Raw genomic sequence first — 41,029 nt, 5'->3', positions numbered from 1 at the left:
AGTCGGCCGTGCGCACGCAGCGCCGCTCGAAGTCCTCGTGCGTGACGGCCGATTCGGGGCGCCTCCTCGGCTGCCACCACCGACCCCTCGTGCAGGACGAACTTCTGCGTGCCGTTGTCACCGAACTCAACCAGCAGATGTCCGTACGCCGCACCACCATATTTGGGAAGCTTGATGCTGAAATCGGGTGCGCCGGGGAGGCGTTCGGGCTGCGACATGGGTGACCTTCCGGATGGGGCGAGGTCTTGCGCGAATGCGGAACACCCTACCTGTGGACACGGGCACCAGGGAATCGGAAGACGGTATGCACGGTGATTGAGGACGTTGACGCCGTCAACGGAGGCGGACTCGTGGGAGGGCGGCAACCCAACGGAATGGGGAAGACGTTGCGTTGCCGCCCGCTCAACCACGCCACCTCTCCTGCGGAAGTCGTGGGTCGGGCCAGACCTGGCCTCGCGCCCGGAACCCGTGGAAACCGGCGCCTGTCGGCCGCTGGTTGCCGGGGCGGACACGGCACGAGGCGCTGAGAGCGTACGGCTGAGGTGCATCGGTGGGCGACCGTCCGTTCACGCTCTGCTGTGCGTTGAGAGCACTGCCCTGACCGTCTTGCCGCCCGGCGGGAACGGAATGGTGTGCCAGTGGTCGCTGAGGGCTGCGACGAGTGACAGGCCTCGCCCGCCGGGAAGCAGCTCATCGACCCTGGCGCCCGCCGACGGGATCCGCGGATACCGGTCCCCGCGGGCATCGGTCACCTCAACGCAGAGACAGCCGGCCGACGGGATGAAGAACAGCCCGAGACGGAAGTCGCGCCCCCGCACACGGCCGTGCTGAACGGCGTTGGCGGCAAGTTCAGCGATGACGATCTCCGCCCGCTCGGTGAGGTCCTGGGGAGCGCGCCAGGAGCGGAGCTCACCGACCCCGAGCAACCGGGCGAGCCGGGCCCCGCGCCAGGTGGACGAGAACTGTTGCGTGAACGTGCGGGCGGGAGCGCCAACGTGGGGAGTGGCTTGGTTCATGACGCCACAGTGACGGCAGTTTCGCGGGGGCGCGATCCTTTCGCCCCGTACATGGCGTCAACGTACGCACACGCGGAGTGGACAGTACGCGGGAGGCGGGGCCAGGCTGGATTTCGCGGCGAGGACGCCACTGACTCGCCGCCGCCGCCGCGCGGTGCGGTACGGAGAGGAAGGCGGCGCATGGACATCGTCGAAGTCGAAGAGGGCGCTTCCACAGCCCAAGGCGAGGGTCCTGCGGCGGGTGAGCCGGTACGCGAACCCCACCCGTCGGACAGTCTGCGTACGTTTGGCGCCTTCGTCCAGGCCCTGCGGGAGCACGCGGGCCTCAGCCGGGTCGATTTCGCCAGCCGGGTCCAGTATTCCAAACACACCGTGGCGTCCGTGGAACTGGGCCGCCGGATGCCGGACGAGGCGTTCGTGGAACGGGCGGAGGAGGCGCTGGGCAACACCGGCGCGCTCCGGAAGGCAGCACGTCATCTCACCAGAGGAGAGGCGGGCCTGGCGGCGTGGTTCCGGCGGTGGGCACGGCTGGAACGGGAGGCGGTGAGCCTGTGCACGTACGAGTGTCGGCTGGTGCCGGGGCTGTTGCAGTCGGAGGCGTACGCGCGGGCTGTGTTTGACAACAGCATTCCCTTGCTGACGGATGAACAGGCAGAGGCTCAGCTTGCGGCTAGGATGGAGCGGCAGAAGATGCTGAGGGAGCGGCCGACCGTGCCGTTCGACTTCATCGTCGAAGAGGCGGTGTTCCGTCGCAGGCTGGGCGGGGCGCGGGCGCAGTCGAGCATGCTGGGTCATGTGTTGGAGCTCACCGCACCACGCAACGTCACGTTGCAAGTGGTGCCGCTGGAGGTGGAGTTCCACGGTTGCCTGGACGGGCCCATGCGAATCCTGGAAACGGTGGAGGGGCGAAGGCTCGGGTACTCCGAAGGACAGCAGAACGGCCGGCTCATCTCCGACGCGAAAGAGATGAGTCTGCTCTGCCAACGCTATGACAGACTGCGCTCGCAGGCCCTCAACCCTAAGGAATCCCGGGACCTGCTGGAGCGATTGCGAGGAGAGCTATGAGCAGCGGCACGAGGGAACTCGCCTGGTTCAAGTCCAGCTACAGCGGTACACAGGGTGACGACTGTGTCGAGATCGCCATCACCGAACAGGCCGTCTTCGTAAGAGACTCCAAGGATGCGGGCCGCACGTCCTTCACGGTCAGCCGCGAAGGGTGGGCGAGTTTCGCACGGTTCGCCACGGACAGTTGAGAGGACGTCACGAGAGGCGGCTGGTTCCTCACGTTTTGCCACGAGGTGTGTAGCCGAGGACAGCACGGCTGATGTACCGGTCGCCAAGCTCACGCACGGGCACGGCTTGAGGCTTCGGCTTCTGGCCTGACGTCGCCGTCGGTTTCTTGCCACCGGATCTTGCGCTCGGTTTTGGTTTTGGCTTCTTGGCGCTCTGGGAGGTGGCTTTGCCGACCGTCCCTGACTTCTTGCGCAGCCGTGTGAGCTGCTCGCGCTGCTCTGTGGTCAGGTCGGCTGGAATGGCTTTGATGAGAGCATCAGCCCGATCGAACAGGTAGCGGACCTGGGATCTGCGCTTGGCATTGATCGCTATCCGCAGGGCCTCAATCACCTCGCCCAGTGCCTTCAGCTTGCCCTTTCGCTTCTTGGGCAATGGATACTCGGCCCCACTCGACCGCCGATGCCCAGCAGCCCGGACCCCCCAGTCGCTGCCCGAGGACAAAACGACTGCCGAACGCGGATTGCTGGTATAGCTTCGCCGCACCACGCGACATCGGCTCCTTGAGAAGAGGCTGTCTGCTCTGGGGGTGGCTGCGAGTGTGGCCACCCCCAGGGCGTGTCAACCGTGCCGGGGCCCGTGCCCGGGCGGCGGGTTGAGGGTGGACTGGTACGTGCCCGACTCGCCCTCGATGAGAGGGGTTTCCAATGTCAGGCCTGCGGTTGCCATGCGGTCATACTCCGCCAGGACGAGCCGTTTAGTGCGGTACTCGCCGAACTTGGCGATCTCGTTTTTCTTCAGACCGCCCGACTCCGACTGGAAGGACTCAAGAATGTAGTCGGTGTCGTCACGGGAGATGCCGTATAGGTGGAAGAAGTAGGCGTCCAGCTCCGCCCGCAGATAGGCGCGGCGGACCTCGCGCCACCGGAACGGCTGGCCCTCGTCGTCCAAGTCGCGGGCGAGCTCGGTCATATCGATTGACGTGTAGATGAGTTCGAGGGTGCGGGGAAGCAGGAAAGGAAGGTGGGGTTCGAGCGCGACTGGAGTCGGGACGGGGAGTTGCTTCCAGAAACGGCGTCCCATATGGGCGCCGCTGATTTTCTGGCGAGCCACGAAATCAAAAACCATAGATGATTGAGTAGAAATAAGCGCAGCCATCAGTCTGGGTGTGACTTGCGGAAGCATGAGCGGAAATGTTTCCACAGCCCCTGCATGGGGAAGGAATGATGGAATCGCGGTTCGCTCGTCGGTAGTGCGTGCAATGTCTCGCCAGCCGAGGGACCATTTATGCTGCCAGTTTTCGCTCTCCAGGCGAGAATTGACTCCGGATACCAGCGTCTGCTTGCCCTTGCGAACTGTCGCGATCAATCCTGATTCCTGAACCCAACGTCTAGGTAGGGTCACTCCCGTTGGATTTCCTTTGTCGGATTCGCCAACAGGTTCATAGTCGTTGTCGCCTACGCCAACGAATCGATTCCAGCGGTGATCGAAAAGGTGAGCCATCTTCCCTTCGTACAATGGCAGCATTTTTTCCCCGTCGCGCTCGAACACGTTGCCGCGCAGTTCCCATCCTTCTGTTGTCAGGTCTTCCTCTGTGCGGAAAAGATCTGAATCGTCAGTCGAGTTGAAAAGGTTCTTGAAAGTCATGCGCCAGGGATTTCCATTTCGCTGCCCCTCGTTCCACAGCACGGGAATGCGGCGATAGATACCAGCAGTGATGTCCGCGTCCCGCTGGGTGCGAAACACCGGAAGTGTGCCGGTATTGGGGTTGATGCGAGCCAGATCGTCGGGCTCCAGAGAGAAGACCCGCAGCGGGTCATGCAGGTCCGTGACGTCCGACAGGAAGAAACCGAGGCGGCTGGCATCTGAGCGTGCAGCCCGGCCAGTCAGCGAGAGGAGGCAGAACTTGTAGCTTGAGTGCACCCTCTCGAACCACTTGCCTCCCTTGGGCAGTGCGGGCGACTTCGGGCGACGGTTCTCGAAGTCATAGAGCGATGCGAGGACCCCCCGACGCATGAAGTTCGCGAACAGATGCTGAGAGCCTGCCCCCGTTGCGATGGCGGTCGGCAGGATGAGGCCGATTCGGCCCTCTGCGGCGACTATGTTCACCATGCGCTCCGCGAACAGCGTGTCCGTCTGAAGGGAGTTGACGCCCTTGACGGTCAGCCCCTTCCCGCACTGCGGGAACACCTCCGAGTCCCCCGCGAAGTGGAACGTCCCCTTGACCGCGCGTCTTGCTTCCCGATACCGCTTGCCGGCCTCCGGCCGTTCTCGCTCCCACTCGGCGATCCGAGTGCGGCGCGCTACCCCCGAGATCTCGGCGATGTCGGGATCGACCACGCTGAAGTATTTCTTGTCCTCGAAATCGACCTTGTCCCATGGCGGGTTACCCACCACACAGGAGAACCCGCCGTCCCATCCCGGCGCCGGGTTGTCCGGATCCGCGTCCGCCGAGGCGTCGCCGCCGTCCGTGACGGTGAAGATGTCCGGGAACTCCAGGTGCCAGTGAAAGAAGGCGTACTGGTCCCGCAGTCGCACGATCTCGTCGTGTGTCGACTGCGGCGCGGTGCCGCTCTCCGGGTTCTCCAGTTCTCGGAATACCTTGTGCGTGATGGCCGGGGGCGCCTCCTGCCGCTTGACCCATACGAATGCCGCGCACCAGGCGTCCGCCAGACGCAGCGCGTGCACGTACTCGTCCGAGGTCGACCAGTCGCGGTAGGCGGCTTCCTTCCGGCGGACCTCGGCGAGTTCGTCGGCCGGGGTAGCCGTGATCCGGCGCAGGCCGCGGGCGAAGGACGAGTTGGCGACCTTCGTCTCGGTATCCGTCTCGAACAGTGCGCCCTGGCCCTTGCGCTCCAGCTCGTTGCGGGCCATCAGCGACCGTGCCCAGGCCTCGTCGTCGCCCTCGGTCTTCTTGAACGCCTTGTCCGGGATGCCCTTCCTCATCAGCGCGGGGTTCGCCCCGATCAGGCCGTTGCCGTGCTTGATGTGCGCGTCGAGGAAGCCGAGAGGCTTCCCCGGTTCCATGGCTTCCAGCCACAGGGACACCTTGGCGAGTTCGACCGCCATGGGGTTGAGGTCCACGCCGTACACGCATCGTGCCACCACCTCGTGCAGGGCGTGGCGTACGGCGTCGGCTGTGGGCTCGGGGTTGCGTTCGCGGACGGAGGCGACGCGTTTGGCGATGCGGCGGGCCGCCGCCACGAGGAAGTGGCCGGATCCGCACGCGGGATCGCAGACCGTGAGGGAGAGAAGTTCCTCGGCGATCGTCTCGGCCGGGTCGAGGAGTCCCTTCGCGCTCGCGCGCTGCTCGCCGCGTTTGACGGCGTCGTCGATCACCGGGTCCAGTGTCGAGTCGAGGAGCGTCTCGGTGAGCGCGGACGGCGTGTAGTAGCTGCCGGTCTGCTTGCGGTCGTTGCCGATCCGGTCAACGAGTTCGAAGGTGCGGTCGGCGGCGCTGTGCTTGGGCACCAGCTCCAGCAGGGACTCGTACACCGAGCCGAGTTCCTCGGCGCCCATGTGCTGGTAGTCGACGGGCCGCCAGCGTGCCGCTCCCACGTCCCGTACCCGGGACAGGTGCTTGACGGCCTCGAACAGATGCCGGTTGGCCAGCCGTACGCCGTGCAGCGGTTCATCGGCGGCGGTGTCGTTGAAGAGGCCGCCGAGTCCTTTCAGACCCAGCTCGGGGCGGCCCTCCTCCGAGCCGAGCGCTTCGATCAGCAGTTCCAGGGCGCGGTACTGGTCGTCGTGGGCGGTGCCCAGGCGGCGCAGTGCGTGGCGGCGCAGGCGGGCGGTGGAGAAGTAGCGGGTGAACCGCTCCCGGGTGCGTTCGTCCGCCCCGGGGTCCAGCAAGGCGCCCCGGTCCTCGGTGACGAAGAGGAAGATCATGCGGTAGACGAGCCGCAGCAGCGCGGTCTGGAAGGCGTGGACATCCAGCTGCTCGCGGAGCCTGTTGTTGTGCGGGTGGCTCAGGAAACCGGTGCCGAGGACGGTGAGTGCGGCCTGGACGCCATCGCGGAAGTGGTTCAGCGCCCGGCTGCCGGACTCGATGGCGACCATGCGCCATTTCTCCAGCCAGCACCCCGAGGCCGCCGTGCCGTCCGGCACGGTGAACCGGGAGGCGTGCAGCACGCAGTACAGCAGCACGAATTCGCTGAACAGCTCGCCCTCGAAGATGGCTTCCAGGTCGAACTCGACATAGGCCGCCGTCGCGAAAGACGACGAGTCCCGCAGCAGCCGCAGACGGCGGCCGTTGGTGAGGACCGCCCACAGGTGGGCGTCGGTGCGGTTGAGGCAGTCCTGGAGCATGGACTGGGCGGGGACCAGACCGGGGGCCGGGCGCTTGTCCAACTCCTGGTTCCAGGGGATCAGATGGATCAGGGCGGGGCCGTGCCGGTGGGAGACCGGGAAGGGGTGTTCCGGGTCGGATTCGGCGGTGATGCCGCTCGGACCGATTTCCGTCAGGGCGCCGAAGTCCAGTTTGCGGAACAGCTGCGCCAGCCAGTCCGTACCGGCCCGCCCCGTCGGGTCGGCGGCCGGGGCACCCGTCACCGGGTCCGTCGGCAGGGCGGCGCGCAGGTCGCGCCACAGCGGCTTGAGGTATTCCCAGGCCCGCTCGGCCTCGTCCCGCACGGGCACCGAGGCCGGCAGGCCGTAGTCGGCGGGTTTGGTGCCCGGCAGGTTCCGCGCCTCGGGGATGCGCAGCAGCATGTCGGTGGGCAGCAGCCCGCCGACCGTGGTGACGGCGGTGAAGGCGCGGCTGGTGGCGCGGGTGGCAGCGGCGGCGGACATCAGGCTTCGGCTCCCGGGACGGTAGAGGCGGGGACGGCGGGCTGCCGCGGCAGATAGACGTAGACGCCGAGGATGTCGGCGGGTTCCTGTGGGACGACCTTCAGGCCACGGACGATCTCCTCGTTCGCCTTCCGGACCCGGCGGTGCGAGGCGTCGAGTTCTGCCGCCAGGTGATCCCCGTACTCCCTTAGATGCTCCGACAGCTCGGGAAGTCCGTCCAGGGTGCGGGTGATCTGGTTGTGTGCCAGCTGCTCATGCGTGTTGGAGGTGGCGCGGGCCGCGAGCAGCGCGGTGGCGGCGTTGTCGTCCAGCCAGCGGGCGCGTCCCGGGGCGCCCTCGTAGGCGAGCAGCCGGGCGTCCTCCGCCACCAGCTGCCGTTCGCCGGTACGTGACGGCAAGGTCAGGTGGAAGCGGTAGCGGACCAGCAGCAGCGTGGTGCGGGTGGCGACCGCGTCCGTGGTCACCACCCCGCAGCGCCGTGCCGGGCGCGGGCCTGCCGCGTTGACGTCCAGGGCGGAGTCCAGCACGTACGAGGCGAGGGCACCGATCGCCGGATCGGTGCGCACCAGCGCGGCCTCGCCCCGTCCGATCGCCGCCGTCGTACGGAACGGGATCTGCCGGTCCTCCTCCACCAGCCGGCCCCCGAGGGTGGCGGCCAGCGCGTCCCGCAGCCCCGCCGGCGTGCCGCCGACCTGGGCCGTGAAGTCGCCGCTGCCGTCACGCGGGTCACGTACCAGGGCTTCCAGGTCGCGCAGTGCCTCCAGCGCGAAGGCGCGAACCTCTCCGGCGCCGCCGAGCGCCGCCCGTACGGCGGCGACCTCGCGGGCCACCTCCTCCGGGTGGATGGCGCGCTGGGCGTACCGGGAACGGGAGGTCTTCTCCCGTTCGGCGGCCGAATTCCACTCGCGCTCGATACGGTCGAACGACTGCTGCTGGGGGCCGCCCAGATCGAACAGGCTCTGCTGGCTGCCCTGCCGCCCGTGCAGCAGCAGCCACTCCACCACCGCGTCCGTGACGCCCGACGCGCTCTCGTCGGGGACGGAGACGGAGATGCCCAGGTCCTTCTTGATCTGCCGGTGCTTCTTGAACAGCACCTCCAGGACCTTGCCGTCAATGCCGTTGTCCTCGCCGTACATGGTGATGACCCGGACCCGGTCGCGCTTCTGCCCGTACCGGTCGACGCGGCCCTCGCGCTGGTCGTGGCGGGTCGGGTTCCACGCCAGGTCGTAGTGGACGACCGCGTCGAAGTGGTGCTGGAGGTTGACACCCTCGGAGAGGCAGTCGGTGGCGATCAGCACCCGGGCGCCGGTCTCGTCCTCGCTCTCGGCGGCCAGCTGCTCGATGCGTTCCAGGCGCTGCTGCGGGGAGAGGGTGCCGGTCACGGCGGCGATCCTGGTCCGCTTGCCGAGCTTGCCCTCCAGCTGCCGCTCCAGATACTCGGCGGTGGGGATGTACCGGCAGAAGACGATCGGGTGGTAGCCGTCCGCGATCAGCTTCTTCAGGTGCCCGGTCAGCGCCTTGAGCTTGGCGTCCCCCGCCGGGCCGGTCAGTTGTTCCGCACGCTCGGCGAGGTCGAGGAGCCGGGCGCCCGCGTCCTCGGACTCCGCTGCGCCCGGTGCGACGTCCATGCCTTCCAGCCGGTCGTTGTCGGCCGAATCGGCGGCGACTGGGGCGCCGAGCGCGTCCGCCTCCTGGGCGGTGCGGGCGGCGGCCGACTTCGAGCGGGTCTTGAGGGTCTGCGCGGCGGCGGCCGGTGAGGACACCATCGAACGCAGCAGCGCGATCACCGACCACCAGGCGATGCGGGCCTCCCGCTTGCCCTGCTCGCCTGCCGCCCGCACCCGGTCTCCGGCGTAGGCGATGGCGTCGTCCAGCAGTGCCCGGTAGGCCGGGGCCAGCTTGTACGGCTCGTCCTTCGTCCAGCGGTCGGACGGAAACGCGGTCCGCTCGGCCAGCGAGTTGTCGGCGAGACCGTCCTCCTTGGTGAGGTACTCGCGGACATCCGCGCGCTTGCGGGCCACGAAGTGCTCAGCCAGCCGGGCCCGGCCGGCCGGCTTCTCCAGGTCGAGGGTGGCCAGTTCGGGCCGGACCAGGCCGAGGAGATTGCGGAAGGCGGACTCCTTGCCGGAGTGCGGGGTCGCGGTCAGCAGCAGCAGATGACGCTCGCTGTCGGCGGAGATGCGGCGCAGCAGTTCGTACCGCAGCTGGTTCGATGACGAGGACGACGCCGTTGCCTGCCCGGCGTCGTCGGCGGACACACACGCGTGGGCCTCGTCCACGATCACCAGATCCGGACAGTGCCGTACGAAGTCCTCCCGGTGGCGGGCCGACTTGATGAAGTCCGTCGAGATGATGGTGAACGGGTGCTTGTCGAAGAGGGACTGACCCAGTTCGAGGGCGCGTTCGAGACGTGACACCGTGGAGGAGAGCACCAGTTCGGCGTCGATGCCGAACTTCTCCCGCAGTTCGCCCTGCCACTGCTCGGCCAGCGCGGGGGAGCACAGCACGGCCAGCCGGGTGGCCTCGCCCTGCGCCAGCAGTTCCTTGGCGATCAGACCGGCCTCGACCGTCTTGCCGATACCGACGTCGTCCGAGATCAGCAGGCGCACTGTGCGTTGCCGCAGTGCCATGAGCAGCGGAACCAGCTGATAGGCGCGTGGTTCGACGGCGATCGACGCCAGCGAGCGGAACGGGCCCGCGCCCGACCGGAAGCCGACCCGCAGTGCCGTACGCAGCAGCCCGGCCGCGCGCTGGTCGCCGAGGTCGGTGGGGCTCGGCGCCGCGAATTCGGCGGGGCGTACTTCCTCGAACGAGGGGAAGACAGCCGCGATATCGTCCTCGCTCCCGCCGAGGGGGCGCAGCACCAGCATGTCGGGGGCGCTCTCGGGCAGCACGACCCACTCACGTCCGCGGGCGGCGACCAGCGAGCCGGCCGTGTAGGCGGCGGCTGTGTGTGTCGGGCTCATGAGATGTCTCGGTTCCTTGAGGTCGGGAGCGGAAGCGGGCGCCGTGCTCAACGGGTGCGGAAGTAGCCGGAGTGGTGGTCGACGATGGCCTGCCAGTCCGTGTCCGTCGGGAAACGCAGCACGTCCCAGCCGGCGTCCTCCAGGCGGTAGCCGGCCTCGATGTCGCGCGTGGAGTCCGCCGGGTGGCCGGGGATGTCGACGAACACGGCCAGGTGGGCGCCCTCCAGGTGGAAGACGAGATCGGGGCGGGCGTCCGTTCCCGGGACGAAGGTGTTGACCTCGTCCGGCAGCCGGTAGCCCATCGCCTTGAGCCAGGCGAGCAGATCGCCCCCCGCGACGAGAGCCGCCAGGTCCGATTCCACCGGCGTCGGCGAGGACACGGGTCCCTGGGCCGGCGCCGGGACGACACGGCCGCCGGCCGCCGCCGGGGCCAGCCGCCGGTACTGCTCGCTGCGCGACTCCCCGCGGTCCTCCCGCACCGTACGGGCCCCGGCCAGGCGCAGCAGCAGGGGCCGCGCGGCATACCGGTTCAGCGCGAGGTGAACGCGCTGGTTGGCGTAGGTCAGCAGACAGGCGTAGCAGCCACGGGCGCACTCCTCACCGGCCGCCGGCCCGCCCCGGTCCTCACCGGTCACCGGGTCGAAGTGGCAGATCTCCAGCGCGGTACGGGCGGCCTCGGCGAGCGCCCCGGGGTCGCGCTGGAGGCGGCGCAGCACACCGGCGCCGCCCTCGGCGGCCTCGGTGAACAGCAGGCTGCGGCACGGGTTGCTGTGTTCCGAGGGGAGGAGTTCGGCGGTGAGTTCGGAGTCCTCCAGCTCGAACGCCGCCTCGATGCCACGCTCCAGCGCGTACATCACCGAGAGTGCCACCGGCCCGGGCTGCGGCTCGTCCAGGGTCACCGCGAGGATGTTGCGGCGATCCTCCACATACGGCAGGACCCGCTTCTTTCGGCGCTTCTCGTTGCCTTCCTCGTCGACCACCGGCATGCCGGTGCCCTCGATGGCGTCGGCGGCGGCCCGGTCGTTCAGCCACCGGCCGTCGCCCAGGTCCAGCCAGTAGCCGTCCGGCTGATCCTTCTTGTCGCGGACCCGGCCGAGGTTGGTGATGCGGACGGTCGCCGAATCGCCGTAGTCCACGGTGAGCACGGGGGCGCCATCGGCGTCGTTGACCAGGGAGGTGAGGCGCCCGCTGCGGGCCCCGTGATCCTGGAAGGCGTACGAGGTCTCCAGCCGGAAGCCGGCCCGGCGGCGTTCCTCCTCGTCCGAGGAGATCCGCTCACGCTTGCTGGTGTACACGGTGTGCAGATGGAGCAGGCCGGTCTGCTTGCCGGTCAGCGGCTCCTGGCACATGGCGCACAGATCGGTTCCTGCCTTCACCTCGTGGTGGTAGCCGCAGTTGTCGCAGCGCCTGGCCTCCGCCGTCGCCAGGTCGCCGGAGGCGTCCGGCGGCAGCTGCACCCGGGTGACCTGGTACCGGGAGCCCTCGTGGTAGATGAGCGCGCCGGGACCGAACTCGCGGATCGCGAGGAACCGGGGGCGCTGGAGGTAGTCGCCGTCCGCGTTGCGGCGGTTGCCCGAGCGCGGGATGTAGGCGGCCAGCGGGAGACGGGGGAAGCTGTAACCGGGCAGAAAACCCTCGGATGCCAGATAGCGGTACGGATTGAAGTCGCTCATCACCGACTTGCTGTCGGAGGAGCGGTTCAGCAGCAGGTTGGTCTGGGTCTCCGCCTCCCGGCGGCGGCTGCGCGCCCGGCCCTGCTCACCCTGGGACAGCGTGTGGTCCACGACGCGCTTGTTCTGCTCGTACTGGTCGATGACGGCCGCCCGGAACAGCTGGCGCCACCGGTCGAAGGAGGCGTCGAACCGCTGCGGGGCCCGTTGGATCCGGTCCTCGATCCAGTCGTCGAACCACCAGGTGGTGGCCTCGAATTCGGGGATCAGCGGAGCGAGGACGCGCTTGGCCGACTCGACGGCGCGGCGGCGGGCGTCCTCGTCCAGCGCGAGGTCGCGGATGTGGGGGAGGAGTGGCAGCTCCATGCGGGGATCGGGGCGGTCGCCGGCCTCGGGGTCGTAGGCGACATCGACGATGTCGGGGATCGACGTGCCGAGCTTCATGCCGGTTTCGGCCAGCCAGATGCCCTGGAGATGGGAGCGGACCAGGTCCTCGTTGGCCAGTTCCAGACGGGGCGGGGCCACTTGACCCGCCACCATCTCCTGGGAGCGGCGGAAGTAGTACTGGTCGTGGCTGTTGCCGGTGGCGCAGTACGTGGTGACCAGCGCGGGCTGTCCGGAGCGCCCGGCCCGGCCCGAGCGCTGCGCGTAATTGGCCGGGGTCGGCGGCACATTGCGCATCAGCACCGCGTTGAGCGAGGAGATGTCCACGCCCAGCTCCATCGTCGGCGAGCAGTACATCAGTTTCAGATCAGCCGTCCGGAACCGTTCCTCACGCAGCCGCCGGTCCTCGGGGGTGACCTGGGCGGTGTGCTCCCGGGCGTACAGGCCGGACAACTCGGCCGCCGCCGTCCGGTACAGATCGCGGAAGAAGGGATTGACGCGCGGGCTGTCACCGTCGCGGTAGGTACGGGTCAGCCGGTCCACCACACCCTGCTCGCCGTCGCCGGCCCGCCAGATCAGCGCGGCGGCCGACACCCGGTAGCCGATGTGCTTGTCGGTGACTCGCCGCCGATGAGGCGGCCCGGAGCGTTCGGGTGCCGCCTCCACCTCGCACACCAGGCCCGCCTCGTGCAGCACCTCCAGCAGGTCCTTGATGACCTGCTGGAGGTCGTCCAGGTGCAGCTCGCGCGTCGCGGGCACCTCCCGCCGCAGCCACTTGCCGAACTTGCCACGGGCCGACAGGAACAGCGCGCTGCGTTCCATACCCGGCCGGGAGGCGTACGGGAAGGCGGTGCCGACGTTCGGCCGGTCGCTTTCACTCAGCACCCAGGGCCCGGTCAGCCGTTCCTCGCTGGCCCGCAGCAGGATGTCGAAGTCGTCCCGGAAGTACTGGACGTCGATGGCCAGGGCCCGCCGCATGTAGTCGAGCAGCGTACGGCTGACCTCCACCCGCTGTGCCGGGTCGGCCTCCCGGAGCACGGGGTGGGCCTGAACCCAGCGCTCCTGCTCCTCGGCGACGTGGGCCAGATCCGGGTAGTCGATGCGGAGGAGCCCGGTCTGTTCCAGGTTGGGCATGGTGACCCGCCAGCCGCGCTCCAGGTCGCGGTAGAGGCGGTATCCGACGACGTCCCGGAAGGTCTTGGTGGCCCGCCGTACCAGGGTGGGGGCCGGGTTCGCCCCGGCCGTGTACTCGCCGGGGGCGAGGTCCATGAGGGTGGTGACGGCCATCGCGAGGTCGTCGTGGCTCAGCCCCTCCTCGCCCGCGTCCACCACAGCCCGGTACAGGGCGCCGCGCAACTGCGTCACCTGGGCGAAGTCGTTGAAGTGGCCGGCCTGGAGCGAGGCGTCCTGCCGGTTGTCGACGAAGGAGAGCAGCTTGCGCGACTCCTTGCCGAGGCTGTCCTCGGGTACCGCCAGCAGGGACTTGACGATCGAGGCGGAGAGCAGCGAGGTGGCCGAGGAACGGCCCTCCTGGTCCAGGGTGGCGAGCTTGGCGAAGTCCCGGCCGCGGGTCTGCTCGTAGGAGACCTGGCAGTGCACGCAGAACAGGAACGGGGCGGGGACGAACGCCGCCACCATGCTCCCGCCCGGCCCTTCGCCCGCCTCGGTGGACTCGTCCGTCTCGTTGCCCCGGGCGTCCACCAGCACCCGCTGGGGGACGCGGGGCCGGTAGGACTTCTTGACGACCGTCACGCCCTGTGCGTCCGTCTCCAGCCACGACTCGGGCAGCCGCCGGTCGCCCACGGCCGTCTGTGGATCGGCGGGCCACTCGTAGCCGTCGCCCGGTGTACTCAGATACAGATAGCCCTCGCCCGCGCGGCCCCCGGAGGCGGAGGTGTCCCGGCGCGGCTCGTACCGGAACCCGCCGCCCTCCTCCGTGCGCCACACCGTCAGATACTCCTGCCCGCACTCGCGGCAGAACGCCAGCGGAAAGAGTGGTTTGCCGCCGCTGCCCGGCTGCTCCAGCTGGTACGTGCGGGTGAGCGGCCGGGTGAGCGGATCCTCCAGGGTGGTGAAGACGGTGTCGCCCTTGGAGAGGAACTGGTGCAGCCGGAAGGCGAACAGCGGCCGTTCGGTCACCGGGTGCTTGGCCTGCGATCCGGCCTCCAGGGTGGCCCGGATCGCCTCACGGACCGTCTCCTCGGCGACGCCGGACTCGGCGGAGAGCTGGGCCACCGCCGCCTCGATGGTGTCCGGGGCGCGGCGGCGCAGCCGCCCCGTGCCCTCCTCGTGCTCCAGGCCGAACCTGGATTCCACCCAGCGGGCCAGCGGGTCCTTCGTCAGCGCCTCGTACGCGCGGGGCGCCGCCGTCTGGCGCAGGTATTCCGCGGGTACGGTCGCCGGGGCCTCTTCGGTCGCCCGGATCAGGGTCTCGCCGATGACCCGGTCCGGCAGCACCGTGGTCCCGAAGAGCCGCCCGGCGACCTTGGCCACCTCGCGCCGCTGGTCCGCCCAGGATCCCTCGGTGGACATGGTCGCCGAGGTGCCGATGCACTGGAGGCCCGACGCGGCCCGGCATGCCTCACGGACCCGGCGGATCAGGAACGCGACGTCGGCGCCCTGCCGGCCCCGGTAGGTGTGCAGTTCGTCGAAGACGAGGAACTGCAGGCCCTCGGCCATCCGGATCAGGCTGGACCGGTCGTCCGGCCGGGTCAGCATGAGCTCCAGCATCACGTAGTTGGTCAGCAGGATGTCCGGGGGGTTCTTGCGCAGGTGTGCCCGCTCCTCGGCCGACTCCTGGCCGGTGTAGCGGGCGAAGGTGACCGGCTCGTGGCCGGCCCCGAACCCGTTGCGCAGATACTTGTTCAACTCCTCCAGCTGGGAGTTGGCCAGTGCGTTCATGGGGTAGACGATGATCGCCCGTACCCGGCCGCCCGCCCCCGGTCCTGCCGCCTGACGCTCTTTCAGCACGTGATCCACGATGGGGACGATGTACGCGAGCGACTTGCCGGAGCCGGTGCCGGTGGTGAGCACATAGGAGTCGCCGGCCTGCGCGGCCTCGATCGCCTGCCGCTGGTGGAGGTGGAGGGTGAGCGGCCGGCCGTCCGGGCGCGGGGAGTGCTCCTTCTTGCCGGCCTGGAAAATCTCCGCGCACCGGGGGTGCAGCAGGCCGTCCCGTACCAGATCGGTGACCAGACCGCCGTCGGCGAAGAAGGGGTTGAGCGACAGCCAGGGGTGCGGCCACTGGGACTTGGCCGCGAGGTCGTCCTCGACGAAGTTGCCGATCCGGGGGTCCCGGATGATGGTGGCGCCCTTGGTGAAGCTCTCGTACTCGGCGATCAGGTCACTGTGGATGCCGAAGACATCCATGGTCTGGGGCGTCCGGGGTGAGGCGCGTGGTACGGGTACCGGCACGGTCGGGGCGGACGGGGGATACAGCTCGCGCAGTCGGGCGACCGGGTCCATTGCCCGCCAGTGCGGGGCGAGCAGGCTGGTTGTCCCATCCGCTGCCAGGGCGAGGGGCATCAGGACCATGCGGACCAGTTCGGCGTTCTCGGGCCGGAGTTCGGCGTCCTTCTCCAGCAGCCCGGCCACCAGTCGGACGAGCTCGGCGGGCAGCTCCGGGCGGACCAGGGACAGCTGCGGGGGCTGGTCGTTCAGGTGCTGGTCGCACAGCTCGTAGGCGGTCTTGGCGGAGAACGGCGGCCGTCCGATGAGCAGTTCGTACAGGATGCAGCCGAGTGCGTAGAGATCGGCCGGGGCGGAGGCCCGTTCGGCGCGGAACTGCTCGGGGGCCATATAGCGGGCGGTGCCGACGCTGACGCCGGTGCTGGTCAGCCGGGTCTGGTCGGGGTCGTCGACGATCGAGCCCATGCCGAAGTCGAGGATTTTCACCGTGCCGTCTCGGGTGAGCATCACATTGGCCGGCTTGAGATCGCGATGGACGACGTCGGATCGGTGGGCGGCGGTGAGGCCGGCGGCGATCTGTGCTCCGATGGCGGCGACCCAGGAGACGGGGAGCTGCGGTTCCTCGTCGATGAGATCCGCGAGCGGGTTGCCGTCCAGCAACTCCATCGCCAGGTAGGGCAGTCCGCTGCCACCAGGCCCCTGGTCCAGCCCGCCGTCGATCAGCCGGGTGAGGTTGGGGTGACCCAGGGAGAGTCTGCGCATGATCTTGATCTCGCGGCGGAAGCGGTCGACTTCCTTGCCGGAGCCCGAGATGGCCGGTGCGATGCCGGTGCGGGCGCGCAACACCGTCTTGAGCGCGACCAGCCGGTGCGGGGAGTCCACGGCCGTTGTCAGGTCTTCGGCACGGTGTACCTCTCCCATGTTGCCGCGCCCCACGATCCCCATGACGCGGAATCGTCCGTCGACCGCCGTTTCCGGACCCACTGGGCCTCCCCCTTTTCGCCCGTCGCGTGCAAGGTAGGTGCAACTCGCACGGTGAGCGTATACCTTCACCCAGTAGTGGAACTCGTGTCAATCTGTTGGCATTGTCAACACGGATTTCACAACTCAACCACGACAACAAGCCGCCGCGCCCCGGCGCATACCGCGGGAGCGGTCGGACGGGGCGCGGGGCAGTCGGTGGTCAGATGTCGCGGAACGTTTCGATCTGGGCGCCCACCGAGTTCAGGCGTTCGGCCAGGTCCTCGTAGCCGCGGTTGATCACGTACACGTTGCGCAGCACCGAGGTGCCCTCGGCCGCCATCATCGCCAGGAGGACGACCACCGCCGGGCGCAGGGCCGGGGGGCACATCATCTCGGCGGCGCGCCAGCGGGTGGTGCCTTCGACCAGGACGCGGTGCGGGTCCAGGAGCTGGAGGCGGCCGCCGAGGCGGTTGAGGTCGGTGAGGTAGATGGCGCGGTTGTCGTAGACCCAGTCGTGGATCAGGGTCGAGCCGTGGGCGGAGGCCGCGATCGCCGCGAAGAAGGGGACGTTGTCGATGTTCAGGCCGGGGAACGGCATCGGGTGGATCTTGTCGATGGGCGCCTCCAGTTTGGAGGGGCGCACCGTCAGGTCCGCGAGCCGGGTGCGGCCGTTGTCGGCCGGGTACTCGGCGGAGAGGTCGTGGTTGAGGCCCATGCCCTCCAGCACGGCCAGTTCGACTTCCAGGAACTCCACCGGGACGCGCCGGATCGTCAGTTCCGATTCGGTGATGACCGCGGCGGCGATCAGGCTCATGGCCTCGACCGGGTCCTCGGAGGGGGAGTAGTCCACGTCGCGGTCGATGTGCGGGACGCCGTGCACGGTGAGGGTGGTGGTGCCCACGCCCTCGACGCGTACGCCCAGCTCTTCCAGGAAGAAGCAGAGGTCCTGGACCATGTAGTTGGACGAGGCGTTGCGGATCACCGTGACGCCGTCGTGCCGGGCGGCGGCCAGGACGGCGTTCTCGGTGGCGGTGTCGCCGCGCTCGGTGAGGACGATGGGCCGCTCGGGGCCGATCTGCCGGTTGACGGTGGCGTGGTACATGCCTTCCGTCGCGGTGATCTCCAGGCCGAACCGGCGCAGGGCCGTCATGTGGGGCTCGATGGTGCGGGTGCCGAGGTCGCAGCCGCCGGCGTAGGGGATCTTGAAATGGGTCTCGCGGTGCAGCAGCGGGCCGAGGAACATGATGATGCTGCGGGTGCGGCGCGCGGCGTCCGCGTCGATGCCGTCCAGGTCCAGCTGGGCCGGGGGCTGGATCTCCAGGTCGGCGCCGTCGTTGATCCAGCGGGTGCGGACGCCGATGGAGTTGAGGACCTCCAGGATGCGGAAGACCTCTTCGATGCGGGCGACCCGGCGCAGGACGGTGCGGCCGGAGTTGAGCAGCGAGGCGCACAGCAGTGCGACGCAGGCGTTCTTGCTCGTCTTGACATCGATGCTGCCGGAGAGCCGGCGTCCGCCGATCACGCGCAGATGCATCGGACCGGAGTAACCCAGCGACACGATCTCGCTGTCGAGGGCCTCCCCGATGCGCGCGATCATCTCAAGGCTGATGTTCTGGTTCCCTCGCTCGATCCGGTTGACGGCACTCTGCGAGGTGCTGAGAGCATCGGCGAGTTGCAGTTGCGTCCAGCCACGATGTTGGCGCGCGTCCCGGATGAGCTGCCCGATCCGGGCGAGGTAGTCATCGGTCATGCAAGCGACCCTATCTCAGATATGAGATGAGGCATCCGGGCGGGGGCCATTCGGGTGAGTGGCCCGGTGTCCCGGGGGATCCGGCGTCCGCCGGGTGCGGCGCATGTGCTCCGTTCGGGGGTGCGCGCCGTGGTCCCCGGTTCCCCCGGTCGGCCGCCGCCGGCGGGGCCGAAGGGGCCGGGGGTCGGGTGGTCGCCCGGAGTCGCTGTTCCTCCGCTGTCACCTTTCCCATCATCGGTGCGGGAGCGGACCGGCGCATCAGGTCCGGCGGCCCGCCGTTTTCCGTGGTGCGGGCCGGGCATCCGGCGGGGCGGCGCCGAACGCGGGGCCCTCCGCGCGTTCCCGGGGCCGATGTACTAGAGTTATCTCGACATCGAGATATCTAGTGAAGGTCCCTGAAGGAGAAAGTCGTGTCGGCCAACACCTTCGACGCCCGCGCCACGCTGCGGGTGGGCGACGAGTCGTATGAGATCTTCCGGCTGGACAAAGTGGAGGGCGCCGCCCGCCTCCCGTACAGCCTCAAGGTGCTGCTGGAGAACCTGCTGCGCACCGAGGACGGGGCGAACATCACCGCCGAGCACATCAGGGCGCTCGGCTCCTGGGACCCGAACGCCCAGCCCAGCCAGGAGATCCAGTTCACCCCCGCCCGGGTGATCATGCAGGACTTCACCGGCGTGCCCTGTGTCGTCGACCTGGCGACCATGCGCGAGGCCGTCCGCGAGCTGGGCGGCGACCCGGCCCGGATCAACCCGCTGGCCCCGGCCGAGCTGGTCATCGACCACTCGGTGATCGCCGACAAGTTCGGCACCCCGAACGCGTTCCAGCAGAACGTGGAGCTGGAGTACGGCCGCAACCGCGAGCGCTACCAGTTCCTGCGCTGGGGCCAGACCGCCTTCGACGAGTTCAAGGTCGTCCCGCCCGGCACCGGCATCGTGCACCAGGTCAACATCGAGCACCTGGCCCGCACCGTCATGGTCCGCAACGGCCAGGCGTACCCCGACACCCTGGTCGGCACCGACTCCCACACCACCATGGTCAACGGCCTGGGCGTGCTCGGCTGGGGCGTCGGCGGCATCGAGGCCGAGGCCGCCATGCTGGGCCAGCCGGTCTCCATGCTGATCCCGCGCGTGGTCGGCTTCAAGCTCACCGGCTCGCTGCCCACCGGCACCACCGCCACCGACCTGGTGCTCACGATCACCGAGATGCTGCGCCAGCACGGTGTGGTCGGCAAGTTCGTCGAGTTCTACGGCGAGGGCGTCTCCTCCATCCCGCTGGCGAACCGCGCCACCATCGGCAACATGTCTCCGGAGTTCGGCTCCACCGCCGCGATCTTCCCGATCGACGAGGAGACCATCAGCTACCTGCGGCTCACCGGCCGCGACGCCCAGCAGCTGGCGCTCGTCGAGGCGTACGCCAAGGAGCAGGGCCTGTGGCTGGACACGGCCAACGAGCCGGAGTTCTCCGAGTACCTGGAGCTCGACCTCGCCACGGTCGTCCCCTCGATCGCCGGCCCCAAGCGTCCCCAGGACCGCATCGCGCTCGCCGACGCCAAGCAGAAGTTCGGCGCCGACGTCCGCAACTACGTGTCGTCCGCCGACGTGGACGAGGCGGGCAAGGAGTCCTTCCCGGCCTCCGACGCCCCCGCCGTCTCCAACGGCGTGCCCTCCAACCCGGTCACCGTGACCACCGCGGACGGCACCTTCGAGCTGGACCACGGCGCCGTCACCGTCGCCGCCATCACCTCCTGCACCAACACCTCCAACCCGTCCGTCATGGTCGGCGCGGCGCTGCTGGCCAAGAAGGCGGTGGAGCGCGGTCTCACCCGCAAGCCGTGGGTCAAGACCACCCTGGCGCCCGGCTCCAAGGTCGTCATGGACTACTACGACCGGGCCGGTCTCACCCCGTACCTCGACAAGCTGGGCTTCAACCTGGTCGGGTACGGCTGCACCACCTGCATCGGTAACTCGGGCCCGCTGCCCGAGGAGATCTCCCAGGCGATCAACGACAACGACCTCGCCGTCGTCTCGGTGCTCTCCGGCAACCGCAACTTCGAGGGCCGGATCAACCCCGACGTCAAGATGAACTACCTGGCGTCCCCGCCGCTGGTGGTCGCCTACGCGCTGGCCGGCTCGATGAAGATCGACATCACCACCGAGCCGCTGGGCACCGACTCCGAGGGCAAGCCGGTCTACCTCGCCGACATCTGGCCCTCCGAGAAGGAGATCGAGGACGTCGTCGCGTCCGCCATCGGCCAGGAGATGTTCGGCCAGAGCTACGCCGACGTCTTCGCCGGTGACGCCCAGTGGAACTCCCTGCCGATCCCCACCGGCTCCACCTTCGAGTGGGACCCGGAGTCCACCTACGTCCGCAAGCCCCCGTACTTCGAGGGCCTGACCATGGACCCCGCGCCGGTCGCCGACATCTCCGGCGCCCGCGTGCTGGCGAAGCTCGGCGACTCGGTCACCACCGACCACATCTCGCCCGCCGGTGCCATCAAGGCCGACACCCCGGCCGGCCAGTACCTCACCGAGCACGGCGTGAGCCGCCGCGACTTCAACTCCTACGGGTCGCGCCGCGGCAACCACGAGGTGATGATCCGCGGTACCTTCGCCAACATCCGGCTGCGCAACCAGATCGCGCCGGGCACCGAGGGCGGCTACACCCGCGACTTCACCCAGGCGGACGGGCCGGTCTCGTTCATCTACGACGCCTCCCAGAACTACCAGGCCGCCGGTATCCCGCTGGTCATCCTGGCCGGCAAGGAGTACGGCTCCGGCTCCTCCCGCGACTGGGCCGCCAAGGGCACCGCGCTGCTGGGCGTGCGCGCGGTGATCGCCGAGTCCTACGAGCGCATCCACCGCTCCAACCTGATCGGCATGGGCGTGCTCCCGCTCCAGTTCCCGGCCGGTACGACCGCCGAGTCGCTGGGGCTCACCGGTGAGGAGACCTTCTCCTTCACCGGCGTCACCGAGCTGAACGAGGGCCGCATCCCCTCCACCGTCAAGGTGACCACGGACACCGGCGTGGAGTTCGACGCCACCGTCCGGATCGACACCCCCGGCGAGGCGGACTACTACCGCAATGGCGGGATCATGCAGTACGTGCTGAGGTCGCTGATCCGCAAGTGACGCAGCGGGACTGACGGGTCCACGGGCCGTCCTTCCCCCGGAAACGGGGAGGGGCGGCCCTTCGGCGTTTGTCCGGCAGGTATCAACTCGGAAAAGCCTTGTCATGAGCCCCGCAGGCGACCTTCCCCGGCCGCGGCGAGTGGACTATACCTGTCGCCACCCGGGCGGACAGCCGCCGCCCGAGTCCCGTATGAAGGCGAGGACTTGAGCCATGACGTCACGTCCGCACGGTCCGCACACCCCCCACCCCCGGTACGTCGGCCGCCGCGCCCTGCTGACCCGTACCGCCGCCGCCTCCCTGCTCGCCGTCCCGGCCCTGGGCGCCCTGACCTCCTGCGCCAGTGGCGGCAGCGGCGGCGGCACCAAGAACGTCGGCCGCGTCGAGCCCACCGCCGACAACCCGCTGGGCGCCCACCCCGACGGCGACCTCGAAGTCGTCATCTTCGACGGCGGCTTCGGCGACCAGTACGCCCTGGACGCCGAGAAGCTCTACGAGCAGCGCTTCGGCTCCGTCACCCACGTCAAGACCCAGGAGATCCAGTCCCGGCTCCAGCCGCGCATGGTCAAGGGCGACCCGCCGGACGTCGTGGACAACTCCGGCGCCGAGGCGATGGACATCGCCGCCCTGATCCGCAACGACCAGGTGCACGACCTCACCGAACTCCTCGACGCGCCCTCCCTCGACGACCCGGACGTCACCGTGCGCGACACGCTCCAGCCCGGCACCGTCGAGATGGGCCAGTTCGGCACCCAGGCCGTATACCGCCTCAACTACGCCTACCACGTGTACGGCCAGTGGTACTCGCGCACCGCCCTGGAGCGGCTGGACGCCGAGTACCCCCGCACCTGGGACGAGATGATCGCGGTCTGCGAGAAGGCCAAGCGGGCGGGCATGGCCGGCTGGACGTACGCCGGGATGTACCCGTACTACTTCAACTTCACGCTCTACCCCTTCATCGCCAAGATCGGCGGCGCCGACGTGCTGCGCGCCATCGACAACCTGGAGCCCAACGCCTGGCGGCACGAAGCGGTGCGCGCCGCCTTCGAGGCGTACCACGAACTGACCGCGCGCGGCTTCGTGCTGGAGGGCAGCTCCGGGCTCAGCCACGAGGAGTCCCAGGACGAATGGTGCGCGGGCCGGGCCCTGTTCCACCCCAACGGCTCCTGGGTGGAGAACGAGGCCGCCAAGAACACCCCGGCCGACTTCGACATGGCGGTCGGCCCGCCCACCTCGCTCGACGCCTCCGACGCCATGCCGTTCGAGACGATCTGGGCCGCGCCGGGCGAGCCCTTCTTCGTCCCGGCGGACGCCCCCAACGTGGCCGGGGGCCTGGAGTTCCTGCGGATCATGCTCGGCCGCGAATCCGCCCGCAACTTCACCAGCCTGGTCTCCTCGCTCACCTGCGTCCGCGACTCGGTCGACGGCATGGACCTGCCGCCCGGGCTCAGCTCCGCCAACGAGATGCTGGCCGCCGCCGGCGACAACCTCGTCACCGTCCGGCTGCCCGACTGGTACCGCCAGCTCAACAACGAGGAGATCGGCGGCGCCATCGCCGCCATGATGGCCGGCGACATCGAGCCCGGCGAGGCGATCACCCGCTGCCAGCGGGCCGCCGACGCCGCGGCCGCCGACGACTCGCTCCAGCACTTCGAGCACATCTGATGACGCCGGGGGACCGGCTGCTGCTGGGGGCGGCACTCTTCCTGCCGCCCCGCCTCACCCCGCGGCGGGTGCGCGACAGCCGGCACTACCGCACCGTCGACCAGTACCGCTTCATCGGCTGGTTCCTCGCCGCGCCCCTCATCGTCTACCTGGTGTTCGTCGTCTCACCGTTCGTCCAGGCGTTCTTCTACTCGATGACCGACTGGACCGGTTACACCGCCGAGTACACCTTCACCGGCACCGCCAACTACGAACGGATGTGGAACGACGACAAGTTCTGGGAGGCGCTGGGGCACAGCCTGCTGCTGCTGGCGCTCGCCCCGCTGATCACCCTCTCCCTCGGGCTGTTCTTCGCCTTCATGCTCAACGCGGGCGGACGGCGGCGCGGCGGCCAGGCCGTCGCCGGGGTGGCCGGCACCCGGCTGTACAAGATCTTCTACTTCTTCCCGCAGGTGCTCTCCATCGCGATCATCGCGGTGATCTGGGCGCGCATCTACTCGCCGCGCAGCGGGATCCTCAACGAGGGCCTGAGCGCGGTGGGCCTGGACTCGCTGCGGCAGAACGACTGGCTCGGCGGCCGGTTCGCCGTGTGGTGCATCCTCGCCGTGCTGTGCTGGTCCTTCGTCGGCTTCTACGTGGTGCTGTTCTCCGCCGCGATGAGCGCCATTCCGCACGAGATCTACGAGGCGTCGCTGCTGGACGGGGCGAGCCGCCCGGTGACGTTCTTCCGCATCACCCTGCCGCTGAGCTGGGGCACCGTGCGCACCGGCTGGATCTACATGGGCATCCAGGCACTCGACTGCTTCGCCCTGGTCTCGATCATGGTGCCCGAACACGGCATGGACGTGCTGCCCAGCTACCTCTACGACAAGGCGTTCCGGGACGGCCAGGCCGGCTACGCCACCGCCATCGGCGTCGCCCTGTTCGCCGTCACCCTGCTGTTCGCCGGCCTGATGATGCGCCTGGCGCGGCGCGAGCGCATCGAGCTGTGAAGGAGCCAGACGCCATGAGCCGAACCCGCGGCGACGCGCGCCGCACCGAGGGCGGGGCACTCAACGTCTTCGCCCACTCCTTCCTGGTGCTGTGGACGGTGCTGGCGGCCGGCCCCCTCATCTGGGTGCTGCTGGCCGCCTTCCGCCCGCACACGGACATCGTCTCCGACCCCTTCGGGCTGCCCGGCGGGCTGCACTGGGAGAACTTCACCAACGCCTGGACCACCGCCGACATCGGCCGCTACACCCTCAATTCGCTGATCATTCTCTCCGGTTCGCTCACCGGCACCATGCTGCTGGGGGCGATGGCCGCGTACGTGATCGCCCGCTACGAGTTCCGCGGCAACCGGGCCGTCCATCTCCTCTTCACCGGCGGCCTGATGTTCCCGGTCTTTCTCGCCCTGGTGCCGCTGTTCTTCGTGCTGGACAATTTCGGACTGCTGAACACCCGGCAGGGCCTGATCCTGGTCTACATCGCCTATTCCCTGCCGTTCACCGTCTTCTTTCTGGTGTCCTTCTTCCGTACGCTTCCCGGGGCGGTCCAGGAGGCCGCCGTGCTGGACGGCGCCTCGCACAGCCGGATCTTCTTCCAGATCATGATGCCGATGGCCAGACCGGGGCTCATCAGCATCGGGATCTTCAACTTCCTCGGTCAGTGGAACCAGTTCGTCCTGCCGAAGGTGCTCAACATCGGCTCGCCCGAGGAAGCCGTCCTGCCGCAGGGCCTGGCCGCCCTGATGGTCCAGCAGCGGTACGAGGGGGACTGGGGAGCGCTGTACGCAGGGGTTTCGATGGCGATCATCCCGGTGCTCGTGGTCTATGTGACCTTCCAGCGGCAGGTCCAGACCGGCCTCACCGCCGGAGCCGTACGGTAACCGGACGCTTCCCCTGCGGCGCCGCATGCGGTCAAATAGTGTACGGGCGCTGCAACGTAAGGGGAGTGAGCCGTGCAGACTCCGGGGTCGCAGTCGTCACTGCACCGGGCCAACCTGGAACGAGTGGTACGCGCGGTGCGCAGCGCCGGCGCCCTGACCCAGGCCGACATCGCCAGGACCACGGGGCTCTCGGCGGCCACCGTGTCCAACATCGTGCGGGAGTTGAAGGACGGCGGGCACGTCGAGGTGCGCACCACCTCGGCCGGCGGGCGGCGGGCGCGCAGCGTCTCGCTGGCCGCCGACGCGGGCATCGTGGTGGGCATCGACTTCGGTCACTCGCATCTGCGGGTGGCCGTGGGCAACCTCTCCCACCAGGTGCTCGCCGAGGAGGCCGAGCCGTTCGACGTGGACGCCTCGGCCGCCGAGGGCTTCGACCGGGCCGAGAAGCTGGTGTCCCGGCTGCTGGGCACCGCGGGCGTGGACCGGGCGAAGATCCTCGGCATGGGCCTGGGCGTGCCCGGGCCCATCGACGTGGCCACCGGCATCCTGGGCTCCACCGCCATCCTGCCGGGCTGGCGCGGCACCAACCCGCGCGAGGAACTCGCCGTCAGGACGGGCGTGCCGGTGCACGTCGACAACGACGCCAACCTGGGCGCCCTCGGCGAACTCGTCTGGGGCTCCGGGCGCGGCTGCGGCGACCTGGCCTACATCAAGGTCGCCTCCGGGGTCGGCGCGGGCCTGGTGATCGACGGCCGCATCTACCGGGGCCCGGGCGGCACCGCAGGCGAGATCGGCCACATCACCCTGGACGAGTCGGGCCCGGTGTGCCGCTGCGGCAACCGCGGCTGCCTGGAGACCTTCACCGCCGCCCGGCACGTGCTGCCGCTGCTGCACGCCAGCCACGGCCCCGACCTGACGATGCGCCGGGTGGTGCAGCTGGCCCGCGAGGGCGACCCGGGCTGCCGCCGGGTGGTCGCCGACATCGGCCGGCACATCGGCTCGGGCGTCGCCCATCTGTGCAACCTGCTCAACCCGTCCCGGGTGGTCCTGGGCGGTGATCTGGCCGAGGCGGGCGAGGTCGCCCTCACTCCGATCCGCGATTCGGTCAGCCGCTACGCCATCCCCTCCGCCGCCCGCAACCTCACCCTGGTCCCGGGTGCGCTCGGCGGGCGGGCCGAAGTCCTCGGCGCGCTCGCGCTGGCCCTGAACGAAGTCGGGGACGCCGCATTGGTGAGCCACTGAGAAAACGGTCCGGAAAACCACAGAAGAAGGCAGCCGGAATGCCCGAACGGGCAGGCTGCCTTCACCTCTTGAATCCGCACCCGGCGGCCGGACGGCGAATCCGTATCGTTTTGCGAGATGCCTGTTTTAAGTATTGACGGCAGCGAATTCGCGGAGTTATCTCTTGCGCCGACCCCGGCCGCACCGTGGCGGCTGGACAGGGAGGCGAGAACATCATGCGTATGCAGTTGCGCCCGATAGCCGTGGGCATCGTGTCCCTCGGTCTCGCGGCGGCCCTGACCGCCTGCGGCGAGGCAGGCGGCGGAGGCAACGGCGACGGGGACGGCAACGGCTCGGGCGAGGGCAAGGAGTCCGGCACCATCGGGCTGCTGCTGCCGGAGAACTCCACGACCCGCTACGAGTCCTTCGACCGTCCCTCCATCGAGGGCAAGATCGCGGAGCTGTGCTCGGACTGCAAGGTCCAGTACAACAACGCGAACGAGGACACGGCGCTCCAGAAGCAGCAGTTCGACGCAATGCTCACCCAGGGCGTCGACGTCATCATCCTGGACGCGGTGGACTCCGCCAGCACCTCCTCCTGGGTGGAGGAGGCCGCCGCCCAGGGCGTGCCGGTGGTGGCCTACGACCGGCTCGCCGAGGGCGATGTCGCCGCGTACGTGTCCTACGACAACACCGAGGTCGGCCGGCTCCAGGGCCGGGCCCTGCTGGAGGCGCTGGGGGACGACGCCGAGGGCGCCGGTGTGGTGATGATCAACGGTTCGCCCACCGACCCCAACGCCGCCATGTTCAAGGCGGGCGCCCACGAGGTCCTGGACGGCGTGGTGGACATCGTCTACGAGTCGGACGTGGACGGCTGGGACGCCGCCCTCGCCAACGAGGACGTCACCGGCGCCGTGGAGTCCCTCGGCGCCGACGCCATCGACGCGGTCTACTCCGCCAACGACGGCATGGCGGCCGGCATCATCACCGCCCTGCACGCCGCCAACCTGCACGAGGTGATCGTCGGCGGCCAGGACGCGGAACTCGCCGGTCTGCAGCGGATCGTCTCCGGGGAGCAGACCTTCACCATCTACAAGGCGCTGGTCCCGCAGGGCGAACTCACCGCCGAGATCGCGGTGCGGGTCCTGCGCGGCGAGGACTTCTCCGACCTCACCACCGGCACCGTCGACTCCCCGACCACCGAGGGCGTCCCCAGCGCGCTGCTGACCCCGGTCACCGTCACGGTCGACACCATCAACGACACGGTCATCGCGGACGAGTTCTACACCGCCGAGGCCATCTGCACCCGGGACTACGCGGACGCCTGCGCCGCCGCCGGCATCGGCTGACCGTCCCTCCCCCCACTTCGACCCGGGGCCGGGCCGCGGCAGCCGCGCCCGGCCCCACACCCAAGGAGAACAACCCCCCTATGACCGCCGCCCCCGTACTGGAGTTGCGCGGTGTCTCCAAGCGGTTCGGCGCCGTCCAGGCGCTCACCGACGTCGATCTGGAGATACGCCCCGGCGAGGTGACCGCCCTGGTGGGCGACAACGGTGCCGGAAAGTCCACCCTCGTCAAGACCATCGCCGGGGTCCACCCCATCGACTCCGGCGCCATCCACTTCCGCGGCGAGCCGGTGCGCATCGCGCGCCCGCACGACGCCCAGGAACTCGGCATCGCCACCGTCTACCAGGACCTCGCGCTGTGCGACAACCTGGACGTGGTCGCCAACCTCTTCCTCGGCCGCGAGATCCGCCGGCACACGATGCTCGACCACGTGACCATGGAGCAGCGCTCCCGCGAACTGCTGGACACGCTGTCCATCCGCATCCCCTCGGTCCGTATCCCGGTCGCCTCGCTCTCCGGCGGCCAGCGCCAGGTGGTGGCGATCGCCCGCGCGCTGGTCGGCGAGCCCGAGGTGGTCATCCTCGACGAGCCCACCGCGGCCCTCGGCGTCGAGCAGACCGCCCAGGTGCTCGACCTGGTGGAGCGGCTGCGCGAACGCGGCCTCGCCGTGATCCTCATCAGCCACAACATGGCCGACGTCCAGGCCGTCGCCGACCGGGTGGCGGTGCTGCGGCTCGGCCGCAACAACGGGGTCTTCCCGGTGGCCGGCACCTCGCACGAGACGATCATCGCCGCCATCACCGGCGCCGCGGACAACGCGGTCAGCCGCCGCCGCGACCGCATCTCCAAGCTCGGGGACCAGGAGCGGGAACAGGAGGATCCGTCATGACCCAGCCCGCCCCCGACCCCCGGCTGCTGGTCCGCGAACGCGGGCTGGCCGGGTACCTCACCGAGTTCCGCCGCCGGATCGCCGGCGGCGAACTCGGCTCGCTGCCCGTCGTCGTCGGCCTCATCATCATCGCCGTCGTGTTCGAGGCCCAGACGGGCACCTTCCTCACCCCCGGCAACCTGAGCAACATCTCCGTGTACATCGCGGGCCCCGGCATCATGGCCGTCGGCATCGTCCTGGTGCTGCTGCTGGGCGAGATCGACCTGTCGGTCGGCTCGGTGGCCGGCCTCTCCGCCGCCCTGTGGGCCGTGCTGTCCGTCAACCAGGGCTACAGCGATCTGCTCGCCATCGGCCTGGCGATCGTCGCGGGTGCCGCCGTCGGTCTCGTCCACGGCTTCTTCTTCGCCAAGATCGGCGTGCCCGCCTTCGTCGTCACCCTGGCCGGCTTCCTCGGCTGGAGCGGCCTGCAGATCTGGGTGATGGGCAACGAGGGCACCATCAACATCCCGCGCGACTCGCTGGTGCGCGACTTCACCACGTACTACTTCTCGGACATCGCCTTCGCCTACGGGCTCGCCGCGCTGATCACCGCTGGGTACGTCCTCGCCCTGCTGCGCACTGAACGCCGCCGCGAGCGCGCCGCCCTGACCACCCGCCCGGTCACCGAGATCGCGCTGCGCGGCGCGCTGGTGGCGCTGGCCGCCTTCACCGTCGCGTACACCCTCAACCAGCACCGCGGCCTGCCGCTGGCCCTGGTCATCTTCCTGGGCGTGCTGTTCGCCGGCCACTTCGTGCTGCGGCACACCCCCTACGGCCGGCAGATCTACGCGGTGGGCGGCAACGCCGAGGCGGCCCGCCGGGCCGGTATCAACGTCGCCCGGGTGCGGCTGACCGTCTTCGTCATCGCCAGCTCCCTGGCCGCTCTCGGCGGGCTGTTCTGGGCCGCGCAGGCGGGCGGTGCGTCCAAGAGCCTGGGCTCGGGCAACCTGCTGATGAACGTCATCGCCGCCGCCGTCATCGGCGGCACCAGCCTCTTCGGCGGACGCGGCTGGGTCTGGTCGGCGCTGCTGGGCACCCTGGTCATCCAGTCGATCACCACGGGGCTGAACCTGCTGGGCATGGCCGCGGAGATCCAGTACATGATCACCGGCGCGGTGCTGCTGCTCGCCGTCGTCCTGGATTCCGTGTCCCGGCGCACCCAGCGCACCGCGGGGCGCACCTGACGCCGTAAGGTGAGCGGATCATCACCGGGCTCCGCGCGATCGGTACGCCCCATGGCCGATCACGCCCGGGGCCCGGTGACGTATCTCGCATACTGAGACCTCTGCCGGTGGGCAGGGGGCCATAAACTGCTTGACGTACCGGCACCGGGCCGGACCGTCGAACGCTCGACAGCTAGGAGGAACGGTGGCGCTGCTGACCCGTCTGACGGGACCGCGCGATCTGGACGGGCTGACTCCCGAGCAGCTGGAGCAGCTGGCCCAGGAGATCCGCACCTTCCTCATCGAGTCCGTCGCCAGAACCGGTGGCCACCTCGGCCCCAACCTGGGCGTCGTCGAACTCTCGATCGCGCTGCACCGCGTCTTCGACTCCCCGGCCGACTCCATCCTGTGGGACACCGGGCACCAGTCCTACGTGCACAAACTGCTCACCGGCCGCCAGGACTTCTCCCGGCTGCGGGCCAAGGGCGGCCTGTCCGGCTACCCCTCGCGCGCCGAGTCGCCGCACGACATCATCGAGAACAGCCACGCCTCCACCGTGCTCGGCTGGGCGGACGGCCTGGCCAAGGCCAACCAGCTGCGCGGCCGTGACCAGCACGTGGTCGCCGTCACCGGCGACGGCGCGCTGACCGGCGGCATGGCCTGGGAGGCGCTGAACAACATCGCCGCCGCCAAGGACCGCCCGCTGGTCATCGTCGTCAACGACAACGAGCGCTCGTACTCCCCGACGATCGGCGGCCTCGCCAACCACCTCGCGACGCTGCGCACCACCGAGGGGTACGAGCGGTTCCTGGCCCGGGGCAAGGAGATGCTCAACCGCACCCCGGTGGTCGGCAAGCCGCTGTACGACACGCTGCACGGCGCCAAGAAGGGCCTGAAGGACGTCATCGCCCCGCAGGGCATGTTCGAGGACCTGGGGCTGAAGTACGTCGGCCCGATCGACGGCCACGACATCGGCGCGCTGGAGTCGGCCCTCAAGAGCGCCAAGCGGTTCGGCGGCCCGGTCATCGTGCACTGCATCACCGAGAAGGGCCGCGGCTACCAGCCGGCGCGCGACGACGAGGCCGACCAGTTCCACGCGGTGGGCGTCATCCACCCCGACACCGGGCTCCCGGTGGCGGCGCCCGGCGCCGACTGGACCTCCGTCTTCGGCGAGGAGATCGTCAAGCTGGGCCGCGAGCGCGAGGACATCGTGGCCATCACCGCCGCGATGCTCCGTCCGGTGGGGCTCCAGGCGTTCGCCGAGGAGTTCCCCGACCGGGTCTACGACGTCGGCATCGCCGAGCAGCACGGCGCGGTCTCCGCCGCCGGGCTGGCCACCGGCGGACTGCACCCGGTCTTCGCCGTGTACGCGACGTTCCTCAACCGGGCCTTCGACCAGCTGCTGATGGACGTGGCGCTGCACAAGTGCGGGGTCACCTTCGTCCTGGACCGGGCCGGGATCACCGGCTCGGACGGCGCGTCGCACAACGGCATGTGGGACATGTCGATCCTCCAGGTGGTGCCGGGGCTGCGGATCGCCGCGCCCCGGGACGCCGAGGAGGTGCGCCGCCAGCTGCGCGAGGCGGTGCAGGTGTCCGACGCGCCCACCGTGGTCCGGTACTCCAAGGGCTCGGTCGGCAAGAACGTTCCGGCGGTGGGCACCGTCGGCGGCATGGACGTGCTGCGGCACCCGGGCAGCGACCGTCCCGATGTGCTGCTGGTGTCGATCGGCGCGCTCGCGCCGGTCGCCCTGGAGACGGCCGCCCTGCTGGAGCGGCAGGGCATCACCTCCACCGTGGTGGACCCGCGCTGGGTCAAGCCGGTGGACGCCGCGCTGCCCGGCCTGGCCGCCGAGCACCGCGTGGTGGTCACCATCGAGGACAACAGCCGGGCGGCCGGCGTGGGGTCGTCGATCGCGCAGGCGCTGCGCGACGCGGACGTGGACATCCCGCTGCGCGACTTCGGCATCCCCGAGCGCTTCCTCGACCACGCCTCCCGTGCCGAGATCCTGGGCGAGATCGGGCTGACCGCGCCGGACATCGCCCGCCGCGTCACCGGCCTGGTGGCCCGGCTCGACGGGCGGCTGGACGCGGCCACCGCCGGGGCCTAGGACAGCCGCGGGAGGCTCGCGGTCGCCCCACGGACGTGGTCCGGTCCGTGGGGTGGTCACGGCGCGGGCCTCCCGCCCCCCGTGGCCGGCGTCAGTCGTTCGGAATCGCCGCCGGGTCCATCCAGAAGACCTCCCACAGGTTCCCGTCGGGGTCCTGGAAGGTCCGCCCGTGCATCGACTCGATCTCCGGGGACTGCTTGGACGGCTTCGCCCCGGCGGCCATGGCGCGGTCCGCCAGTTCGTCCACCGCCTCCCGGCTGTCCATCGAGATCGCGTTGATCACACCGGCGGTGCGGTCGGTGTCCGCGACCTCCTTGTCGGTGAACGTCCCGAAGAACGGCCGGGTCAGCAGCATCACGTAGATGCTGTCCTCGCGCAGCACCACACAGGAGGCGTTCTCGTCGGTGAACTGCTCGTTGATGGTGAAGCCCAGGCTGCGGTAGAACTCCTTGGCCCGGTCGAGATCGTGGACCGGGAGGTTGATGAAGATGCTGCTGGCCATGGCCGGTGCCTCCTTCAGGCGGGACGGGTGCCGCGGTGCGGCTCTCCGGAATCAGGACCAGGGCGCGGCCCGGAACTCATCGCCCGCGCGGGAAAAGATCCGGCGGCCCGCCCGGTCACCCTCCCGCACCGGCCGCGTCCCGGCCACCGCGGCGCCCGGCGCCGTCACCCGGATGCCACGCCATTGGGCGGCGCGCGGGGTTCATCCGGCCCCGGGCACCGGGCCCCCGGTGCGCAGCGCCTCCCACACCCGGTCCGCGGCGTCGCCGGGCGCGGGCAGGGTGACGGTGCGCAGCGCCGCGGTGTCCACGCCGCTCAGCCGCTGGGCGAAGTCCAGCAGATCGGTGAGTGAGCCCAGTTCGGAGTCGGTGGTCAGGGAGCGGGTGGCGGCGTCCGCCAGCCGGTAGAGCTTGGCCGGGCTGGAGAGCATGCCCTCGGAGTCGACCTCGGTGAGCAGTGCGAGGAGCATCCGTTCGCGCAGATCGGGCTCGCCCTCGGCCGGCTGGGCGGCGCGGGCGGCGGCCAGGGCCTCGGCGCCGCCGAGGGTGTGGGTGCCCGGCTCCAGGACGGTGGAGCCGTCCGGGCCGTGCACGGGTGCGTCGAGGGTGAGGGTCACTCCGCCGATCGCGTCGGCCAGCTGGGCGAAGCCGCCGAAATCGACCTCCAGGTAGTGGTCCATCCGGATGTCGGACATCTCCTCGACGCTGCTGACCACACAGCTGGGGCCGCCCTGCGGGTAGAGGTCGCCGAACGGCAGCGTGCCCGGCCCGGCGGAGCCGTCCGCCGCACCGTCCTCGGCCGCGTCCTCGTCGGCCGCGCAGGAGGGGCGCGGTACGGGGGTGTCCTGGGGGAGTCCGACGACGGTGACCGCCTCGCCGTTCTCCGGGAGGTGCACCACCATGGCGGACTGCTGGCCCGCCTCGGCGTCGGTGCTGAGCACCAGGATGTCCTGGGCGGGCTGCTCCGGGTCGGGCTCCGGGCGGTCCCGCTCGCCCAGCTCGGCGTTGATGTCGACACTGCGCAGATTGCCGTTGACGTGGCGGTAGAGCCACCAGCCGGTGCCCGCGGCGACCACCAGCAGCCCGGCCAGACTCCAGCCGAGGATGTGACGCATCCTGCGCGACAGACCGAACGTGAGGTATGGCATGTCAACCGATGATATGTCCGGCTCGTCGGATTGCCAGGCCCCACGCGCGAGGGCGCCCGGCGGTCTGCGACCGCCGGGCGCCCGGAAACCCGTACCCCTGGTCCCGGCTACGCGGGCACGGAGGCCACGCCCCGCTCCAGCAGCCGCCGGCCCAGCACCCGCTCGGACACCCCGGCCCGGTCCAGGTAGGGGGTGATGCCTCCCAGGTGGAACGGCCAACCCGCGCCCGTGATGAGACACAGGTCGATGTCCTGCGCCTCGGCCACCACGCCCTCCTCCAGCATGAGGCCGATCTCCTGGGCGATCGCGTCCAGGGCCCGGTCCCGCACCTGCTCGGCGGTCAGCGCACGGTCGCCCGTCTCGAAGAGCGCCAGCACCTCCGGGTCGAGCCGCCGGCTGCCCGAGTCGTGCAGGTAGAAGGTCTTCTTGCCGGCCTCCACCACCCGGGCGAGATTCGCCGACACCGTGAACCGGTCCGGGTAGGCCCGCTCCAGCGTGCCCGCCACATGGTGCGCCACGGCGGGACCCACCAGCTCCAGCAGCTCGATCGGCGACATCGGCAGCCCCAGCGGCGCCAGCGCCCGGTCGGCCACCTCCACCTCGGTGCCCTCGTCGATCGCCCGCAGCACCTCACCCATGAACCGGGTGAGAATGCGGTTCACCACGAACGCCGGCGCGTCCTTCACCAGCACCGAGGTCTTCTTCAGCTTCCGGCTCACCGCGAACGCCGTGGCCAGCGTGGCGTCGTCGGTGCGCTCCGCCCGCACGATCTCCAGCAGCGGCAGCACCGCCACCGGGTTGAAGAAGTGGAAACCCACCACCCGCTCGGGGTGCTCCAGCTTGGCGGCCATCTCGGTGACCGACAGCGAGGAGGTGTTGGTGGCCAGCACCGCGTGCGGCGGCACCACGGCCTCCAGCTCCGCGAAGATCTGCTGCTTGAGGCCCATCTCCTCGAAGACCGCCTCGATGACGAAGTCGGCGTCCGCGAAGGCGGTGGCCTTGTCCAGCGACCCGGTGACCGACGCCTTCAGCCGGTTCGCCCGGTCCTGCGTGAGGCGGCCCTTGAGCAGCAGCAGATCGATCTGCTCGTGCACCCAGCCGACACCCTTGTCCACCCGCTCCTGGTCGATGTCGGTGAGCACCACCGGCACCTCCAGACGGCGCGCGAACAGCAGCGCGAGCTGCGAGGCCATCAGCCCCGCGCCCACCACACCGACCTTGGTGACCGGCCGGGCCAGCGCCTTGTCCGGCGCGCCCACCGGGCGCTTGGCCCGGCCCTGCACCAGGTTGAAGGCGTAGATCCCGCTGCGCAGCTCATCCCCCTGGATGAGATCCGCCAGCGCCCGGTCCTCGGCGTCGAACCCGGCCGCCACATCGCCGTCGCGCACCTGCGCGATGATGTCCAGCGCCCGGTACGCGGCGGGCGCCGCCCCGTGCACCTTGGAGTCGGCCAGCTCCCGGCCCGCCGCCACCGCCTCGTCCCAGGCCGCGCCCCGGTCCGGCTCCGGACGGGCCACGGCCAGCTCGCCGCGCAGCACCGCCGAGGTCCACGCCAGGGACTGCTCCAGGAAGTCCGCCGCGTCGAACAGGGCGTCCGCGATGCCCAGCTCGTGCACCTGGGCGCCCTTGAGCTGCCGGTTCTGGTTGAGCGCGTTGCCGACGATCACCGAGACGGCGCGCTCCGCGCCGATCAGCTGCGGCAGCAGCGTGCAGCCGCCCCAGCCCGGGACCAGCCCGAGGAAGACCTCTGGCAGCGCGAAGCCCGCCACCGAACGGGAGACGGTGCGGTAGGTGCAGTGCAGCCCGATCTCGACACCGCCGCCGAGCGCCGCGCCGTTGTAGTACGCGAACGTCGGCACCGGGAGCGCGGACAGCCGCTTGAACACCTCGTGCCCGCCGCGGCCGATGGCCAGCGCCTCGTCGTGGGTGCGCAGCTCGCTGACCCCCTTGAGGTCGGCGCCGACCGCGAAGACGAACGGCTTGCCGGTGATCCCGACGCCCACGATCGAGCCGTCCCCGGCCTCCGCCTCGACCTGGTCGAGGGCCGCGTCGATGTTGGCCAGCGAGCGCGGCCCGAAGGTGGTCGGCTTCTTGTGGTCGAAGCCGTTGTCGAGCGTGATCAGCGCGAACCGGCCGCCCCCCTCCGGCAGATCCAGATGGCGCACCTGCGCCTGGGTGACCACTTCACCCGGAAACCGCTCGGCGGCGGTCCTCAGCAGCTCGGCCGTCGTGCTCACTTGCCCTCCCACAGCGGGTTCTCCCAGATCACGGTGCCGCCCATGCCCAGCCCGACGCACATGGTGGTCAGGCCGTAGCGGACCTGCGGCTGGTCCTCGAACTGCTGGGCCAGCTGGTTCATCAGCCGGACGCCGGAGGACGCCAGCGGATGGCCGTAGGCGATCGCCCCGCCGTACTGGTTGACGCGCGGGTCGTCGTCCGCGATCCCGAAGTGGTCGAGGAACGCGAGCACCTGGACCGCGAACGCCTCATTGATCTCGAAGAGACCGATGTCGCCGATTTGCAGACCGGCCTTGGCCAGCGCCTTCTCGGTGGCCGGGACCGGGCCGATGCCCATCACCTCGGGATCCACCCCGGCGAACGCGTACGACACCAGCCGCATCCGCACCGGCAGGTCCAGTTCCCGCGCGGTCTCCTCGTCCGCGAGCAGCGAGGCCGTCGCGCCGTCGTTCAGCCCGGCCGAGTTGCCGGCCGTCACCCGGCCGTGCGGGCGGAACGGCGTCTTCAGACCGGCGATGCCCTCCAGGGTGGTGCCCGGCCGCATCGGCTCGTCCTCGGTGGCCAGGCCCCAGCCCAGCTCACCGCCGGACTCCGGGTCGGTGCGGCGCACCGACACCGGCACCAGACCGGGCTGGATCTTGCCGTCCGCGTACGCCTTGGCCGCCTTCTCCTGGCTGCGCACCGCGTACTCGTCCGACCGGGCCCGGGTCAGCTGCGGGAAACGGTCGTGCAGATTCTCCGCCGTCATCCCCATGAACAGCGCCGACTCGTCGACAAGACGTTCGGAGACGAACCGCGGATTGGGGTCCACGGCCTCACCCATCGGGTGCCGGCCCATGTGCTCCACACCGCCGGCCACCGCGACATCGGCCGAACCGAACGCGATCGCCCCGGCCGCCGTGGTCACCGCCGTCATCGCGCCCGCGCACATGCGGTCGATCGAATAGCCGGGCACGGTCGAGGGCAGCCCGGCCAGGATCGCGGCGCTGCGGCCGAGCGTCAGACCCTGGTCACCGATCTGCGTGGTGGCGGCGATCGCCACCTCCTCCACCCGCTCCGGGGGCAGGTCCGGATTGCGCCGCAGCAGTTCCCTGATGCACTTGATCACCAGATCATCGGCGCGGGTCTCGTGGTAGATCCCTTTCGGGCCCGCCTTGCCGAACGGGGTGCGGACGCCGTCGACGAAGACGACATCCCTGACGGTACGGGGCACGTTGGCTCTCCTCCACGCGTGGGATCCCGGCCGGGGGCAGCCACCTCGGGGCTCGGCTTCGGCGCCCCGGCGGGAGTGTGCGGTCCACCCCCCATGCTACTCGCGGGTAACCGCCTGGCAAGGGCGATCCCGGCCCCAATACCCCGGGAGTTCCCGCCGATCAGGCGCCGGCGGCCAGCGCCTGGGTCAGCAGCGGCACCGTCTGCTCGATCTGCCACTCGCGCGCCCCCAGCGCCCGCAGCGACTCGGCCACCAGCTCCGGCTCGGGACGGGCCGGCGGCTCCCAGCACAGCCGGCGCACCGTGTCCGGCGTCAGCAGATTCTCCTGCGGCAGCCGCAGCTCCTCCGCGCGCGCCGTCACCGCCGCCCGCGCCGCCGCCAGCCGCGCCGCCGCCGCCGGATCCTTGTCCGCCCACGACCGGGGCGGCGGCGGCCCCGCCGCCGGCTGCCCCGGCTGCGGCAGCTGCGCCTCCGGCAGCCGCTTCGCCCGGTCGATCGCCGCCTGCCACTGCGCCAGCTGCCGGCGGCCCATCCGGTGCCCGAAACCGGGCAGCGCCGCCAGCGCCGCCACATCCGCCGGCACCGCCTGCGCCGCCGCCACGATCGCCGCGTCCGCCAGCACCTTCCCCGGCGACAGATCCCGTCGCTGCGCCACATGATCGCGGGTGGTCCACAGCTCCCGCACCACCGCCAGCTGCCGCCGTCTGCGCACCTTGTGCACCCCGGAGGTGCGGCGCCAGGGATCCTTGCGCGGCGGCGGCGGGGGAGCGGCCACGATCGCCGCGAACTCCTGGTGCGCCCACTCCAGCTTGCCCTGCTTGGTCAGCTCCTCCTCCAGGGCGTCCCGCAGATCGACCAGCAGCTCCACGTCCAGCGCCGCGTACCGCAGCCAGGGCTCGGGCAGCGGCCGGGTCGACCAGTCCACCGCCGAGTGCCCCTTCTCCAGGCTGTAGCCGAGCACGTTCTCGACCATCACCCCGAGCCCGACCCGGGCGAACCCGGCCAGCCGACCCGCGAGCTCCGTGTCGAACAGCCGCTCGGGCACCATCCCTATGTCGCGCAGACACGGCAGATCCTGCGTCGCGGCGTGCAGCACCCACTCGGTGCCCGACAGCACCGCACCCAGGCCGCTCAGATCGGGGCAGGCCACCGGATCGATGAGAACCGTGCCCGCGCCCTCGCGCCGCAACTGCACCAGATACGCCCGCTGCCCGTAGCGGTAACCGGACGCCCGCTCGGCGTCCACCGCGACCGGACCGCTGCCCGCCGCGAAGGCGTCCACCACCGAAGCCAGCCCCGCGTCGTCCGCCGTGACCTCGGGAACACCCTCCCGGGGGGCCAGCAGCGGAACGGCCGCCGGACCGGACGGCTCGGCGGTCGGTGGGGCGGCGTCATCGGCGGTTTGCTGAGCGTCGGTCACCTGTCAAGGGTAACGGGGTGCGTACGGTGCGCGGTGTCGGACCGTATCCGACCGCAAACGCCCCGCTGCCCGCCGGTGTCCCCGAGGACACCGCGGGCAGCGGGGCGAGTCGGTGGCGGCCGGGCCGCCGCACGCTCAGTGGATGATGCCGGTACGCAGCGCCACCGCCACCATCCCGGCCCGGTCACCGGTGCCGAGCTTGCGGGCGATGCGCGCCAGGTGGCTCTTGACGGTCAGCGCCGACAGGCCCATCGACACCCCGATGGCCTTGTTGGACTGGCCCTCGGCCACCAGCCGCAGCACCTCCACCTCGCGCCCGGACAGCTCCCGGTACCCGCCCTGGTGGGCCGGCGCCCCCGGCGGACGGCGGTGGTGGTGCATCCGGGCGGCGGCGCCGATCTGCGCCGCGCCGTGCCGGGCCGGCGGGCCCAGGTTGTTGCGGGTGCCGGTGACGACGTAGCCCTTCACGCCGCCCGCCAGGGCGTTGCGCACCGCGCCGATGTCGTCGGCGGCGGACAGGGCGAGCCCGTTGGGCCAGCCCGCCGCCCGGGTCTCCGACAGCAGGGTGAGCCCCGAACCGTCGGGAAGGTGGACATCGGCGACACAGATGTCGCGGGGGTTGGCCACCCGCGGGCGGGCCTCCGCGATGGACGACGCCTCGATCACGTCCCGCACCCCGAGCGCCCACAGATGGCGGGTCACGGTGGAGCGGACGCGCGGGTCGGCCACGACGACCATCGCGGTGGGCTTGTTGGGGCGGTAGGCCACCAGGCTTGTGGGGTGCTCGAGGAGAACTGACACCGGGCCTCCGGGCGGGGTGGGGACGGAGCCGACTTATCTGGTGAAGCCGGGGCGATCCGGATGGAAGGGTCATTGACTCCTTCGGCATGAACTCCTTGGGCCTTTAGAGAATGATCACGAACCGGTGATTCGTAGGTTTCTCCTTCGGTTCTCCTTGTCATACGGCCCGTTGTGCGCTTTCCTGCCCCCTCACACCGGACGCGGCCCGCGCCGCCGCGGGAACGCCGCCACCGTGCCGCCCTGGGTCTCCGGCGGCAGACCCGCGCACTGCGCCAGCAGCGCGCACCACGCCAGCAGATGACCCGCCGCCTCCTCGGCGTCGCCCGGCGTCCACGACGCCCGCAACTCCACCTCGCTGCGCGGCGGCCGGTCCCCCAGCCCGCCGAAGAAGTACGAACCCGCCCGGGTCACCGTGCCGCTCGGCTCCAGCCAGGTCACCCCCCGCCCCTCCAGCGCCTCCGTCAGCCACGACCAGGCCACCTCCGGCAGCAGCGGATCGGCGCCCAGCTCCGGATCCAGATCCGCGCGGGCCAGGGTCACCACCCGGAACTCCCCCCGCCAGCTCTCGTCCCCCTGCGGGGAGTGCAGCAGGACGAAGCGGCCGTCCGCCACCTCCGTACCGTCCACCGTGACCGCCGCCTCCAGGGCGTGCGCGTACGGGGCGAGCCGGCGCGGGGCCGGCATCGGTGCCAGCCGCACCTCCGGCCGCACCCGGGCGGAACCGAGCGCCGCCACCGCCCGCCGGAACGCGTAAGGAGCCTCAGCGCCGGGGCCGTTCATGTCTCCGGAGTCCTCCGTCGGCTCAATTCGTGGGGCTGCCATGGCCGGTAACCCTAGGTCCTCGCACCGCCGATCACCGCGAGGCCACGCCGCCCGCACCCCTGCCGCCAAGCACACCCCGGGGGTGCGGGTCAATCCGCGCGTCGTGCGAAACTTCCTACCGTGACTGACAGCAGCCTGCCGCAGGACCGAGCCCTGACCGAATCCCCGTTTCTGCGGGCCTGCCGCCGGGAGCCGGTGCCGCACACCCCCGTGTGGTTCATGCGCCAGGCCGGCCGCTCGCTGCCGGAGTACCGTGCGCTGCGGGCCGGTACCGCGATGCTCGATGCCTGCGCGCGGCCCGACATGGTCACCGAGATCACCCTCCAGCCGGTCCGCCGCCACCACGTCGACGCCGCCATCTACTTCAGCGACATCGTCGTGCCGCTCAAGGCCATCGGCGTCGACCTCGACATCAAGCCGGGCGTCGGCCCCGTCGTCGCCCACCCGATCCGCAGCCACGCCGACCTGGAGCAGCTGCGCCCGCTGGAGCCCGACGACGTCTCCTACGTCACCGAGGCCATCGGGATGATCACCGCCGAACTGGGCGCCACCCCGCTCATCGGCTTCGCCGGCGCGCCCTTCACCCTCGCCAGCTACCTCATCGAGGGCGGCCCGTCCCGCAACCACGAGCACACCAAGGCCATGATGTACGGCGAGCCGCAGCTGTTCCACGCGCTGCTGGAGCGGCTGTCCGGCATCACCACCGCCTTCCTCGACGTCCAGATCAGGGCCGGCGCCTCCGCCGTCCAGCTCTTCGACTCCTGGGTCGGCGCCCTCGCCCCCGCCGACTACCGGCGCTCCGTCCTGCCGCACTCGGCCAAGGTCTTCGAGGCCGTCGCCCACCACGGCGTGCCCCGCATCCACTTCGGCGTCGGCACCGGCGAACTGCTCGGCCTGCTGAGCGAGGCCGGCGCGGACGTGGTCGGCGCCGACTGGCGGGTCCCGCTGGACGAGGCCGCCCGCCGCATCGGCGGCGGCAAGACCGTCCAGGGCAACCTCGACCCCGCCGTCCTCTTCGCCCCGACCGCCGCCGTCGAGGAACAGGCCGCCAAGGTGCTGGACGCCGCCGCCGGGCTCCCCGGCCACATCTTCAACCTCGGCCACGGCGTCCTGCCCGACACCGACCCGGACGCCCTGACCCGGCTCACCGCGTTCGTGCACGAGCGGACCGCGCGCTGACCATGCAGGTGATCGTCATCGGCGGCGGCATCGCCGGACTGGCCGCCGCCCACCGGCTGGCCCTGTCCGGCGCCCGGGTCACCGTGGTGGAGGCCGGCGACCG

At 70.3% G+C, this 41,029-nt stretch carries 26 protein-coding genes and 1 pseudogene; 13 read left to right on the top strand and 14 right to left on the bottom strand.

Going from position 1 to position 41,029, the window contains the following annotated elements; all coding sequences use genetic code 11:
• Positions 1-218 (bottom strand): annotated as a pseudogene (locus tag ACFV5N_RS02670) (DUF4357 domain-containing protein); the annotation flags it as partial.
• A gap of 348 nt (positions 219-566) precedes the next feature.
• Complete coding sequence (locus tag ACFV5N_RS02665) at positions 567-1,016, bottom strand: ATP-binding protein (RefSeq protein ID WP_200363556.1); 450 nt, start codon at positions 1,014-1,016, stop codon at positions 567-569.
• Between the two features lie 180 nt (positions 1,017-1,196).
• Here ACFV5N_RS02665 and ACFV5N_RS02660 point away from each other — a divergent pair, with 180 nt between their 5' ends.
• Entirely contained in the window at positions 1,197-2,081 is an 885-nt protein-coding gene (locus ACFV5N_RS02660) for a helix-turn-helix domain-containing protein (RefSeq protein WP_385593059.1), read from the top strand.
• The gene (locus ACFV5N_RS02655; protein WP_385593056.1) at positions 2,078-2,269 is read left to right on the top strand and encodes a DUF397 domain-containing protein; all 192 of its coding nucleotides are present in this window, start codon (positions 2,078-2,080) and stop codon (positions 2,267-2,269) included. The genes ACFV5N_RS02660 and ACFV5N_RS02655 overlap by 4 nt, the downstream gene beginning before the upstream one ends.
• A gap of 28 nt (positions 2,270-2,297) precedes the next feature.
• On the opposite strand, the gene ACFV5N_RS02650 is transcribed toward ACFV5N_RS02655, so the two are convergent.
• From ACFV5N_RS02650 to ACFV5N_RS02630, 5 genes are all read right to left on the bottom strand, one after another.
• Positions 2,298-2,795, bottom strand: coding sequence for a hypothetical protein (locus tag ACFV5N_RS02650; RefSeq protein ID WP_385593054.1), 498 nt, complete (start codon positions 2,793-2,795; stop codon positions 2,298-2,300).
• A gap of 72 nt (positions 2,796-2,867) precedes the next feature.
• The gene (locus tag ACFV5N_RS02645; protein WP_385593051.1) at positions 2,868-7,037 is read right to left on the bottom strand and encodes an Eco57I restriction-modification methylase domain-containing protein; all 4,170 of its coding nucleotides are present in this window, start codon (positions 7,035-7,037) and stop codon (positions 2,868-2,870) included.
• The gene (locus tag ACFV5N_RS02640; protein WP_385593048.1) at positions 7,037-10,003 is read right to left on the bottom strand and encodes a DEAD/DEAH box helicase; all 2,967 of its coding nucleotides are present in this window, start codon (positions 10,001-10,003) and stop codon (positions 7,037-7,039) included. The genes ACFV5N_RS02645 and ACFV5N_RS02640 overlap by 1 nt, the downstream gene beginning before the upstream one ends.
• Before the next feature lie 47 nt (positions 10,004-10,050).
• Positions 10,051-16,410, bottom strand: a complete 6,360-nt coding sequence (locus tag ACFV5N_RS02635; protein ID WP_385593045.1) for a protein kinase — start codon at positions 16,408-16,410, stop codon at positions 10,051-10,053.
• A 238-nt stretch (positions 16,411-16,648) separates the two neighbouring features.
• A complete protein-coding gene (locus ACFV5N_RS02630; RefSeq protein WP_385593043.1) occupies positions 16,649-18,178 on the bottom strand; it encodes a UDP-N-acetylglucosamine 1-carboxyvinyltransferase in 1,530 nt (509 codons plus the stop codon).
• A gap of 410 nt (positions 18,179-18,588) precedes the next feature.
• On the opposite strand from ACFV5N_RS02630, the gene acnA reads away from it, so the two are divergent.
• The 9 genes from acnA (at position 18,589) to dxs (ending at position 31,605) form a co-directional block, all read left to right on the top strand.
• Positions 18,589-21,306: an aconitate hydratase AcnA gene (acnA, locus tag ACFV5N_RS02625; protein WP_385593040.1), complete on the top strand. Its 2,718-nt coding sequence runs from the start codon at positions 18,589-18,591 to the stop codon at positions 21,304-21,306.
• 211 nt (positions 21,307-21,517) lie between these two features.
• Entirely contained in the window at positions 21,518-22,969 is a 1,452-nt protein-coding gene (gene ngcE / locus ACFV5N_RS02620; RefSeq protein WP_385593038.1) for an N-acetylglucosamine/diacetylchitobiose ABC transporter substrate-binding protein, read from the top strand.
• The gene (locus ACFV5N_RS02615) at positions 22,969-23,961 is read left to right on the top strand and encodes a carbohydrate ABC transporter permease (RefSeq protein WP_385593035.1); all 993 of its coding nucleotides are present in this window, start codon (positions 22,969-22,971) and stop codon (positions 23,959-23,961) included. The genes ngcE and ACFV5N_RS02615 overlap by 1 nt, the downstream gene beginning before the upstream one ends.
• Before the next feature lie 14 nt (positions 23,962-23,975).
• Positions 23,976-24,836, top strand: coding sequence for a carbohydrate ABC transporter permease (locus ACFV5N_RS02610; protein ID WP_385593033.1), 861 nt, complete (start codon positions 23,976-23,978; stop codon positions 24,834-24,836).
• 72 nt (positions 24,837-24,908) lie between these two features.
• The gene (locus ACFV5N_RS02605; protein ID WP_385593030.1) at positions 24,909-26,078 is read left to right on the top strand and encodes an ROK family transcriptional regulator; all 1,170 of its coding nucleotides are present in this window, start codon (positions 24,909-24,911) and stop codon (positions 26,076-26,078) included.
• A gap of 215 nt (positions 26,079-26,293) precedes the next feature.
• The gene (locus ACFV5N_RS02600) at positions 26,294-27,406 is read left to right on the top strand and encodes a sugar ABC transporter substrate-binding protein (RefSeq protein ID WP_385593027.1); all 1,113 of its coding nucleotides are present in this window, start codon (positions 26,294-26,296) and stop codon (positions 27,404-27,406) included.
• A gap of 80 nt (positions 27,407-27,486) precedes the next feature.
• Positions 27,487-28,293, top strand: a complete 807-nt coding sequence (locus ACFV5N_RS02595) for an ATP-binding cassette domain-containing protein (protein ID WP_385593025.1) — start codon at positions 27,487-27,489, stop codon at positions 28,291-28,293.
• Positions 28,290-29,516: a sugar ABC transporter permease gene (locus ACFV5N_RS02590; RefSeq protein ID WP_385593022.1), complete on the top strand. Its 1,227-nt coding sequence runs from the start codon at positions 28,290-28,292 to the stop codon at positions 29,514-29,516. The genes ACFV5N_RS02595 and ACFV5N_RS02590 overlap by 4 nt, the downstream gene beginning before the upstream one ends.
• 184 nt (positions 29,517-29,700) lie before the next feature.
• Positions 29,701-31,605 (top strand): 1-deoxy-D-xylulose-5-phosphate synthase, encoded by a 1,905-nt coding sequence (gene dxs / locus ACFV5N_RS02585; protein ID WP_385593020.1) that lies wholly within the window; start codon positions 29,701-29,703, stop codon positions 31,603-31,605.
• 91 nt (positions 31,606-31,696) lie between these two features.
• Here dxs and ACFV5N_RS02580 read toward each other — a convergent pair whose 3' ends face one another.
• The 7 genes from ACFV5N_RS02580 to ACFV5N_RS02550 all read right to left on the bottom strand — a co-directional run bounded on the left by ACFV5N_RS02580 (position 31,697) and on the right by ACFV5N_RS02550 (position 39,705).
• A complete protein-coding gene (locus tag ACFV5N_RS02580) occupies positions 31,697-32,107 on the bottom strand; it encodes a VOC family protein (RefSeq protein ID WP_385593017.1) in 411 nt (136 codons plus the stop codon).
• Between the two features lie 201 nt (positions 32,108-32,308).
• The gene (locus tag ACFV5N_RS02575) at positions 32,309-33,253 is read right to left on the bottom strand and encodes an LCP family protein (protein WP_385593014.1); all 945 of its coding nucleotides are present in this window, start codon (positions 33,251-33,253) and stop codon (positions 32,309-32,311) included.
• A gap of 107 nt (positions 33,254-33,360) precedes the next feature.
• Positions 33,361-35,490 carry a 3-hydroxyacyl-CoA dehydrogenase NAD-binding domain-containing protein gene (locus ACFV5N_RS02570; protein ID WP_385593011.1) on the bottom strand — a complete coding sequence of 710 codons (2,130 nt, stop codon included), beginning with the start codon at positions 35,488-35,490 and terminating at the stop codon, positions 33,361-33,363.
• Positions 35,487-36,704 (bottom strand): thiolase family protein, encoded by a 1,218-nt coding sequence (locus tag ACFV5N_RS02565; protein ID WP_385593008.1) that lies wholly within the window; start codon positions 36,702-36,704, stop codon positions 35,487-35,489. The genes ACFV5N_RS02570 and ACFV5N_RS02565 overlap by 4 nt, the downstream gene beginning before the upstream one ends.
• Before the next feature lie 160 nt (positions 36,705-36,864).
• On the bottom strand, positions 36,865-38,124 hold the full coding sequence (locus tag ACFV5N_RS02560; protein WP_385593005.1) for an HRDC domain-containing protein: 1,260 nt from the start codon (positions 38,122-38,124) through the stop codon (positions 36,865-36,867).
• A 135-nt stretch (positions 38,125-38,259) separates the two neighbouring features.
• A complete protein-coding gene (locus tag ACFV5N_RS02555) occupies positions 38,260-38,925 on the bottom strand; it encodes a response regulator transcription factor (protein WP_026047480.1) in 666 nt (221 codons plus the stop codon).
• Between the two features lie 189 nt (positions 38,926-39,114).
• A complete protein-coding gene (locus ACFV5N_RS02550) occupies positions 39,115-39,705 on the bottom strand; it encodes a DUF3000 domain-containing protein (RefSeq protein ID WP_385593002.1) in 591 nt (196 codons plus the stop codon).
• Between the two features lie 162 nt (positions 39,706-39,867).
• On the opposite strand from ACFV5N_RS02550, the gene hemE reads away from it, so the two are divergent.
• Both hemE and ACFV5N_RS02540 read left to right on the top strand, forming a co-directional pair.
• Complete coding sequence (gene hemE, locus ACFV5N_RS02545) at positions 39,868-40,926, top strand: uroporphyrinogen decarboxylase (protein ID WP_385592999.1); 1,059 nt, start codon at positions 39,868-39,870, stop codon at positions 40,924-40,926.
• Between the two features lie 2 nt (positions 40,927-40,928).
• A partial coding sequence (locus ACFV5N_RS02540) for an FAD-dependent oxidoreductase (RefSeq protein WP_385593062.1) occupies positions 40,929-41,029 on the top strand: 101 nt, incomplete at its 3' end.

Origin of the sequence: Streptomyces sp. NPDC059853, assembly GCF_042731495.1 — a bacterium.
In the GTDB taxonomy this organism is placed as follows: domain Bacteria; phylum Actinomycetota; class Actinomycetes; order Streptomycetales; family Streptomycetaceae; genus Streptomyces.
This window is presented reverse-complemented; position numbering and strand designations above follow the sequence as displayed.

Coding starts and splice junctions, on each gene's coding strand:
- ACFV5N_RS02600 (WP_385593027.1), top strand. CDS start 26,294: ATGCGTATGCAGTTGCGCCCGATAGCCGTGGGCATCGTGTCCCTCGGT.
- ACFV5N_RS02640 (WP_385593048.1), bottom strand. CDS start 10,003: ATGAGCCCGACACACACAGCCGCCGCCTACACGGCCGGCTCGCTGGTC.
- ACFV5N_RS02550 (WP_385593002.1), bottom strand. CDS start 39,705: ATGAACGGCCCCGGCGCTGAGGCTCCTTACGCGTTCCGGCGGGCGGTG.
- ACFV5N_RS02635 (WP_385593045.1), bottom strand. CDS start 16,410: ATGGGGATCGTGGGGCGCGGCAACATGGGAGAGGTACACCGTGCCGAA.
- ACFV5N_RS02610 (WP_385593033.1), top strand. CDS start 23,976: ATGAGCCGAACCCGCGGCGACGCGCGCCGCACCGAGGGCGGGGCACTC.
- ACFV5N_RS02615 (WP_385593035.1), top strand. CDS start 22,969: ATGACGCCGGGGGACCGGCTGCTGCTGGGGGCGGCACTCTTCCTGCCG.
- ACFV5N_RS02580 (WP_385593017.1), bottom strand. CDS start 32,107: ATGGCCAGCAGCATCTTCATCAACCTCCCGGTCCACGATCTCGACCGG.
- ACFV5N_RS02575 (WP_385593014.1), bottom strand. CDS start 33,253: ATGCCATACCTCACGTTCGGTCTGTCGCGCAGGATGCGTCACATCCTC.
- ACFV5N_RS02660 (WP_385593059.1), top strand. CDS start 1,197: ATGGACATCGTCGAAGTCGAAGAGGGCGCTTCCACAGCCCAAGGCGAG.
- ACFV5N_RS02630 (WP_385593043.1), bottom strand. CDS start 18,178: ATGACCGATGACTACCTCGCCCGGATCGGGCAGCTCATCCGGGACGCG.
- ACFV5N_RS02645 (WP_385593051.1), bottom strand. CDS start 7,037: ATGTCCGCCGCCGCTGCCACCCGCGCCACCAGCCGCGCCTTCACCGCC.
- ACFV5N_RS02595 (WP_385593025.1), top strand. CDS start 27,487: ATGACCGCCGCCCCCGTACTGGAGTTGCGCGGTGTCTCCAAGCGGTTC.
- ACFV5N_RS02590 (WP_385593022.1), top strand. CDS start 28,290: ATGACCCAGCCCGCCCCCGACCCCCGGCTGCTGGTCCGCGAACGCGGG.
- ACFV5N_RS02655 (WP_385593056.1), top strand. CDS start 2,078: ATGAGCAGCGGCACGAGGGAACTCGCCTGGTTCAAGTCCAGCTACAGC.
- ngcE (WP_385593038.1), top strand. CDS start 21,518: ATGACGTCACGTCCGCACGGTCCGCACACCCCCCACCCCCGGTACGTC.
- ACFV5N_RS02665 (WP_200363556.1), bottom strand. CDS start 1,016: ATGAACCAAGCCACTCCCCACGTTGGCGCTCCCGCCCGCACGTTCACG.